Here is a 57,671-nt window from a genome sequence, read left to right as displayed (position 1 = left end):
GGTCACCTCGGCCACCTGGTGCTTCGTGCGGTCACGGCCCAGGCACTCCAGCAGGCGGCGCAGCACCAGGTCGCGGTTGGACTCCAGGACCATGTCGATGAAGTCGATCACGATGATGCCGCCGAGGTCGCGCAGCCGGAGCTGGCGCACGATCTCCTCGGCCGCCTCCAGGTTGTTCCTGGTGACCGTCTCCTCCAGGTTGCCGCCCTGGCCGGTGAACTTGCCGGTGTTGACGTCGATGACGACCATCGCCTCGGTCCGGTCGATCACCAGCGAACCGCCGCTGGGCAGCCAGACCTTGCGGTCCAGGGCCTTGGCGAGCTGCTCGTCGATCCGGTAGGTGGCGAAGACGTCGACCTCGGAGGTCCACTTCTGCAGCCGGCCCGCGAGGTCCGGGGCCACGTGCGAGACGTATCCGTGGATGGTCTCCCAGGCCTCGTCACCGCTGACGATGACCTTGGAGAAGTCCTCGTTGAAGATGTCGCGCACGACCCGGACGGTCATGTCCGGCTCGCCGTACAGCAGCGTCGGGGCGTTGCCGTTCTTCGACTTCTTCTGGATCTCCTCCCACTGCGCCTGCAGCCGCTCGACGTCCCGGCGCAGCTCGTCCTCGCTCGCGCCCTCGGCGGCGGTGCGCACGATGACGCCCGCGTCCTCGGGGACGATCTTCTTGAGGATGGCCTTCAGCCGGGCCCGCTCGGTGTCGGGCAGCTTGCGGCTGATGCCGGTCATCGAGCCCTCGGGGACGTACACGAGGTAACGGCCCGGGAGGGAGACCTGGCTGGTCAGACGGGCGCCCTTGTGCCCGATCGGGTCCTTGGTGACCTGCACCAGCACCGACTGCCCGGACTTCAGGGCGGACTCGATACGGCGCGGGCCGCCCGACATGCCGAGCGCGTCGAAGTTGACCTCACCCGCGTACAGGACGGCGTTGCGGCCCTTGCCGATGTCGATGAAGGCCGCCTCCATCGACGGCAGCACGTTCTGGACCTTGCCCAGGTAGACGTTGCCGACGTACGAGACCGCCTGCTCCTTGTTGACGTAGTGCTCGACGAGCACGCCGTCCTCCAGGACGCCGATCTGCGTGCGCTCGCCGTGCTGGCGCACGACCATCACGCGCTCGACGGCCTCGCGGCGGGCCAGGAACTCGGCCTCGGTGATGATCGGCACGCGGCGGCGCCCCTGCTCACGGCCTTCCCGGCGGCGCTGCTTCTTGGCCTCCAGGCGGGTCGAGCCCTTGATGGACTGCACCTCGTCCGACGGCTCGGCGGGCTTGCGCGGCTCGCGCACCTTGACGACGGTGCGCTCGGGGTCGCCCTCACCGGGCTCGCTGTCGACGGAGGTGTCACCGGCGCGACGGCGACGGCGCCGGCGACGGCGGCTTCCGGCGGTCGAGGGGGCGGCCTCCTCGCGGGCCTCCTCGACGTCCTCTTCCTCCTGCTCGGCGGTGTCCTCGGCGTCCTGCGCGGCCTGTTCGGCGGCCAGTTCCTCGGCCTCCGGCTCCGTACCGTCGCCCTCGCCCTCGGCGGCGTCCCCGCGACGGCGACGGCGGCCGCCGCGACGACGACGACGGCGCGAACCGGACTCCTCGAAGCCCTCGGCGCCCTCCGTCTCCTCGCCCTCCTCGGCCTCTTCGGCCTCCTCGGTCTCGGCGGGCTCCTCCGGCTCCGCAGCCTCGGCGGCGGTCTCGGGGGTCCGGGTCTCCTCGGCGGCGCCCCGGCGGCGACGGCGGCGGCGCGTGCCGGTCTCGGCGCGCTCCTCGGCCGCGTACTCCTCGGGCTCCTCCGCCTCGGCGGCCTCGGCGGCGGCCTGAGCGGCGGCGCGCTCCGGGGTCTGGAACCTGGGCTCGGTGAACACCGGCGGCTGGAAGACGGCGACGGCCGGGCGGGCGGGCCGGCGCGGGGCCTCCGGCTCGGCGGCCTCGCTCTCGGCGGCCGGCGCGGGCTGCGGCGGCTGCGCCGGCTCGGCGAAGCCGAACGCCGGGCGCACGGCGCGACGGCGGGCGCGGCGCGGGGCGGCCTCCTCCTCGGGGGCCTGCGCCGCGGGAGCCTGCGGCGCCTGGGCGGCGGGGGCGGGCTCGGTGGTGTGCGTGGTGACGGGGGCCTCCGGGGTCTGGGCGCCGGCGCCGGTCTCCTCGGACTCGGCGGGCTCGGCGGTGTCGGCGGCCGGAGCACCGGCGGGCGCGGTCGCCCTGCGGGTGGCCCGGCGGCGGGTGCGGCGCGGGGCCGCCTCTTCGGCAGCCGGCGCCTGGGCGGCTTCCGCGGTGTCCTCCGCTTCCCGGACGGCCCCGGCGGCGGGGGCCTCCCCGGCGGCCTCGGCGGCCTCGGCGCCCTTCGGGGCGCCGGCGGGCGCGGAGGCCCGGCGGGTGGCCCGGCGCCGCGGACGACCGGCAGCGGCCTCCTCGGCGGCGCCGCTCACCTCGGCGGAAGCGGGGGCTTCGGCGGCGGGCTCGGCGACGGCCGGGGCTTCCGCGGCGGCCGGGGCTGCCTGGACGGCGGGCGCTTCCTGGGCGGCGGCGGGCTCGGCGGTCTTCGGGGCGCCGGCGGGAGCCGACGCACGGCGGGTCGCACGGCGGCGGGTACGGGCGGCCGGTGCCGCCTCCTCCGCGGCGGCGGGCTGCTCCGGCGCTTCGGCGGCAGCGGCTGCGGACGACTCGGTGGTGGCCGGGACCACGGTCTCGGCGGCCTCCGCGGAAGCCGGCGCACCGGCGGGGGCGGACGCGCGGCGCGCGACCCGACGGCGCGGGCGACCGGCGGAAGCGGCCTCCGCGGCGGCGGGCGCCTCCTCCCCGGCCTGCCCGGCCTCCGCGGCGGCGGACTCGGCGCCGGCGGCGCCGGCCGTCTCACCGGTCTCCGCGGAAACCGGCGCACCGGTGGGCGCGGACGCGCGGCGCGCGACCCGGCGGCGGGTACGGGCGGCCGGTGCCGCCTCTTCGGCCGGGGCCTGCGCCTCGGCAGCGGCGGTGGCCTCGGCAGGCTCTTCGGCCACGGGAGTCTCGGTGGGCTGCGCGGTCACCGCGACCTCGGCGGCACCGGACACCGCACCGGTCGGCGCGGAGACGCTGCGCGTGGCACGGCGGCGGGCGCGGCGCGGCGCGGCCTCCTCGCCGACGACGACCTCGCCGCCCTCGGGCACGGCGGCGGGCTTCTCCGTCTCGGCGGCGGGCGCGGCCGGTACGACGGTCTCGGCGACCACGGCGGAGGACGGCGAACCGGCGGGCGCGGACGCGCGGCGGGTGGCCCGGCGCCGCGGACGGCCGGCGACGGCCTCCTCGGCGGCGGGCGCCTGGACGGCTGCCGCCGCCTCGCTGCTCTCCTGCGCCGCGGCGGCCTCCGTGACCTCTTCGGTCTCTTCGGTCTCGTCGGTGTTCTCGGTCCCGACGGCTCCGACGGCCGCGGGGACCTCGTCCGGGTCCGCCGCCGGTATGGCCCGCACGGTCACCTCGGCGGGTGCCTCCGCGGTGCTCGGCGGGCCCGCCGGGCGGGAGGCGGCACGGCGACGCCTGCGCGGGGGCAGGGTGTCGCTGGGTGTGTTCAGTTCGGAACCCTTGGTGGGTTCGGTCGGCTCGAGCATGCGGGCGTTTCTCCCGTCAGGCTCCCGGGCGCCGCACCTGGTCCGGCGTCGGTCTCGGTGGACCGTACGCCGGTGACGTCCGCGGCCCGCGTGATCCGCGGTGGCCGCCGTCCGGGGCGCGGGCGCCGCTCGGGAGCACTCTGTGTCCTGTCTCGCCGGTTCCGTACGCCTTGTCGGTACGGCCTGGCGAAAGTCTTCTGGTCGGTGCGCTGCCCGACCCAGGTGGCTCCCGAGTACGAGGGCGGCGCTACGACGTCCGTCCCTACGCGGGACCTTCCGGCGTCGGCGCCGTCGCGGCGGCGGCCGGTGCGGCCTTCCGGGCCTCGGCTGCCTCGCGGTCGGGCGCGAGCGGGTCGGTCACCGTGCCGGTCTCTTCATCGAACAGCCCCTGCGCCAGCCTGGTCACCGCTGCGGGGACCGGCGGCGCCAGGTCGGCCACGGCGCGGAGACCGGACAGGACGTCGTCGGGTCGTACGGCAGGCGTCACGTGCCGAACAACCAGCCGCAGTATCGCACAGGGCTGGTCGCCAGGCCTATCAGCCGGAGAACCGTGCGTTTCCAGGCTCACCACCGCCGGGCGGGCGTCGAAGGTGCGGACGCCGTTCTTGGTCATCCGCTGGACCTCGACGGTCCCGGCCCGGTTGAAGGCGTCGACCGCGCGCTCGGCGTCGGCCGGGTCGACGCCGTCCAGCCGCAGCTCCCAGACGGAGGCCGTCAGCCGGTCGGCGAGGCCGGAGGTCCGTGCCTCGACCGCCTCGACGATGTCGAGCCCGGCGGGCATCGACTCGTCCAGGAGGACGCGCAGGGTCTCCGGGTCGCGCGGTGCGGTGAGCGCGATCTCCAGGTACTCCGCCTCACTGCCCGTGCCGGTGGGTGCGGCATTGGCGTACGACACCTTCGGGTGCGGCGTGAACCCGGCCGAGTACGCCATGGGCACCTCGGCGCGGCGCAGCGCACGCTCGAAGGCGCGCTGGAAGTCTCGGTGGCTGGTGAACCTCAGGCGGCCGCGCTTGGTGTAGCGCAGTCGGATGCGCTGCACCGCGGGTGCGGGCGGCGGGCCTTCGGGCTGTCGCTTGCCCAGTGTCCTAGTCCTTCGTGAGTGCGGTCGTACTGCTACCAAGAGTACGTGTCGCGGGCCCGTGAGGTTCCCGCCGGTCCGCCGCGGCCGGCTGCCCGGGCTCGCCGGACAGCATCCGCCGGACGTCCGCGCGGGCCTGCCGTACCGTCCGGCGGCCGCCGCGAGCGCGTCGCGCACGGCCCGGCCCCGCCACGCGTGCGCCCTCGGCGGCTGGCCGCAGGACGGCCTCCCGCACGAGGTGGCCGACCGGGGTGAGGACGGCCCGGTACGCGCGGCGCAGCGGCTCCACGAAGATCCACCGGAAGAGGGTCCCGAGAGCGCGCCCCACGACCCGCGAGATCCGCCCGGCGATGCGCCAGGCGTGCCCGGGGGCGTCGCCTGTCTCTCGCGCGACGGCGGCGAGCACGCGGCGGCGGGGGCGTGGACCCGGCGCCACAGCGCGACGGCGGGCAGGACGAGGAGCACGCGCACGATCCGGTACGGGGCGACCCCCACGCCGGTGCCGATCACGGCGAGCAGGCGGCCCAGTCCGCGGGCGCACCGGGCGACGGCCATGGTCGGGAACCCGGTGGACGTCCGGTGCCGGCCGGTGTCACGGCATGTCCTGCTCGGTCCAGATCGTCTTGCCCGTGGGCGTGTACCGGGTGCCCCAGCGGTGGGTCATCTGGGCGATGATGAACAGGCCCCGCCCTCCCTCGTCCTCGCTCGCCGCGTGCCGCAGATTGGGCGAGGTGTGGCCGGTGTCGGACACCTCGCAGATCAGGGCCCGGTCGCGGATCAGGCGTACCCGGATCGGACCGCCGACGTACCGGATGGCGTTGGTGACCAGTTCGCTGACGATGAGCTCGCTGGTGAACGCCAGGTCGTGCAGGTCCCAGTCGCTGAGCTGCTTGCCGACGGCGGTACGGACGGTGGCCACCGCCGCCGGGTCGGGGAGCACCGACCACTCGGCGAACTGGGTGCGGTCGAGCATGCGGGCACGGACCAGGAGCAGCGTGGCGTCCACGTCGACCGGTCCGGGCAGCAGGTCGGCCACCGCCCTGTCGCACAGCGCGTCCAGGGATCCCCGGGCGCCGGTGAGGACGCGCGCCAGCTGGGCGAGCCCGGCCTCCCGGTCGGGGGCCGTCTGCAGGAAGCCGTCCGTGAAGAAGGCGAGCAGACTGCCCGGCGCGAGTTCCAGTTCCGTGCTCTGGTACGGCAGGCCGCCGACGCCCAGCGCCGGTCCGGGCGGCACCCGCGGACGGTGCACCAGGCCCGTGCGCGGGTCGACCACCATCGGCGCCAGGTCACCGGCCCGCGCCAGGCTGCACTGCCCCGAGACGGGGTCGTAGACCGCGTACAGGCAGCTCACGCCGAGCGCCTCGTCGGTGTGCGGCCGCGGCCGGCCCGGGCCGCGGCGGTGCCCGCCCTCGCACGCGCTCTCCTCGACCAGGTCGGCGAGCCGGGACAGGAGCTCGTCCGGGCTCAGGTCGAGCCGGGCCAGGACGCGCACCCCCGTACGCAGGCGTCCCATGGTGGCCGCGGCCCGCAGTCCGTGACCGAGTACGTCGCCGACGACCAGGCCCACCCGGGTGCCCGACAGCGGGATGACGTCGTACCAGTCGCCGCCCACCCCGGAGCCGTTGTCGGCGGGCAGGTAGCGGCTGGACGCGTCCACGGCGGCGTGCTGCGGCAGACGGCGCGGCAGCAGGTTCCGCTGGAGTTTGAGGGCGACGCCGTGGCCGCGGGTGACCACCGGCGTCAGCAGGAGACCGATCAGCAGGGCGCCCAGACCCAGCACGGTGACCCCGCCGGTCCGGCCGATCAACGGCACGTCGATGATGGTCTCGCCGTACTGGGGGTTGGCGTAGACCACGAAGGTGGCGTAGACGAAGAGCAGGGCCATGACCAGCCCGCCGAGGCCCGGCAGGACGCCCTTGAAGACCAGGTTTCCGGCGTTCTCGGCGAGGGCCTTGCGGTGGTACCAGACGCAGGCGAACCCGGTCACCCCGTACTGGAAGGCGATCGCGAGACCGACCGACTCGATCGTGTCGGCCATCACGTTCCGGCTGAGCAGGGCCATCAGGACGTACAGGGCGAGCGAGGCCACCCCCATGCCCAGGGTCCCCCAGGTCGGGGTGAGGAACCTGCGGTGGACCCGGGCGAACCGGGCCGGGACGGCCTTGTGGACCGCCATGGAGAAGACGGTCCTGGCCAGCGGCAGGATGGTGGTCACGGCGGAGGCCAGCGCCGAGGTCAGCACCATCAGGATCAGCAGCCGCGACAGCAGCAGGCCGACGCCCTGGCTGCCGAACACGGCCTGGCCCAGTACGGAGAGCACATCGTCGGAGTTTCGCCCGTTGCGGAGCCCGATGCCGGAGGTGCCGATTCCCGCGAACGCCTGCGCCGAGGTGGACACCAGCCCGTAGATGACCAGCAGCAGCACCGTGGCCAGGATCGCGGCGCGCCCGGGGATGCGGGTGCTGTCGACGGTCTCCTCGTTCACCGAGAACGCGGTGTCCCAGCCCCAGTAGATGAAGACGCCCGCGAGCAGGCCCGAGGTCAGGGCCTTCGCCGAGGACACGTCGAACGGGTTGAACCAGGAGGCCGACACATGGATCGCCGTGGGCGGCGGGTCGGTGTAGACCCTGACCAGCGCGGCCAGCGCGAACAGGACCAGCACCGCGACCTCGAGGCACAGCAGCCAGCGCTGGACGGCCGCCGAGAACTCGATGCCGACGTAGCAGACCGCGGTCAGCACGACGATCCAGCCGACGCCCACCACGGTGGTCCACAGCCGGTCGTCCGCCAGGCCGTCCAGGCCCACCAGCCGGAAGCCGTAGGCGGCGGCGACCTCGGCGAGGTTCGCCATGACGAGGACGTTGGCGACGATGAGGCCCCAGCCGCCCATCCATCCGACGCGCGGCCCGAAGGCCCGGGTGGCCCAGGTGAAGGTGGTGCCGCAGTCGGCGTTGCTGGCGTTGAGCTCCCGGAAGGCGTACGCGACCAGCAGCATCGGGACGAACGCCAGCATGGTGACGATCGGGGCCTGCAGTCCGACCCCGGCCACGATGATGCCCAGCGTGGCGGCCAGGCTGTACGCCGGCGCGGTGGAGGCGAGGCCCATGGCCACCGAGGAGAACAGGCCGAGCGCATCGCTCTTGAGCCCCTTGCGGCCCGCCCCTGTGCCGGGGGCGGGGCGGCCGACGGACACGTCGCTGCCGAAGACCCTCACACTTGATTCCAACCCCACCCGCCACCCTCCGCAACAGCGGTGCGCCGAACCTCCGCGGCGGGGGGACGACGACCGCTCCGCTCACACCGAGCGGCCACGCGCACTGAGGCGAGCGGGGCACTCGACCGAGGGGGACCGAGGCGCCGGCGGATGACCTGAACGCACCGGGAGCAAGGGTCAGTACGCCGCGAGCAACTGCTCGAGCAGAGCCGCGGTGGCTTCGCCGGTCGAGGTCCGTGTCACGACGTTGAACTCCCAGGTGATGTCCTCGTTCAGAGGGACGACCGCGATGTCCTCGCTTGGCGGGACCAGCAGTTCGGGAAGCAGCGCGATGCCGAGGCCGTTGGCGACGAAGACCGGGATCGAGCTGGTCTCGGTCGCCTCCACCGCGACGTCGCGCACCACCCCGCGTGCGCCGAGCGCGGCGTCGAGGACGTCCCGGTTGCCGAAACCGACAGGCGCGTCCACGAAGCGCTCATTCGCGAGGTCCGTCAGCGTCAGTCCCGCGCGTGACGCGAGTTCATGGCCGGCCGGGAGGACGACCGCGTAGGGCGTCGTGGCGAGCCGGTGCACTGTGAGGCCTGGGCCCGCGGTGGCCGCCGGGAGCCCGTACAAGCTGAGATCGAGCCGCCCCCGCCGCACGGCGTCGGCGAGCTCCGCCGAGCCGGACGAAGACGCGCGCAGCCGGAGGTCGACGAGCGGGTGTTCGCGGTGAAAGGCGCCGATGACGCGTGGGATCGCGAGGTAGCTCACGCTGGAGAACACCCCGATGCGCAGCTCGCCCCGCAGTTCGCCTCGCGGGTCGGCTGCGGTGCGGGCGCGCGCCTCGGCGTCGGCGAGCGCGCGAAGCGCGGGCAGCACCGCCTCTCCGGCGGCGGTGATCCGCACCCCTCGCTGGTCTCGTTCGAAGAGCACGGTGCCGAGTTCCCGTTCCAGCGCCCGAACGCCGGCGGAGACGGTCGACTGTGCTGCGTAGACGCGTTGCGCGGCACGGGTGAAGCTCAGCTCGTCGGCGACCGCGATCGCGTACTCGACCAGTCGGGTCTCCATCTCTCCGCCTCCCGGCACCATCGGTCGCGTCGATAACTGTGACCAAGTGTATGCGTTGGACGCGATGACATGAGGTGTCGAGCATGGAGGAATGACGACAACTGCTGCTCCGGCCCGGACTCCGGCCACCGAACGACTTCCGCACGGGGCGGGGTTCTGGATCATCGCGCTCGCCTTCGGCACCGAGCTCGCGTTCTGCGCCGTCCCGACGCCCCTCTACGCGATCTACCAGCAGCGCGACGGCTTCCCGACGATCGTCCTCACCGTCATCTTCGGCGCATACGCGGTCGGGGTCATGCTGAGCCTGTATCTCGCGGGCCATGTCTCCGACTGGCTGGGACGCCGACGCGTGATCCTCGGCTCGCTGCTCGTCAACCTGGTGGCCGCGATCCTCTTCCTCGTCCGGAACGACGTCGCCGGCCTCATCGCCGCCCGCTTCGTCAGCGGACTCGGCATCGGCATCCTCACCGCCACGGCGACCGCGCACCTCTCCGAGCTCGGTGCAGCGGCCCACCACGCCAAAGGTCGCGTCGCCCTCGTGTCGGCCTTCGCGAACCTCGGCGGCATCGGCCTCGGCCCGCTGATCGGCGGGCTCGTCGCGACCTGGTCCACGCGACCCCTCATCACCCCCTACGTGGCCTTCGCCATCGTCCTGGTCGTCGAAGGGATCCTGGTCGCCCTCGTTCCCGAGACGATCGAGCGCCGTGAGGAGCGCCCCGCCTACCGGCCGCAGCGCGTCGCGGTGCCGGCGGCGGGCAGGGGCGCGTTCTGGGCGGCCGGAGCGGCGGCGTTCGGGGCGTTCGCAGTGTTCGGCACCTTCATGGGACTGTCCTCGACCTTCCTCGTCGGTCTCCTCGGGCTGCGTTCGCACCTGCTCGCCGGTCTGGCGCCCTTCGTCGTCTTCATGGCCGCAGCCCTCGCGCAGATCCTCACCGTGCGGCTGGCGACGCGCCCTCAGATCGGGCTCGCCATCGCACTCGCCACGCTCGGGCTCGTGACCATCGGCGTCGCCGCCCTCGTCGCCTCACTTCCGCTCTTCCTCATCGGCGGCGGGGTCGCGGGCGCAGGGATCGGCATCCTGTTCCGAGCCGCCCTCGGCACCGTCGCCGCGGTCGCGGACGCCGAGCGTCGAGGCGAGGCGCTCGCCGGCATCTTCCTCATCGCCTACGCCGGCATGACCATCCCGCCGCTCCTCACCGCCGGCGCGCTCAGGGTCTGGCCCACGGTCACCGTGCTCGTCGGCCTGGTCACCCTCGCCGCGATGCTTGTCGCAGTCTCCGGCTCCCGGATGCTTCTGCTTCGACGCTGAAACCCTGGGGCAGGGAGGCATCCGCAGCCGACCCACAGCCCGGTGAAAAGACAACCCAGACTGGACAGCCCGGCTCCCAGCAGTACGGAGCCCCCTTCCCGGCAGGGAAGGGGGCTCGACCGCACTCGTCTCAGTGCGCGTGCCCGCTCGCAGCCGGCGCCGGACCCGCGTTCTTGACCGTCAGCGGCAGGAGCTTCTTGCCGGTGGGGCCGATCTGGATGTGGGTGTCCATCTGCGGCTGAACCACACCGAAGACTGGGCCGATTCAGCGCCGTGGACAGTTCTGCGCGGTTTACCGCAGAAGCCACCGATCGGCGCAGGACCTCTGGTCTCAGACTCATGTAATGGTCATCCCGCAGCGTGACGTCCAAGGGGCATCACGCAACGAGCCAGGGTCACCTACCCGTAGTGAGGAGGCGCTCCCTGGCCGTTTCTCCGCCAGATCGCGGAATTCGTATCCGTGAACTTCCGGCCCCCTGGGCGAGGATTCGCGCCCCGACCAGTGCTTACCGAGGACTTGCTTCCTGGCGGGCCGCTGCGGCCTCCGGGCCGACCGTCTCAAGGCTCGGTGTGACGGCCTTGCGCTCCTGGATGTGCGCGTAGGCCATCAGGCCGAGCAGGACGGCGAGCAGCACGGCCGAGGAGCCCGCGGTGCCGAGGTTCAGTCCGCCCTTGGCGACCGGCTTGGTGAGGAAGTCGCCGGCGGTGGCGCCGAGGGGGCGGGTGAGGACGAAGGCGATCCAGAACAGGAGGACGTTCGGGACGGCGGGCGCCTTCATCAGGACGACCAGCACGACCAGCACGCTGGACACCAGCGCCGCACCACCCAGGTAGCCGAGTCCGGAGCTGTCGGACAGGAAGTCACCCATCGAGGTACCGAGGGTGTTGGAGACGAGGATCGCCGCCCAGAACAGGGCCTCGCCCTTGAAGGTGACGATGTCGCGGATCTGGAACGTCATCCCGCTGATCCTCCAGGCGACGAAGATCGCCAGGAGGATGGAGACGAGGATCGCGGCTCCCTCCGGGTAGCCGAGGCCGAGGCCCTGCGGGCCCCAGCCCAGTGAAGTGGCGCCGCCCGAGAGGTACTTGTCGCTGGCGTCGCGGTTCATGAAGTCGGACATCGTGGTGCCGGCCATGCTGGTCGACAGGATCACGGTCCAGTAGAAGAACGGGTTGTAGCGCGCGGATCGCAGCTGCACCACCAGCGTCACCACGAAGATCAGGAACAGGGCGATCGTGGTGAGGAAATAGCCGATTTTGAGCGTCTGGGAGAACAGGTCGCCCGCCGTCTCACCCAGGGTCGTCGCGGCGATCTTCATGATCCAGAACGCCAGCGTGACCTCGGGCAGCTTCTTCATCACAGACTTCGTCGACGTCAAAAGGGTGCTCCTGTACTTGTGGGGGGATCTCCGTTCGACCCTGACAAGGTCGATCTGAACGGGGGTGCGCACCACGGATCTTGCGTCAGTGCGCCCGGCGTGCTTTACCTGTCAACCTCACCCGCGCCGGAGGCGGAGGAGGCCAAGGATCGTCATGGCACCGGAACGCCTCCGGTTCTACGATTTACGGCGGCCGGGCACGCCGTGTTCACGGCGAGCGGGCTACGCGGAAGGCACCAGAGAGATCTCGGACAGGCTCGGCGCCGCCCTCATGTGCCAGCCTCAGCCCCACTCAGCTCGGCGATCGGCCCGACCACTCCCCTTCGGCCTGTGGCGGCTAGGTTTGCCCGCGTAGTCAGCCGACAAGGTTGCCGTTGATGGGTCGACGGGCTGGAGATCGTGGCTGTCGGTAGGGGAGAGGGTATCCACCGTGCGGGTCTGTCGGCGGTCGGTGAGCATCTGCCGGCCCACCAGAATGGCCAAGACAGCGAGCAGCGCGGATGAGGTGACCGTGGTTCCTGCTCCAAGTCCGCCCTGTGTGACGGGCTTTTCCACCGCGTTCTCCACCACCGCTCCGAGCGGGCGCGTCAACACGTAGGCCGCCCAAAACAGCACCGTGCCCGAGATCGGCGTCAGATAATGCGTGGCAAGGATCACGAGCATGGCCCCGCACAGCAGCAGAGAGCTGTCTCGGAAGCCGAGGCCCAGACCGCCGGAAAGGAAGTCACCGCTGGAGGTGCCCAGCGTGTTGGACACCAATTGCCGCGGTCCAGTACAAGACCTCGCCCTCCGTGGTGGCGATCCGCTCGACATCCATGGTTTGTCCGGTCATCCGCCACCCGATCAGCACGATTGCCAGCAGGCTGGTCAGCAGAATCGAGCCACCGGCGTAGCCGAGCCCGGCCGTGCGGTTGATGTAGTCGGACGTCGAGGTGCCCACGATGCTGGTGGTCAGAATGACCGACCAGAACACCACCGGGCGGAAGCGGTCGGCCTTGAGCTGCATCGCCAGGGTGACCACCAAGGCCAGTAGGAAGATCATCGCGCCGACGGCGTAGCCGAGGTTCAATGGCGCCATCGTGACGAAGTCCGATGCCGACTCGCCCAGTGTGGTTGCGACGATCTTGGTCGCCCAGAACATCGTGCCGACCATCGGCAACCTGCTCACGGCAACCTTGCTCATTGAAGGTCCCATCCTCACCCCTCACGAAGCACCGGCCCGCCGAATCCCTCGTGGCGGACCGCAGACCTGGCCCGCGAGTCCATGGGTCCCCAACGCGGGCGCTCGATCCCGCTTCATCCTGCTGATCCACCCGACAGGGCGATGGTCGAGGGGCGTCCGGCAGATAAAGCACCTGCTGGCTTGGCACGGGTGCTGCGAAAACCACCGAGCCCTCTCCTGATCAGGGAGAGGGCTCAGAACGGCATGCACCTGCGCAAGGAGCCGTAGGGAGCTCAGACCCACTCCACCTCTGAGCGAATGCGCGAGCAGCCTGCCGACTCCGGCAGGGGCGTACAGAGGGTCCGCTTCTGGGCCGCCGGCCGACGTCCAGAAACACCGACAGCAGCCAGCACAGCCGCTACCTCCTCCTCACTCACCCCGGCCAGCGCCTCCATCACCCGATCGAGTGCCTCGCCCACCTCAGTGCGAGTGACCACTCGAAGCCGGCGCCTGACCTGCGTTCTTGACCGTCAGCGGCAGGAGCTTCTTGCCGGTGGGGCCGATCTGGATGTGGGTGTCCATCTGGGGGCAGACCCCGCAGTCGAAGCAGGGGGTCCAGCGGCAGTCCTCGACCTCCGTTTCGTCGAGGGCGTCCTGCCAGTCCTCCCAGAGCCAGTCCTTGTCCAGGCCGGAGTCGAGGTGGTCCCAGGGGAGGACCTCCTCGTAGGTGCGCTCGCGGGTGGTGTACCAGTCGACGTCCACGCCGTAGGGGGCCAGCGCCTTGTCGGCGCAGGACATCCAGCGGTCGTAGGAGAAGTGCTCGCGCCAGCCGTCGAAGCGGCCGCCGTCGTCGTAGACCGCGCGGATGACGGCGCCGACGCGGCGGTCGCCGCGGGAGAGGAGGCCCTCGACGATGCCCGGCTTGCCGTCGTGGTAGCGGAAGCCGATCGAGCGGCCGTACTTCTTGTCGCCGCGGATCTTGTCGCGGAGCTTGGCCAGGCGGGCGTCCGTCTCCTCCGCCGAGAGCTGCGGGGCCCACTGGAAGGGGGTGTGGGGCTTGGGGACGAAACCGCCGATGGAGACCGTGCAGCGGATGTCGTTCGAGCCGGAGACCTCGCGGCCCTTCTGGATGACGTGCGTCGCCATGTCGGCGATCTGCAGGACGTCCTCGTCGGTCTCGGTCGGCAGGCCGCACATGAAGTACAGCTTCACCTGGCGCCAGCCGTTGCCGTACGCCGTGGCGACCGTGCGGATCAGGTCCTCCTCCGAGACCATCTTGTTGATGACCTTGCGGATGCGCTCCGAGCCGCCCTCGGGGGCGAAGGTCAGGCCCGAACGGCGGCCGTTGCGGGTCAGCTCGTTCGCCAGGTCGATGTTGAAGGCGTCGACCCGGGTGGAGGGCAGGGACAGGCCGACCTTGTCGTCCTCGTAGCGGTCCGCCAGGCCCTTGGCGATGTCGCCGATCTCCGAGTGGTCCGCGGAGGAGAGGGAGAGCAGGCCCACCTCCTCGAAGCCCGTCGCCTTGAGCCCGCGGTCCACCATCTCGCCGATCCCGGTGATGGAGCGCTCGCGGACCGGGCGGGTGATCATGCCGGCCTGGCAGAAGCGGCAGCCGCGGGTGCAGCCGCGGAAGATCTCCACCGACATGCGCTCGTGGACCGTCTCGGCCAGGGGGACCAGCGGCTGCTTGGGGTACGGCCACTCGTCCAGGTCCATGACCGTGTGCTTGGACACGCGCCACGGGACGCCGGAGCGGTTGGGAACGACGCGGGCGATTCGGCCGTCGGGGAGGTACTCGACGTCGTAGAACGCCGGGACGTACACCCCGCCGGTCTTCGCCAGGCGGAACAGCAGCTCCTCGCGGCCGCCGGGGCGGCCCTCGGCCTTCCACGCGCGGATGATCGCGGTCATGTCGAGGACGGCCTGCTCGCCGTCGCCGAGGACCGCCGCGTCGATGAAGTCGGCGATCGGCTCCGGGTTGAACGCGGCGTGGCCGCCGGCCAGCACGATCGGGTCGTCTTCCGTGCGGTCCTTGGACTCCAGGGGGATCCCGGCGAGGTCCAGGGCGGCGAGCATGTTCGTGTAGCCCAGCTCCGTGGAGAAGCTGAGGCCGAGGACGTCGAAGGCCTTCACCGGGCGGTGGCTGTCGACCGTGAACTGCGGGACGCCGTGCTCGCGCATCAGCGCCTCCAGGTCCGGCCACACGCTGTAGGTGCGCTCGGCGAGGACCCCCTCCTGCTCGTTGAGGACCTCGTAGAGGATCTGGACGCCCTGGTTGGGCAGGCCGACCTCGTACGCGTCCGGGTACATGAGCGCCCAGCGGACGTCGCACTCGTCCCAGTCCTTGACGGTGGAGTTGAGCTCTCCGCCGACGTACTGGATCGGCTTCTGCACGTGGGGGAGCAGAGCTTCGAGCTGCGGGAAAACCGACTCGACAGGCATCTCGCGAACCTTCATGAGCTGACAGGGGTGACCATCAAGCGTAACCCGCCCGGAGGACTCCCCCGAACGCTCAGAGGCCCGTCCCGGAACCGGCCTCCTTCCACACCGCGGGCAGGTCCGCCTCGGCCTGCGCCGCGCGTGCCTCCTCGCGGCCGTACAGCAGGCCGTAGGTGAACGTGCTCTCCCCCGCCGCGTGGGCCACCGCGGACAGCTCGCGCAGGGTCAGGCGGGTCATGACGCTGTCCTGGTGGTCGCCGAGCAGGGTGGTGAGGGACTTCATGGACCTGGCGAGGGAGCGGGCCGGTTTGCCGAGGGCCGGTGTGGCGGCCTCGGCCGCGTACCGGGTGCGCTTGGCCTTCTTGCGGGCCTCGTGCACGGCGACGTCCCGCTCCTGGCCGGGCGGAGCGGCGAGCGCGCGCTCGACCAGGGCGGAGAGCGTGGCCAGGTCCTTGTGTACGGCCTTGGCGAGCGCCTTCTCCGGTCGTTTCCCGGCGGCCTTCCGCAGGGGCGGGGCGGCGAGGAGGGCGTCCAGGGTGTCGAGGAGGGTGAGGTAGCGGCGGGAGTCCAGGACGCCGGTGAGGTGGGCGTGTGCGCCGCCGTGCCGGGCCTCGGCCCAGGCCGCGAGGCGTTCGCGGACGGGGCCAGCGACCAGCTCGGGCGGGAAAGAGTCGACGGCGGCCGTCAGGCGTTCGGCCTGCACCTCGTGGTCGCGGTCCACGCCCAGCTCGGCCGCGAGCCACTTCAGCTCGGCGGCGACGGGGTCGGTGACCGTGCGGTCGAGGAGGGAACGGAAGGTGCGCAGGGTGCTGCGGGCGCGGCGGGTGGCGACCCGCATCCGGTGCACGGAGTCGGGCACGTCCCGGCGGACGGCGGGGTCCAGCTCGACCAGGGCGTCCCGCTGGGCGCGCAGATAGGCGAGGACGTGGTCGCCGGTCGTCACCGGCGGTGCGGGGGCGTCGTTCCCGCGGCGGTGTCCTCCGGTCTGTTCCAGGGCGCGGGCGAGTTTCGACGGCGAGGCCGAGGGACGTACGCCGGCTCTGCGCAGCCGTTTCTCCACCTGGTCGAGGAAGGCGGGGTCGCCGTCGTCGGCGAGTTCCACCTCGATCTCGGTCCACTGGGCGGCGCCGCCCCTGCCGTCCAGCCGCTCGGCGGTCACGGTGTCGACGCTCGCCTCGGCGAGCAGGGTGCCCTCGGCGTCGACCAGGTGGCGGACATCGCGGGCGGAGCGCAGCCGGACCAGCGGGACCAGCTCGGCGTCGCGGACCCGGGAGCGGACGAGGGCGGCGATCTCCTCGGGGACGGTGTCGGAGAGCGGGGCCCGGATCTCGTCCCGTACGCCCGGCTCGACCGGGACCTTCAGATGCCAGCCGGCGTCCGTGCCGCCGGTGCGGCGGCGCAGGGTGAGGGCGGCGCTGGTCAGGCGCTGGTCAGAGGTGTCGTAGTAGGTGGCGTCGAGTTCGACCAGGCCCTTGTCGAGGACGGCCGCCACCCCGGCGACGCCGGTCAGGTCGGGCAGGCCGCTGTCGTCGGACTCGTACTTGCGCTCGATCTCGCGTTTCTCATCCGCCTTATCCGCCATGGACCGAATCTAGTGGCCCGCAGGGCGGCACGGCAGGGGCCCTTCCGGGTGGATGGCCGGGAAATTTCCGTCGTCCGCCCGGTGAACGCCCCTGGCCCGAGCCGCCGGGGGCCTAGACGAGTAAGTCCGAAGGGTTGGTCAGTGGTCGTAGGCGATCAGTGAGCGTGTGATGGCTCGGCCTGTGTTGCGGTTGTGCCAGATCGCGGTCGTCATGGCGAGGATCCGTTGTCCGACACGGGCGAGAACGCCGGCGGGGGTTCTCGCGCCGTGACGCTCGAGGTCGAGCTGGCCCTTGAGGGTGTCGTTCACCGACTCGATGAGCTGACGGATGGGCTTGAGAAGGTGTTCGCCGGGCCGGGGGGTGATGTTGCGGTAGGTCGGCCGCAGCAGGGTCAGGCCGTGCTCGGCCATGAAGGCGTCGAGGTGCCTGGATACGTAGCCCTTGTCGCCGACGATGGTCTGTCCGGGGTGGGTGGCCAGTAGGTCCTGGTCGCCGGTGAGCATGTCGGCCAGCACCTCGCGTTCGTCAACTTTGGGGTTGGCCAGGGCCCAGGCGATCGGGAGGCCGCCGGGGGTGCACACAAGGTGAAGACGCAGGCCCCAGAAGAACCGGGAGTGCGAGGGGCAGTAGCCGTAGCCGGCCCAGCCGGCCAGGTCGGAGCGCTTCGCGGTGGGCCGTGAGCGGGCGCACTCCACGGGGGTGGAGTCCACGATCCACACGTCGTCGTGCCAAAGGTCGCTGTCCCGGGCCAGGGTGCGGATGAACCTGCTGATCAGCGTGTTCGCGGCCCGCAGGCGTTTGTTGTACCCGGACTGCCCGGGCAGGTAGGGGAACTCGGCCGCCAGATGGACGCGGGCGAACCGCAGCCAGCGGGCTTCGGAGACGAACCCGAGCAGGGCCTGCATCACCGCCAGCGTCAACAACTCGGCATCGCTCAGGCTCGGCGGGCGGCCCCATCGACGCGATCCTGCCAGAGAGTCATCGATCTTCACGTACAGTGCAGTCGCGAGGGTTTCGAGGTCTGTCGTCACAAACGGACCAACGAGACCCTCGCTTCATGCACTCGGCCCCTTCGGACTTACTCGTCTAGGCCGACATGGGTCTTTGCACCTTGATCGACTGCAGGAGTCCCACGGCCACCCACGCGGCGAACATCGACGAGCCTCCGTAGGACACGAAGGGCAGCGGCAGGCCGGTGACCGGCATGATGCCGAGGGTCATGCCGATGTTCTCGAAGGCCTGGAAGGCGAACCAGGCGACGATGCCGGCGGCCACGATCGTCCCGTACAGCTCGGTGGAGTCGCGGGCGATGCGGCAGGCCCGCCACAGCACCACGCCGAGCAGGAAGATGATGAAGCCGGCGCCGACGAAGCCCAGCTCCTCCCCCGCGACCGTGAAGACGAAGTCGGTCTGCTGCTCGGGCACGAACTGGCCGGTTGTCTGCGAGCCGTGGAAGAGCCCGGCCCCGGTCAGACCGCCGGAGCCGATGGCGATGCGGGCCTGGTTGGTGTTGTAGCCGACGCCGGCCGGGTCGAGGTCCGGGTTGGCGAAGGCGGCGAAGCGGTTGATCTGGTACTGGTCCAGGATGTGCAGCTGCCAGATGGCGACGCAGCCGATCACTCCGGCGATGAGCAGGCCGAAGACCCAGCGGTTGGAGGCGCCGGAGGCGAGCAGCACGCCCAGGATGATGGCCACCATGGCGAGCACCGAGCCGAGGTCCGGCATGAGCAGCAGGATCAGGCACGGTACGGCCGCGAGGCCGAGGGACTGGGCCACGGTCCGGTGGTCCGGGTAGGGCTTGTCGCCCGCGTCCACCCGGGCCGCGAGCATCATCGCCATGCCCAGGATGATGGTCACCTTGAGGAACTCGGCGGGCTGCAGCGAGAAGCCGCCGATGACGAGCCAGTTGCGCTGGCCGTTGATGGTGGCGCCGAGCGGGGTGAGGACCGTCAGGGCCAGCAGGACGGACAGGCCGTAGAGGACCGGCACGGCGTTGCGCAGGCCGCGGTGGCCCAGCCAGAGCGTGCCGATCATGAGCGCGAACCCGATGCCGATGTTCATCAGGTTCCGTTCCAGGAAGAAGTACGGGTCGCCCTGGTTGATCTCGGTGCGGTTGCGGGTCGCCGAGAACACCAGCAGGGACCCGATCAGGGACAGGGCGATCGCGGCCAGCAGGATCGGCCAGTCGAGCCGGCGGGCCAGCGAGTCGCGGGCGAAGATCCTGGTCCAGCCGGCCCGCTCCGGGCCGTACCCGGAGACGGAGAAGCTGTTCGTGCCGGTCATGAGGGCATCCTCCGGCTTCCCCTCCTGCGGCGGGCGCCCGCCCTGCGGGTGTTGCGGTTTCCGGCGGTGGGCGAGGGGGTGGTGGCGGGCTGCTGCTGGTCGGTGCCGTTGCTGGGGTTGTCCTGCTGGGAGGCCTCGGCGTCCTTCGCCGGGTCGCCGGTGATCTTCGGGGAGGCGATCGTGCCGTCCGGGCGGACCTTGGGCAGGCCCTTCTGCGGCTCGGGCAGGAGCGCCTTCTTCTTGTCGATGGAGCCGTCGCCCTGGACGCCGTAGAGCGCGCTGTAGATGTTGCGCACGGCCTCACCGGAGGCGCCGGAACCCGTACCGGCCTGGGCGATCGTCATGATCACCGTGTAGTCCTTGGAGTAGGTGGCCAGCCAGGACGTGGTCTGCTTGCCGTAGACCTCCGCCGTACCCGTCTTGCCGTGCAGCGGGATCTTGTCCTGCGGCCAGCCGTTGAACTTCCACGCCGCCGTACCGCGGGTGATGACGCCCGCGAAGGCGTCGTTCATGCCCTTGAGGGTGGCCTGGCTGACGGGCAGTTTGCGCGCCACCTTCGGCTTGATCTGCTGGACGGTCTTGCCGTCGGGGCTGATGATCGCCTTGCCGATGGTCGGGGCGTACTCGGTGCCGCCGTTGGCGACGGCGCTGTAGATCATCGCCTCCTGTATCGGCGTGACGAGGGTGTCGCCCTGGCCGATGGAGTAGTTGATCTCGTCACCCTCGCGCATCTTGTTGCCTTCGAGGCAGTTCTCGTAGGCGATCTTCTGGACGTAGGAGCCGTCCTTCTTGCCGGTCTTGCACCAGGCGTCCTTGTTGGCCTTCCAGTAGTCGAGCTTCCACTGGCGGTCGGGGACCCGGCCGGTGACCTCGTTGGGCAGGTCGATGCCGGTCTCCTTGCCGAGGCCGAACTGGTGGGCGGTCCTGAAGAACCAGTCCTTGGGCTGGCCCTTCTTCGGGTTGATGCCGCCGTCCTTCTTCCACTCCTTGTCGGCGAGGCCGTAGAAGACGGTGTCGCAGGAGACCTCCAGGGCGCGGCCCAGGGAGATGTCGCCGAAGTTCTCGCCCTCGAAGTTCTTGAAGACCTGGCCGCCGACCGAGTAGGAGCTGGTGCAGGGGTAGCCGCCGTCCCAGGGGTAGCCGGCGTTGACCGCGGCGGCGGTGGAGACCACCTTGAACGTCGAACCGGGGGCCGCCTGGCCCTGGATGGCCCGGTTGAGCAGCGGGTAGTCGGAGTCCTTGCCGGTGAGGGCCTTGTAGTCCTTGGCGGAGATGCCGCCCACCCACACGTTCGGGTCGTAGGTGGGGGCGGAGGCCATGGCGACGACGCGGCCGGTCTTGGCCTCCATGACCACGACGGCGCCGGAGTCGGCCTTGTAGTTCTCGCCGGTGATCTTGTCGAACTGCTGGCGGGCGGCCTTCATCGCCTTGTCCAGTTCGTACTCGGCGACGCGCTGGACCCGGGAGTCGATGCTGGTGACCAGGTTCGCGCCGGGCTCGGCGGCGTCGGACCTGGCCTTGCCGATGACCCGGCCGAGGTTGTCCACCTCGTAGCGGGTGACGCCGGCCTTGCCGCGCAGCTCCTTGTCGTACTCCCGCTCCAGGCCGGAGCGGCCGACCATGTCGGAGCGCAGGTAGGGCGAGTCGGTGTTCTTGGCCTTCTCGATCTCGGCGTCGGTGACGGGCGAGAGATAGCCGAGCACCTGGGCGGTGTTGGAGCCGCCGGGGCCCGGGTAGCGGCGCACGGCCTCGGGCTCGGCGGTGATGCCGGGGAAGTCCTCGGCGCGCTCACGGATCTGCAGGGCCTGCTTGGGCGTCGCCTCGTCGGTGATCGGGATCGGCTGGTACGGCGAGCCGTTCCAGCACGGCTTGGGGGTCTTGGCGTCGCACAGCCGGACCTTCTGGATGACGTCCGCGGGCTTCATGCCGAGGACGCCGGCCAGCTTGGTGAGGACGGCCTTGCCGTCGTCCTTCTGCTTGAGCAGGTCGGTGCGGGAGGCGGAGACGACCAGGCGGGTCTCGTTGTCCGCGAGGGGTACGCCGCGGGCGTCGAGGATGTCGCCGCGCACGGCCGGGTCGACGACCTGCTGGACGTGGTTGCCGGACGCCTCCTTCTGGTACTGGGCGCCCTCGCGGATCTGCAGGTACCACAGCCGGCCGCCGAGCGTGCCGAGGAGGGAGAGGACGAGGATCTGGATCACGACGAGCCGGATCTGGACCCGTGGGGTCCGGCCGGTCTCGGGGATGTTGGTCACGGCGGTTGTCTCCCCCTCTCAGTGTGTGCGCGTCCGCGCGCGCGGCGCCGGTGTGCGACGGGCGTGTGCGCGTACGCATGATGAACGACCAGCCTGTGAACGCCCGTTCCGGGAAAGCCGACCCGTTCGGGTGAACTCGCCGGAACGCGGGACTGCCTGACCGTGTTTCACAGCCGCTTGACCCCCTTGATGCGGCCGACCCGCGCGGAGCGGGTGCGGGCCTTGGCCCTGAGCGAGCCGAGGCCGCCGCGCTGGCCGCCGATGCGCAGGCCGGTGCCGGAGGAGAGCCAGCCGGTGGAGATGTCGCCGGCCTTGGCGGCGGGCCCGGTCTCGGTCAGCGGGTCGTTGTCCGCGCGGCGGGCCAGCCACATGATGCCGGGGACCACGAACGGGGCGAGCAGCAGGTCGTACAGGGCCGCCGAGAACAGCAGCCCGGGCAGGCCGACATGGCGGGCGGCGGTGTCCCCGACCAGCGCGCCGACGCCCGCGTACAGCAGCGTGGAGCCGATCGCGGCGGCGACCACGACGGCCATCGGGCCGCTCGCCGACTTCAGGCGGCCGTTGTCCGGTTTGATGAGCCCGGCGAAGTAGCCGATGACGCACAGCACGAGGGCGTAGCGGCCGGCCGCGTGGTCGGCGGGCGGCGCGAGGTCGGCGAGCAGGCCGGCGCCGAAGCCGACGAGGGCGCCGCCGACATGGCCGTACACCATCGCGAGGCCGAGGACGGTGAGCAGCAGCAGGTCGGGGACGGCGCCCGGCAGATGCAGGCGAGCGAGGACGCTCACCTGGATCACCAGGGCCACGACGACCAGCGCGCTGGAGAGCAGGATCCGGTTGAGGCGCATGGATGAGTCAGCTCCTACTGCTGCTGGCCGGTCGTGTCGTTCGCGTTCGCCGAGGGGGTCACCGTGACGGTCACCGTCGGTGTCGGGACCGGTTTGGGCTTGGCCGGCAGGACTTCGTCGCGCGGGTCCTTCTTGGGGGCCTGGACGACCACGCCGACGATGTCGAGCTTGCTGAAGCCGACGTACGGGGTGACGTACACCGTGCGGGTCAGGCCGCCGTTGGAGGGCTCGACGCGGGAGACCACGCCGACCGGCACTCCCGGCACGAACGGCTTGTCGGCCTCGGAGCCGAAGGTGACGAGGCGGTCGCCCTTCTTCACCTCCGCCTTGGCGTTGAGCAGTTCCACGCGCAGCGGGCGGTCGCCCTGCCCGGAGGCGAAGCCGAGTTCGTCGCTGCCCTCCATGCGGGTGCCGACCGTGAAGTCGGGGTCGTTGGCGAGCAGCACCGTGGAGGTGTCGGGGCCGACGGTGGTGACGCGGCCGACCAGTCCGTCGCCGTTGAGGACGGTCATGTCGCGCTTGATGCCGTCGTTGGCGCCCGCGTCGATGGTGATGGTCCAGGAGAAGCCCTGCGCCGCTCCTATGGCGATGACCTGGGCGCCCTTGATGCCGTACTGGCCCTCGCCGGCGAGCTTCAGCATCTTGTCGAGCTGGTTCAGCCGGCTGCGGTTGCGGTCGTCGCTGCCGAGCTTCGCCTTGAGAGCCGCGTTCTCCTTCTCCAGCCTGGCGAGCCGGTCGTGCCGGTTGCCGGAGTCCCTTATCGCGGAGACGGCGTTGCCGACCGGATCGACCGCCGAGGACAGCCCGTTCTCGACCGGGCCGAACACCGCGGCCGCGGCCTGCCGGGCGCCGTCGACCGGGGAGTTCCGGCCCCCGCGGATATCCACCGTGATCAGCGCGAACGCGATGGCGACCAGCAGGACCAGGAGCAACCGGCTCTCTTTCGTGTCCCTCACGTGCGGCGGCCGTGCCCTTCCTCAATAGGAATTCGAGGGGCCCCGGCGACGCGCCTGCGGAATACGCAGTCACAAGGGGCCCGATTGCGGGAGCTTATGCCTCTATATCAACGATCCGCCGCACGAGAGGAGAACGTCTCGTACGGCGGAAACGAAGAGTCGCGTCATCGGCGCGGCTGGGCGTCCAGGACCTGCTGGAGCGCCTCGAACTCCTCGACGCACTTGCCGGAGCCGAGCGCGACGCTGTCCAGGGGGTCCTCGGCGATGTGGATCGGCATGCCGGTCTCCCGGCGCAGCCGCTCGTCGAGCCCGCGCAGCAGGGCTCCGCCGCCGGTCAGAACGATTCCTCGGTCCATGATGTCGCCGGACAGCTCCGGCGGGCACTTGTCGAGGGTCGTCTTGACGGCGTCCACGATCGCGTTGACCGGTTCCTCGATCGCCTTGCGGACCTCGGCGGCCGAGATGACCACGGTCTTCGGCAGGCCGGACACCAGGTCCCGGCCGCGGACTTCGGTGTGCTCGTCGGTGTCGAGGTCGTACGCCGAACCGATCGTGATCTTGATCTGTTCGGCCGTGCGCTCACCCAGCAGAAGGCTGTACTCCTTCTTGATGTACTGGATGATCGCGTTGTCCAGTTCGTCGCCCGCGACGCGGATGGACTGGGCGGTGACGATGCCGCCGAGCGAGATGACCGCGACCTCCGTGGTGCCGCCGCCGATGTCCACCACCATGTTGCCCGTGGCCTCGTGGACCGGCAGCCCGGAGCCGATGGCCGCGGCCATGGGCTCCTCGATGATGTGCACCTGGCGCGCACCCGCCTGGGAGGACGCCTCGATCACGGCGCGGCGCTCGACGCCCGTGATGCCCGAGGGCACACAGACGACGACCCGCGGACGAGCCAGATACCGCCGCTTGTGGATCTTCAGGATGAAGTAGCGGAGCATGCGCTCGGTGATCTCGAAGTCGGCGATCACGCCGTCCTTCAGCGGGCGGACCGCCACGATGTTGCCGGGCGTCCGGCCGATCATCTTCTTCGCTTCGGCACCGACTGCGAGGATCCCACCCGTGTTGGTGTTGATCGCGACGACGGACGGCTCGTTGAGTACGATTCCGCGACCCCTGACGTACACCAGCGTGTTGGCGGTCCCGAGGTCGACAGCCATGTCACGGCCGATGAACGACATAGAGTTCCCCATCCGGATTCATCTGGCCTTCCCATAGCTTTTGAGGGCATATCAGGTCGGCGAGGCGGGTGCTGTGACGTGAAGGCTTCCATCGTAAACGCGCCTGCACGAACACTGCGCGAGGGTCTCCGCCATTGTCACCAGATGGCGGCCCGCCCCGCTTGTGGAGACGGTCCAACGGGGGCACGCGTTCCCCCGATCGGTGCGGCATATGCCAAGGGACGGCCGGAAATGTTCGGCCGTCCCTGGTCAGGCGCGGGCTCGGCGAGCTGACGCCGCCTCAGAAAAAATTCCGCGAAAACTCTTCCCGCGGTGCGCGCCGCTCAGCCCCGGCCCGGGAAGAAGATCTTCACCTCGCGCTCGGCGGACTCCTCGGAGTCGGAGGCGTGGATCAGGTTCTCCCGGACGATGACGCCGTAGTCGCCGCGGATGGAGCCAGGCGCGGCGGCGATCGGGTCGGTCGGGCCGGCGAGCGCCCGGACGCCCTCGATGACCCGCTCGCCCTCGACGATCAGCGCGACGACGGGACCGGAGGACATGAACTCCACCAGCGGCTCGTAGAACGGCTTGCCCACGTGCTCGGCGTAGTGCTGCTCCAGCGTGGCACGGTCCAGGGTGCGCAGCTCCAGCGCCGTGATCCGCCAGCCGGCCTTGCGCTCGATACGGCTGATGATCTCGCCGGTCAGGCCTCGACGGACGGCGTCGGGCTTGAGGAGGACGAGGGTGCGCTGGCTCACGGAAGGCTCCTTACGCGACGGACGTGTGCGGTGGGACGAGGTTACAGGGCGTGTCGGCCCGTCCGTCACACAGCGTCAGGTGTGGAGGAGCCGGACTCCGCCTGGGCGGCGAATCTGGCCTTCGCCTCGTCCACCTTCCGACCGAAGTGCACCGATGCCCACCACAGCCCGGCGAACACCGCGCCCATGAAGTACATGGTCGGGACGAAGACGCCGGAGGCGATCAGGGCGATCTGCAGGGCCCAGCCGAGGGCCACCCCGCCGGGCCGGGTCACCATGCCGCACAGCAGCACGCACAGCAGCATGGCGATGCCGCTGACCAGCCACACCGTCGAGACCGACAGGCCCGGGTCCTTCATCGCGACGAGCCCCGCGAAGCCGATGACGAAGAACTCGCCGATCAGGGTGGAGGAGCACAGCGTACGCATGCGCGGATCAGCCCTTCCCCAGGAGCAGGCGGGCCTCGCCCACCGTGATGACGGAACCGGTGACCAGCACGCCGCCGCCCGCGAACTCGCCCTCCTCCTCGGCCAGCGTGATCGCGGCCTCCAGGGCGTCCGGCAGCCGCGGCTCGACCTGCACCCGCTCCTCGCCGAACACCTCCACGGCGATCGCGGCCAGCTCGTCCGCGTCCATGGCCCGGTGGCTGGAGTTCTGCGTGACGACGACCTCGGCGAAGATCGGCTCGAAGGCCTCCAGCAGGCCCCGCACGTTCTTGTCGCCGCTCGCGCCGACCACGCCGATCAGCCGGCTGAAGTCGAACGCCTCCTGCACCGCCTCCGCCGTCACCCGCGCCCCCGCCGGGTTGTGCGCGGCGTCCAGCACGACGGTCGGAGAGCGCCGTACGACCTCCAGGCGGCCCGGCGAGGAGACGGCCGCGAAGGCCTTGCGGACGGTGTCGATGTCCAGCGGCTCGGCGCGCTGGGCGCCGACCCCGAAGAACGCCTCGACGGCGGCGAGGGCGACGGCCGCGTTGTGCGCCTGGTGGGCGCCGTGCAGCGGGAGGTACACCTCGGGGTACTCGCCGCCGAGTCCGCGCAGCGTGAGCAGCTGCCCGCCGACGGCGACCTGCCGGGCGACGACGCCGAACTCCAGGCCCTCGCGGGCCACGGTGGCGTCCACCTCCACGGCCTTCTTCAGCAGCACCTGCGCCGCCTCCACCGGCTGCTGCGCCAGGATGACGGTCGCGTCCTGCTTGATGATGCCGCTCTTCTCGCCGGCGATCTCCGCGGTCGTCTCGCCGAGGCGGTCGGTGTGGTCGAGGTCGATCGGGGTGATCACCGCGACATCTCCGTCGATCACGTTGGTGGCGTCCCAGGAGCCGCCCATGCCGACCTCGACGACGGCCACGTCGACCGGCGCGTCCGCGAAGGCCGCGTACGCCATGCCGGTGAGGACCTCGAAGAACGACAGCCGGTACTCCTGCTGTCCGTCCACCATCTCCACGTACGGCTTGATGTCGTCGTACGTCTCGATGAAGCGCTCGGCGGAGATCGGGCCGCCGTCCAGGCTGATCCGCTCGGTGATCGACTGCACGTGGGGGCTGGTGTAGCGGCCGGTGCGCAGCTCGAAGGCGCCGAGCAGGGCCTCGATCATGCGGGCGGTGGAGGTCTTGCCGTTGGTGCCCGTGATGTGGATCGAGGGGTAGGAGCGCTGGGGCTCGCCCAGGACGTCCATCAGCGCGGAGATGCGGCTGACCGACGGCTCCAGCTTGGTCTCGCCCCAGCGGGTGGCCAGCTCGGCCTCGACCTCGCGCAGGGCCTTGTCGACCTCGGGGTCCTCGGGCCGGGCGGGTACGTCGGCCTGCGGCGGGCCCCCCTGGGTGCGCAGGGTGCGGCTGCCGGCCTCGATCACCGCGAGGTCGGGGTCACGGGTGGTCTCCTCGGCGATGATCTCGTCGAAGCTGTCGAGGGGGTCGGGCTGGTCGGTGCCGTTCGGGTCGCTCACGGGGCCCAGTCTACGGAGCGGCACCGACAAAGGGTGCGGTGGCTTGGCGGCGCCGGTATGGGGTGGCTTGTCCTGTCGACCGGCTGCAGGTCCTTCGTGGTTGCTCGCGCAGTTCCCCGCGCCCCTCACGGGGCGCCGAAGGCCCCCGGTACCTCGAAGGTACGGGGGCCTTCGGCGTCGTACGAGCCCTTACGCCTGCGGCAGCTTCTCCAGCTGGGCCTGGATGCGGGTGATGTCCTCCTCGGCCTTGGCGAGCCGCGTGCGGATCTTGTCCACCACGTTCTCCGGGGCCTTGGCCAGGAACGCCTCGTTGCCGAGCTTGGCCGTGGCCTGGGCCTTCTCCTTCTCCGCGGCCGCAAGGTCCTTCGCGAGGCGCTTGCGCTCGGCGGCCACGTCGATCGTGCCGGAGAGGTCGAGCGCGACCTCGGCGCCGGCGACCGGCAGGGTGGCCGTGGCCGTGAAGTTCTCGCCCTCCGGCTGCAGGCGCAGCAGCTGGCGGATGGCGGCCTCGTGCGGGGCGAGGGCCGTACCGTCGAGCGTCAGGCGGGCCGGGACGCGCTGGCCGGGCTGGAGGCCCTGGTCGGCGCGGAAGCGGCGGACCTCGGTGATGACCGACTGGAGGGTCTCGATCTCCTGCTCGGCGGCCCGGTCGCGGAAGCCGCTGTCGCTCGGCCACTCGGCGATGACGAGGGACTCGCCGCCCGTCAGCGTCGTCCACAGGGTCTCCGTGACGAACGGGACCACCGGGTGCAGCAGCTTCAGGGTGACGTCCAGGACCTCGCCCAGGACCCGCTTGGAGACCTCGGCCGGCTCGCCGCCCGCCTGGAAGACCGTCTTGGACAGCTCGACGTACCAGTCGAAGACCTCGTCCCACGCGAAGTGGAACAGGGCGTCCGACAGCTTGGCGAACTGGAAGTCGTCGTAGTAGGCGTCGACTTCGGCGACGACGGAGTTCAGGCGGGAGAGGATCCAGCGGTCCGTCGCCGACATCTTCGACGCGTCCGGCAGCTCGCCCTCGACCGTGGCGCCGTTCATCAGCGCGAAGCGGGTGGCGTTCCAGATCTTGTTGGCGAAGTTGCGGGAGCCCTGGACCCAGTCCTCGCCGATCGGGACGTCGACGCCCGGGTTGGCGCCGCGCGCGAGGGTGAAGCGGAGCGCGTCGGAGCCGTACTTGTCCATCCAGTCCAGCGGGTTGACCGCGTTGCCGAAGGACTTCGACATCTTCTTGCCGAACTGGTCGCGGACCATGCCGTGCAGCGCGATGGTGTGGAACGGCGGGGTGCCGTCCATCGCGTACAGGCCGAACATCATCATCCGGGCGACCCAGAAGAAGAGGATGTCGTAGCCGGTGACCAGGACGGAGTTCGGGTAGAACTTCGCGAGCGACTCGGTCTGTTCGGGCCAGCCGAGGGTGGAGAACGGCCACAGGCCCGAGGAGAACCAGGTGTCGAGGACGTCGGTGTCCTGGTGCCAGCCCTCGCCGGTCGGGGCCTCGTCGTCGGGTCCGACGCAGACGACCTCGCCGTTCGGGCCGTACCAGACCGGGATGCGGTGGCCCCACCACAACTGCCGCGAGATGCACCAGTCGTGGAGGTTGTCGACCCAGTCGAAGTACCGCTTCTCCATCTCCTGCGGATGGATCCTGACGCGGCCGTCGCGGACGGCGTCGCCGGCGGCCTTGGCCAGCGGGCCGACCTTGACCCACCACTGCATCGACAGGCGCGGCTCGATGGTGGTCTTGCAGCGCGAGCAGTGGCCGACGGAGTGGACGTACGGCCGCTTCTCGGCGACGATCCGGCCCTCGGCGCGCAGCGCGGCGACGATCGCCGAGCGGGCCTCCAGGCGGTCCATGCCCTGGAAGGGGCCGTGGACGGTGATGACGGCGTGCTCGTCCATCACGGTGATGGACGGCAGGTCGTGCCGCTGGCCGATCTCGAAGTCGTTCGGGTCGTGGGCCGGGGTGACCTTGACGGCGCCGGTGCCGAACTCGGGGTCGACGTGGGTGTCGGCGACGACCGGGATGGAGCGGTCGGTCAGCGGGAGCCTGATGAGCTTGCCGACCAGGTGCTTGTAGCGCTCGTCGTCGGGGTGGACGGCGACGGCGGTGTCACCGAGCATCGTCTCGGCGCGGGTGGTGGCGACGACGATGGTGTCGTCCCCGTCGCCGTACTTCATGGAGACGAGCTCGCCGTCGTCGTCCTGGTACTCGACCTCGATGTCCGAGATGGCCGTCAGGCAGCGCGGGCACCAGTTGATGATGCGCTCGGCGCGGTAGATCAGCTCGTCGTCGTAGAGGCGCTTGAAGATGGTCTGGACGGCCTGGGAGAGGCCCTCGTCCATGGTGAAGCGCTCACGGGACCAGGCGACGCCGTCGCCGAGGCGGCGCATCTGCCCGGAGATCTGCCCGCCGGACTCGGCCTTCCACTGCCAGACGCGCTCGACGAACGCCTCACGGCCGAGGTCGTGCCGGGACTTTCCTTCCTTGCCCAGCTCGCGCTCGACGACGTTCTGCGTGGCGATGCCGGCGTGGTCCATGCCGGGCTGCCACAGCGTCTCGTAGCCCTGCATGCGCTTGCGGCGCGTCAGGGCGTCGATGAGGGTGTGCTCGAAGGCGTGCCCGAGGTGCAGGCTGCCCGTGACGTTCGGCGGCGGGATGACGATCGTGTACGGCGGCTTGTCGCTCTTCTCGTCCGCCTCGAAGTAGCCCCGCTCTACCCAGCGCTCGTACAGCGGCCCCTCTACATCGGCCGGCGCGTACTGGGTCGGCAGTTCGGTGGCGGGCGCGGGTGGCTGCTGCTGAGCGTTCTCGGTCACGGGGGTCAGTTTAGAGGGGTCACGGGGTGGTCCCGAAACGCGTTTGTTCTGTAACGGTGCGGCCCCCGGTGCCGTGCGTTGCCCGGGGCTGGGCCAGGATGTCAGGAACACATAAGCATCCAAGGGGGAACCCAGAAATGAGCAACAACCAGCCGGGCCCGTACGGCGGGCAGCCCCAGCAGCCGGGTCCCTACGGCCAGCAGGGGCAGCCCGGTCCGTACGGCCAGCCGGGGCCCTACGGCCAGCCGGGCCCGTACGGCCAGCAGCCGCAGGCCCCGCAGCCCGGCTACGGCTACCCGCAGCAGGCGCCTCCGGCTGCGCCGCCGCAGCCGGGGTACGGCTACCCGCAGCAGGGCGGCTACCCGCAGCAGGGCGTGCCGCAGCAGCCGAACCCGTACGGCCAGCAGCAGCCCTACGGCATGCCGCAGGCGCCGCAGGCGGGCGGCGGCAAGAAGAAGACGGGCCTGATCATCGGCGCGGTGGCCGTGGTGGCGGCCGTGGCGGTGGGCGTGGCCTTCGCGATCGGCGGGGGCAGCGGCGGCAGCGGAAGCGTGGCGGACGACGGCCCGCACAAGCTGGTCGCTCAGGCGACGGTGATCAACGGGACGTACAAGAAGTCGGAAGGCGACTCCTCCGACGGCATGAGCCAGGACGACCTGAAGAAAACGGAGGCGCTCGGCGTCGAGAACCCGAAGGACGTGAGCGCCGGCTACACCTCCGGCTCGGGCTTCACCGCGAAGAGCCTCAGCTTCTCCGGGGTGTACGGCACGGTCAACGACCCGGAGAAGGTCGTCGACGGGATGTTCGCGATGATGAAGGAGGAGTCGCAGAAGGACACTTCTGCCTCCAAGGGCAAGCTCGTCGGCAGCCCGCAGAAGATGTCGCCTTCCGGCTTCTCGAACGGCGTCATGAAGTGCCAGTCCATCGAGAGCAGCGAGTCGGGCAAGACGATCACCATGCCGGTCTGTGCATGGGCCGACCACAGCACTGTCGCGTACGTCATCTCGTTCGACATGGCGGGAATGGCTGCGGGGAAGAGCACCTCGATGGAGGACGCCGCCCAGCTGGCCGCGAAGCTGCGCAACGACGTGCGGGTGAAGGCCTGACCCCGTAGGTCCTGACGCGAAGGGGCCCCGGTCGGTCGACCGGGGCCCCTTCGGCGTGTCTGCGGCGGTTACGCCGACTTCTGCTCCCCCGAGCCGCGGCCCCGCGCGTCGCGGGGGATCAGGGTCGGGTTGACGTTGGAGAGGACCACGTCGGCTGTGATGACGACGCGGGCCACGTCCTTGCGGGACGGGACCTCGTACATGACGCCCTGGAGGACTTCCTCCATGATGGCGCGCAAGCCCCGGGCGCCGGTCTGGCGGAGGATGGCCTGGTCGGCGATGGCCTCCAGGGCCTCGCGCTCGAAGTCCAGCTCCACGCCGTCGAGTTCGAAGAGGCGCTGGTACTGCTTGACCAGGGCGTTGCGGGGCTCCACCAGGATCTTCAGCAGGGCCTCGCGGTCGAGGTTGTGGACCGAGGTGATCACGGGCAGACGGCCGATGAACTCGGGGATCATGCCGAACTTGACCAGGTCCTCCGGCATGACGTCCTCGAAGACGTCCTTGGACTCCAGCTCGCGCTTGGACAGGATGGTCGCGCCGAAGCCGATGCCCTTCGCGCCGGCCCGCGCCTCGATGATCTTCTCCAGGCCCGCGAAGGCGCCGCCCACGATGAACAGGACGTTCGTCGTGTCGATCTGGATGAACTCCTGGTGGGGGTGTTTGCGGCCGCCCTGGGGCGGGACCGAGGCCGTGGTGCCCTCGAGGATCTTCAGCAGGGCCTGCTGGACGCCTTCGCCGGAGACGTCACGGGTGATCGACGGGTTCTCGCTCTTGCGGGCCACCTTGTCGATCTCGTCGATGTAGATGATCCCCGTCTCGGCCTTCTTGACGTCGTAGTCCGCCGCCTGGATCAGCTTCAGCAGGATGTTCTCGACGTCCTCGCCGACATAGCCCGCCTCCGTCAGCGCCGTCGCGTCGGCGATCGCGAAGGGGACGTTCAGCATGCGGGCCAGGGTCTGCGCGAGGAGGGTCTTGCCGGAGCCCGTGGGGCCCAGCAGGAGGATGTTGGACTTCGCCAGCTCGATGGCGTCGTCACGGCCGCTCGCGCCGCCGTTCTCGCCCGCCTGGACCCGCTTGTAGTGGTTGTACACCGCGACCGAGAGGGCTTTCTTCGCCGCTTCCTGGCCGACCACGTAGCCCTCGAGGAACTCGTAGATCTCGCGGGGCTTCGGGAGTTCCTCCCAGCGCACCTCGCTCGTCTCGGCGAGTTCCTCCTCGATGATCTCGTTGCAGAGATCGATGCACTCGTCGCAGATGTACACACCGGGCCCTGCGATGAGCTTCTTGACCTGCTTCTGGCTCTTGCCGCAGAACGAGCACTTGAGCAGATCGCCGCCGTCACCGATGCGTGCCACGGTGTGCTTCCCCTTCGCCTGGGAGACGCCCGGACGCTTTCGAGTCCAGCGGCTCCTGGTGCTGCCTTATGTCGACGGTACCTTGCCGGGCCCCGTGTTCGGGCCCCCCTTGGCAGGGTTCACTTTGAGGTGGGCCCTGCCAAGGGGGGCCCGTGGTATGCCGTGCCGGGTCAGCGGACCGCGGCGTTGTTCAGCTTGCGGGTGGAGATGATCTGGTCGACGAGGCCGTACTCCAGCGCCTCCTCGGCCGTGAGGATCTTGTCCCGCTCGATGTCCTCGCGGACCTGCTCGATCGGCCGGTTGGAGTGCTTGGCCAGCATCTCCTCCAGCTGCGTACGCATCCGGGTGAACTCGTTCGCGATGATCTCCAGGTCGGAGAGCTGACCGCGGCCGGTGGAGCCCGCCGGCTGGTGGATCAGCACGCGGGAGTTCGGCAGCGCCATGCGCTTGCCCGGCGTGCCGGCGGCGAGCAGGATGGCCGCGGCGGAGGCCGCCTGGCCCATGCAGACCGTCTGGATGTCGGGCTTCACGAACTGCATCGTGTCGTAGATCGCCGTGAGGGCGGTCATGTCGCCGCCGGGGCTGTTGATGTAGATCGAGATGTCCCGGTCGGGGTCCATCGACTCCAGGCACAGCAGCTGCGCCATGACGTCGTTGGCGGAGGCGTCGTCGATCTGGACGCCCAGGAAGATCACGCGCTCCTCGAAGAGCTTCGCGTACGGGTCGTACTCGCGGATGCCCTGGGAGGTGCGCTCGACGAAGCGCGGGATGACATAGCGGCTGTCGGGGCGGGGCCCTTCGTACATGCCGCTGGCGGCGCCGGGGAAGTTGCTCATGGGGTTCACCGTCCTGGTGGCGTTCGGGGGGCTGGTGTCGTCGCGGTGCGTGGCGTGGCCGGGCCGGTCAGGCACCGGTGCCGCCGCCTCCCGGAACACCCGAGGCGTGCGTGATGATCTCGTCAATGAGACCGTACTCCTTGGCCTCCTCCGGGGTGAACCAGCGGTCGCGGTCGCCGTCGCGGATGATCGTCTCGACCGTCTGGCCGGAGTGGAACGCGGTCAGCTCCGACATGCGCTTCTTGGTGCGCATCAGGTACTCGGCCTGGATCTTGATGTCCGAGACCGTGCCGCCGAGGCCGGCGGAGCCCTGGTGCATCATGATGTCCGCGTGCGGGAGGGCGAAGCGCTTGCCCGCGGTGCCACCGGTGAGCAGGAACTGGCCCATCGAGGCCGCCATGCCCATGGCGATCGTCACCACGTCGTTCGGGATGTACTGCATGGTGTCGTAGATCGCCATGCCGGCCGTCACCGAACCGCCGGGGCTGTTGATGTACAGGTAGATGTCCTTGTTCGGGTCGGCGGCCAGGAGCAGCATCTGGGCCGTGATCTTGTTGGCGATGTCGTCGTCAACCTGCTGGCCGAGGAAGATGATCCGCTCGTTGAGCAGCCGGTTGTAGACCTGGTCGCCGAGGCCACCACCGATGGAAGGCTCGCCGGCGGCGGAGGGCATCAGATTCGTCACGTATCCACCTGCTCGTCTTGCGACGGCGCCGGGCCGTCTCATTGTTCTGCCTTTCATGGACCCTAACGCGATGGTCCCTTCGGGGAATCCCGGGAATGCGGGTGTTCGCCGGGGGCGTAGCGGCTCCGCCGGGCGCCGGGGGCGGTTTGCGGGGGGGTGGTGCGGATGATCGTCCAGGTGCGGGTGGAGGGGGGTGTCCGCGCCCACGCGGCGGAGCCGCATGTCGGTACAGCCCCGCGCCCCTGGGGCCGGCCGCCGCCCCGCATACGACGAACGGGCCCCGGGGAAAGTCCCCAGGGCCCGCTGTACGTGCCTCACAGGCGCCGTAGGGCCGGTCAGCCCTCGGCGTTCTCCTCGGACGTCTCCGACGCCTCGGCGGCCTCGGCCGGCGTCTCCTCGTCCTCCTCGTCGTCCAGGTCGACGATCTCGCCGTTGGTGTCCTTCACCGTGGCGGCCTCGACCACGACGGCCAGGGCCTTGCCGCGGGCGACCTCGCCGACCAGGAGCGGCACCTGGCCGCCCTCGACGACGGCCTGGGCGAACTGGTCGGGGGACATGCCGGAGGAGGCGGCGCGCCGCATGAGGTGCTCGGTGAGCTCCTCCTGGTTGACGTTGAGCTGCTCCTTCTTGACCAGCTCGTCCAGGACGAACTGGGTCTTGATGCCCTTGATCGCCGCCTCGCGGGTCTCGGCGTCGAACTCCTCGGCGGTCTTGCCCTGGATCTCCAGGTACTTGTCGAGGGTGAGACCCATCTGCGCCAGCTGGTGGTGCTCCAGGTTGTGCTTGCGGGTGTTGATCTCGTCCTCGAGCAGCTTCTCGGGGACCGGGACCTCGACCAGCTCGAGCAGCTTCTCCAGGACGCGCTCCTGGGCCTGGGTGGCCTGGTCGAACTGCTTCATGTTCGCGAGGCGCTTGCGGCTGTCGGCCTTCAGCTCCTCCAGCGTGTCGAACTCGGAGGCGAGCTGCGCGAAGTCGTCGTCCAGCTCGGGCAGTTCACGCTTGGCGACCTGGGTGACCTTGACGGTGACCTCGGCCTCCTTGCCCGCGGCGGAGCCGCCCTTCAGCTCGGAGGTGAAGGTGGCCTCCTCGCCCGCGGACAGGCCCTTGACGGCGTCGTCGATGCCGTCGAGCAGCTCACCGGAGCCGATGGTGTAGGAGACGCCGTTGGCGATGCCGTCCTCGAGGACCTCGCCGTCGACCTTGGCCTGCAGGTCGATGGTGACGACGTCGCCGTCCTCGGCGGCGCGCTCGACGGGGGTGGTCGACGCGAAGCGCTCACGCAGCTGCTCCACGGACTTCTCGACGTCCTCGTCGGTCACCTCCACGGCGTCGACCTCGACCTCGATGCCGGAGTAGTCCGGGATCTCCAGGGCCGGGCGGACGTCGACCTCGGCGGTGAAGTTCAGCGTCTCGCCGTCCTTCAGCTCGGTGATGTCGACCTCGGGCTGGCCGAGCGGGCTCAGCTCCGCCTCGTTGACCGCCTCGGTGTAGAACTTCGGAAGCGCGTCGTTGACGGCCTCCTCGAGCACGGCGCCCCGACCGAACCGCTGGTCGATGACCCGGGCGGGGATCTTGCCCTTGCGGAAGCCCTTCACCGTGACCTGCTGGTTGATCTTCTTGTACGCCGCGTCGAGGCTGTCCTTGAGCTCCTCGAAGGGCACCTCGACAGTGAGCCGAACCCGGGTCGGGTTCAGGGTCTCCACGGCGCTCTTCACGGTTCGGTCTCCTTGTGGCTGACTGCTTGGGTTCTGCCGGAGCCAGACAGGTCCGGCGGATTTCGCCGCCCGGAGGAGTTCATGGGCCCTGAGGGCCGGGACACACGGGCGCGCAGCTTGCATAGTAACCGCAGCCGGTCAGCGCCCCAAAAGGCGATCATCAGGTGCCGTCGAGCCGGTGGTCGGGGTGGCGGGATTTGAACCCACGGCCTTCCGCTCCCAAAGCGGACGCGCTACCAAGCTGCGCCACACCCCGTCTGGTGCGACACGTAGGGTACATGCACCGGGCGACGGCGTCGGCCGCATTCCGCGAGGCCGCGCCCGGGGAGGCGGGACCGCGGCGGCTCTCCGGATCAACTCGTTGGCCTCCGCGGCGGCCGACCCGCTACGATGCCTTCCAGTGCCGCGGTCACCGACCTGCGGCGCACTGTCGCGGGCGTAGCTCAATGGTAGAGCCCTAGTCTTCCAAACTAGCTACGCGGGTTCGATTCCCGTCGCCCGCTCTCGATGCCGAAGGCCCAGGTAAGAGGTTGGTTTCCTCTCCCTGGGCCTTCGGCCGTTCCGGGGGCCGCTCAGCCCTCCGTGTCCCCGGCGTACCCCTTCGGCCGGCGGCGCGGGCGGCGCGCGGGACCAGGGCCGGCCGACCGGGCGGCGGGAAGCGGTGTGCGGTCATCGGCGGCAGGGCAGGGCGGCGATTCTCCGGAAGCGTCGGGCCCGCCGTGCCCGGCGCGTGCCCGATGGAGTTCCCCGCGGCTCCCCACCCGGCCACGAGGCCCTGTCCCGCTTCGGCGGGGCCGTGCCTCGGGCGGGGACCGGACCGGGCCTCAGGCGAGACCGGGACCTGGGCCCTCGGGCGGGACCGGGGCCGCGGCCGGGCCTCGGGCTGATCCGGGGCCGGGCCCCAGGCGGGACCGGGGCCGACCCTCGTGCGGGTCCCAGGCGGGTCCCGGGCCGGGCCTCAGCAGGACCGGGGCCGGGCCTCACCCTGCCGGTCCTGCTCAAGGGCGGCGCCTGCGTCCTGGCCGAGGCCTTCGACCCCGGGACGACCCTCGAGATGATCGAACGGCACCGGATCACCTTCATGTTCGGGGTGCGAGACCGGGGCCGGGGCCCGGCCTCAGGCAGGCCGGGGCCAAGCCTCGTGCGGGTCCCGGGCCGGGCCTCAGCAGGACCGGGGCCGGGCCTCAGGCGGGAGCAGGGCCGCGCCTCAGGCAGGTCCGGGGCCGGGCCCGGCGGTGCCGTGTCGGCTCCGTATGCGTCGGTGGCCCGGACGCCGTGCAGCCGCCCCGGTCGGCTCGGAGGCCGTACGCCCCGTCGGCGAATCCCCGGGGCCCGTCCCGTCAGAACTTGATCGAGCTGATCGAGTCCGCTATCGAGTTCAGGAAGCGGTCGATGGACGGGGCCATGCCGGTCGACGCGAGGAAGAAGCCGAAGAGGACCGCGACGATCGCGGGGCCCGCCTTGATGTTGCCCCCTCTCAGGAGCACTACAAGGATGATCGCCAACAGCAGCACCACAGACAGTGAAATGGCCACAACTGATCACACCCTCGGTCGGTCCGCTCTCCCGGCCCGGAGGTACGGCCCGCGCACCCCCGCCAGAACCATCGTGCCACCAACCCGGCCCGCCCATGCGGACCGTGACACAACGTCGGACACCGGACCGGTGCGGGCGATGCGCCGCACGGTAATTCGACCGGGTCGCCGGTGCGTGACCGCCGCGGGAATTACGCGACTTCGTTGCCGCCTCCACACATCCTGTGTGCAGGTAATTCGAATTGATGACACAGAGACGCCGTATGCCCCATTTAGTGGGGATGAATCGGGACATCGAGGGTGATCCGACGGCTCCCGTGTGCCTGTCATCACGTAGACAGGGCAGGCAAGTTCTGTAAATCAGCGGGTACCCGAAGGCGATAACCAGGAATGACGGCTGGGGTTTTACGAAATCCCATGGACAACGCTAGGGTGCCTGAGATGTTTGACGCCGCCCCGTCCCCCGGCCAGAACCGCAGGCCGCTCCCCCCGGCGCAGTCGCCGGCGGCCGGAGTGCCCGGTCCGCGTACCCCGATGAGTGCGCAGGAGGGCCCGGCGAAGGCGGACAGACCCGGTGAAAAACCCGGCACCCGGCAGCCGGCCGGCAAACAGCGCGACGCGTTCTTCGACAACGCCAAGTACCTGGCGATCGTGCTCGTCGCGATGGGTCACTCCTGGGAGCCGCTCAAGGGCGACAGCCGGATCCTGGAGGCGGTCTACACCGTCGTGTACTGCTTCCACATGCCGGCGTTCATCATCATCTCTGGCTACTTCTCGCGCAGTTTCGACATGCGCCCGGACCGGCTGAAGCGGCTGATCACCGGTGTCGTGGTGCCGTACGTCCTGTTCGAGACGGCGTACCCGACGTTCAAGAACCTCATCACGGGCTCGCACGAGGAGATCAGCCTCCTCGACCCCTGGTATCTGACCTGGTTCCTGGTCGCCCTGTTCGTCTGGCGGCTGACGACGCCGATCTGGAAGCTGGTGCGCTCGCCGTTCGCGGTCGCCCTCGGCATCGCCATGCTGGCGTCCGTCACCCCGAACATCGGCGACGACCTGGATCTGCAGCGCGTCCTGCAGTTCCTGCCGTACTTCGTGCTCGGCCTGTGCATGAAGCCCGAGCACTTCCAGCGGGTGCGCCGCCGCTCGGTGCGGATCGCCGCGGTGCCGGTGTTCGCCGCCGCGCTGGTGGTCGGCTGGTGGGCGGTGCCGCGTATGAACACCGCGTGGTTCTACCACCGTGACGCGGCGCAGGAGCTGGGTGCGCCCTGGTGGTGCGGCCCGGTGATGACGCTGGCGCTGATGGGCTGCTCGCTGCTGCTGACGGCCTGCTTCTACTCCTGGGTGCCGCGCCGCAGGACGTGGTTCACGGCCCTGGGCGCGGGCACCCTGTACGGCTATCTGCTGCACGGCTTCCTGGTGAAGTTCGCCGACTACCGCGGCCTGTTCGACCACGCCTGGCTGCACCGGCCGCTGGGCGAGATCCTGGTGACCCTCCTCGCGGGGGCCGCCGTGACCGTGCTGTGCACCAAGCCCGTCCAGCGTGTCTTCCGGTTCGCGATGGAGCCGCGGATGGAGTGGGCGTTCAAGCAGGACGCGGCCGAAGTCGCCCGCCGGCGCGGGCAGCAGGAGCGCGAGCGGGAGAAGGTCAGCGCCTAGGAGCCGGCTCCGGCAGACCGAGAAGGGCGCGCATCCGGGCGTACTTCTCGGTCAGTCGCGTCCGGGTCGGCTCGTCCAGGGCGGCGAGCCGCCGCGGGTCGGCGTTGTGCGCGAGGTCGGCCTCCTTCACCAGCCGCGCGCCGTCCGTGGCGAGGATCCGCCGGGCGTACGCCTCCGGCTCCTCCCCCGGCCGTCTGGTGAGGGCGTCCACGATGGCCTTCGTCCGCGCGGTCAGCGCCGCCTGTTCGAGCCACTGGCGGCTGAGCGCGTCGTCCTCGACGGAGTCGTGCAGCCAGGCCGCCGCGATCTGCTCCGCATCGCCGCCCCGGGCGCGCACCCCGGCGGCGACGGCGGCGAGATGCTCGGCGTACGGCCGTCCCGCCTTGTCGGTCCGGCCCTCGTGGGCGGCGCGGGCGACGGCCTCGACCTGTGCGAGCGTGAGTGGTGTCATCGCCCCAGTGTGGCCCGGGGCGCCGCTCAGCGGGGCGCCGCCGTCGCCTGGCGGCAGATCAGCAGCAGGGCCCGGTCGTCGTTGACGTCCTTCGCGACGGCCTCGATGAGGTGCCAGGCGGCGCCGTGGAAGCCGCCCGCGACATAGCGGTCGGCCTCGCCGGTGAGGCGGTCGATGCCCTCGACGATGTCCCGGTCGGAGGTCTCCACCAGGCCGTCCGTGAAGAGCATCAGCACGTCCCCGGGGCGCAGGGAGCCCTTCACGGGGTCGAACTGGGCGCCGTCGTACACGCCGAGCAGCGGTCCCTCGGCGGCCTTCTCCTCCCAGCGTCCGCTGCCCGCGCTCAGCTGCAGCCCCGGCGGATGGCCCGCGGAGTACAGCTCGTAGTCCCCGGAGTCGAGGTCCAGCACGAGATGGATGGAGGTGGCGAAGCCCTCCTCCCAGTCCTGGCGGAGGAGATAGCCGTTGGCGGCCGGGAGGAAGGCGTGCGGGGGCAGGGAGCCCAGCAGGCCGCCGAAGGCGCCCGACAGCAGCAGGGCGCGCGATCCGGCGTCCATGCCCTTGCCGGACACGTCCGTGAGGACGACTTCCAGGGTGCGGCCGCCGTTCGTCCGCGCGGCGACGACGAAGTCACCGGAGAAGGACTGGCCGCCGGCCGGCCGCAGCGCCATCTCGTGGTGCCAGCCCTGCGGCAGCTTCGGCAGTTTGCTCTGCACCCGGATCCGCTCGCGCAGGTCGAACAGCATGGTGCCGCCGCGCCGCCAGGGCACCCCGACCCGGCTGCGGAACTGGGCCGTGAGCAGCCCGAAGAAACCGCAGGCGGCCACCACCAGCACCACGCCGGGGGTGACCCGTGACGGCCCCTCGGTGTAGGGGCCGAGCCGCACCGACTCCACGATCAGCGCGGTCGCGGCGGCCGCGTACAGGCCGAGCAGGCTCGCCGGGCGCAGCAGCAGCCCGCCCGCGACGATGGGCAGCACCAGGGTGGCCGGCGAGCACCACACCGAGTCGACCAGGGTCACGGCCATGAGGAGGGGGATGGTGAGCAGCAGCCCGGCGAACGCGATCCAGTCGGAGCCGTCGCCGCGGAAGTAGTCGACGGCGCTTCTGCGCAGGCCGGTCCGGGCCCGGTGCCACTGCATCCGCCACCGGGCCGTCAGCGTCTCGGCCTTCGATCGCCGCTCTCGTCCTGCTGCCATTAGTTCGCGACCCTATCCATCGGACCGGCTGCTTGGCACGGGTGGTCCCACTTGTCCCCCGTGCGGGGTTGGGCTTCGCGGTGCGTCTCACAGTGAACGGCACCGGGCGCCGTCGCGCCGCCGCCCGCGGGAAATTCGCTGGCCCGGCCCGCGGCCCGCTGATAGGCATGGCCCATGGGGTCTGACCGGGTAACCGAGTTGAGGGTGCTGCGCGAGTCCGACTGGGACCGGTGGTACGCCGTGCTGTACCGCGCCTTCGGAGCCCCGCCGCCACCGGCCGAGGAGCGCGAGCTGGACAGGTCGCTCACCGAGTTCGACCGCTCCCTGGCCGCCTGGGACGGGGACGAGATCGTCGGCACGGCGGGCGCGTTCAGCTTCCGGATGACCGTGCCGGGCGGGGCGGCGGTCCCGGCGGCCGGGGTGACCATGGTCGGCGTGGCGGGCACGCACCGGCGGCGCGGGGTGCTGACCGCGATGATGCGCCGGCAGCTGGACGACGTACGGGCGCTGGGCCGCGAGCCGCTGGCGGTGCTGACCGCGTCCGAGCCGGCGATCTACGGCCGCTTCGGGTACGGCGCGGCGACCTTCCGTACGACCGCCGAGATCGACACGGGCCGGGTCACGCTGACCCTGCCGCCCGGCGTGGACGACGTACGCCTGCGGTACGCGTCGCCCGCCGAGGTCCTCCCGGCCTGCGAGGCGGTGTACGCGGCGCTGGTGCCGCGGCGGCCCGGGATGCTGGCCCGGCAGCCCGGCTGGGAGCGGGCCGGTCTCCTCGACCCCGCGAGCGAGCGGGAGGGGGCGTCGGCGCTGCAGTGCGCGGTCGCCGAGCGGGACGGCGAGATCACCGGGTACGTCCGCTACAGCACCAAGCTGGGCTGGGGCGAGAGCGGGCACGACGGCACGGTGAAGCTGAGGGACCTGGCCGCGCTGGATCCGGTCACGGAGGCGGCGCTGTGGCGGTTCCTGTTCGGCATCGACCTGATGACGACGCTGTCGGTGGGGTCGCGGCCGGTCGACGACGCCTGGCGGTACCTGGTCTCGGACCCCCGCCGCTGCCGCCCCCGCCTGCGGGACGACGCGTACGTCCGTCTGGTCGACGTCGGTGCGGCGCTGTCGGCCCGCACGTATCAGGCGCCCGTGGACGTGGTGCTGGAGGTGGAGGACGCCTTCTGCCCGTGGAACGCGGGGCGCTGGCGGCTGACGGGCGACACCAAGGGCGCGTCGTGCGAGCGCACCACCGACGCTCCCGACCTGTCGCTGTCCGTACGGGAGTTGGGTGCCGCGTACCTCGGCGGGGTGACGCTGCTGTCGCTGGCGGCGGCCGGCCGGGTGCGGGAGCTGCGGCCGGGGTGTTTGACGGAGGCGTCCGTGGCGTTCGGCTCTCCGGTGGCGCCCTGGCTGCCGCACGGGTTCTAGACGGCCGCTCCTTGTTCCCGACGGCCGACAGCACGGTGAAGGGATGCTTCACCGTGCTGTGGCCGTGAGGGGAGGGAAGGTGAGGGCCGGTCAGCCGACGGAGACCTTGTCGGCCGGGGCCTCGACGGCCGAGGCCGTGCGGCGCTTGGCCGCGATGCTCTCCTTCACCAGGGCGATCAGCACCACGACCACCGCGACGCCCACCGACAGCAGCACGGTCGTGCGGCCGCTGCTCTCGCCCTTGGTGTCGGTCAGCATGTAGCCGAGGACGCCGACGATGAAGGCGGCCGTCACCCAGGTCAGATACGGGTAGAGCCACATCTTCACGACGAGCTTCTCCGGCGCCTCGCGCTGGATGATCCGGCGCATCCGCAGCTGGGAGAAGCAGATCGCCAGCCAGACGAACAGGGCCACGGCGCCGCTGGAGTTGAGCAGGAAGAGGAAGATCGTGTCGGGGAACTCGTAGTTGAAGAAGACGGCCACGAAGCCGAACACGACCGAGGCCAGGATCGCCGCCATCGGCACGCCGCGCGCGGTGGTGCGGGCGAACGACTTCGGGGCGTCACCGCGCTGGCCGAGCGAGAAGGCCATGCGGGAGGCGGTGTAGAGGCCGGAGTTGAGGCAGGACAGCACCGCCGTCAGGATGACGACGTTCATGATCTGGCCGGCGTCGGGGATGCCGAGCGAGTTGAGCGCGGCGACGTAGGAGCCCTGCTTCTCGAGGGACGGGTCGTTCCACGGCAGCAGCGAGACGACGACGAGGATCGAGCCCAGGTAGAAGACGCCGATCCGCCAGATGATGCTGTTGGTGGCCTTGGTGACCGCGCGCTGCGGGTCCTCGGACTCGCCGGCCGCCAGGGTCGCGATCTCGCTGCCCATGAAGGAGAAGACGACCAGCAGCACGCCGGTGAGGATGGCGCCGGGGCCGTGCGGCAGGAAGCCGCCGTGGTGCGTCAGGTTGCCGAAGGACGCCTTGTCCGCGTGCACCCCCGGAAGCACGCCGAAGACGGCCAGCAGACCGATGGCGATGAACGCGGCGATCGCCACGACCTTGATGCCGGCGAACCAGAACTCGAACTCGCCGTAGGAGCCGACGGAGACCAGGTTGGTCGCGGTCAGCACGGTCATCACGATGAGCGCCCAGCCCCACTGCGGCACGGCCGGGACCCAGCCCGAGAGGATCTTGGCGCCGGCGGTGGCCTCGACGGCCAGCACGACGACCCAGAAGAACCAGTAGAGCCAGCCGATGGAGAACCCGGCCCAGCGGCCGAGGGCACGGTCGGCGTGCTCGGAGAAGGAGCCGGAGGTGGGGTTCGCGGCGGACATCTCGCCGAGCATCCGCATCACGAGGACGACGAGGGTGCCGACGAGGGCGTAGGACAACAGAATGCCCGGTCCCGCGGTGGCGATACCGGTGCTGGAGCCGACGAAGAGGCCGGCCCCGATGACGCCACCGATCGCGATCATCGTCAGGTGGCGGTTCTTGAGTCCTGCTTGAAGGCCCGAACCAGGGGTCATGGACGGAATTCCTTTGCGCCAGGGGTGAGCGTCCCGCACGAGCGGTGTACGAGTCGGTCCAGTGAATCCGAGGTGAATGGATTCGGGAACCTCTGAATCCGTATTGTTATTTGAGGTTCCCTTGAGGTTCTATGGCGTCGCTCACATTTTTCCTGGCCAGGGACGCGTCGGCGGAGTGCCGGCGGGCCGCGTCGGCGGGTGCGGCCACCCGAGGCTGCTGCCCGGTGGTGCGCGTGTCACACTCATGGCATGCGCGTGTATCTCGGCTCCGACCATGCTGGCTACGAACTGAAGAACCACCTCGTCGAGTGGCTCAAGGCGGCGGGGCACGAGCCCGTCGACTGCGGTCCGCACATCTACGACGCCCAGGACGACTACCCGCCCTTCTGCCTGCGCGCCGCGGAGCGCACGGCCGCGGACGCCGACGCCCTCGGCATCGTGATCGGCGGCTCCGGCAACGGGGAGCAGATCGCCGCGAACAAGGTGAAGGGCGTGCGGGCGGCGCTGGCCTGGAGCGAGGAGACCGCGGCGCTGGGGCGGCAGCACAACAACGCCAACGTGGTCGCGGTGGGGGCGCGCATGCACAGCACGGAGGAGGCGACGAAGTTCGTCGAGGTCTTCCTCAACACGCCGTTCTCCGGTGACGAGCGTCACGTGCGGCGGATCGACATGCTGTCGGCATACGAGACGACGGGCGACCTGCCCCCGATCCCGGCGCACCACCCCCAGAGCTAGGCCCCCGGATCCCCGCCTGCCCCGCTCCGCCGGACGAGCCGTCCGGCGGTCGTGGTCGTCGCGCCCGCGGACCGCCGGGCGGAACCGCAGGAAAGGACACCCCGCCGTGCCGGAAGGGCACACCATTCACCGGCTGGCCCGGGACTACGCCGAGCGGTTCCTCGGCACCGCCCCGCGCGTCACCAGCCCGCAGGGCAAGTTCTCCGACGCCGCCGCACTTCTGGACTCGGCCCCGCTGACGGCCACCGAGGCCCACGGCAAGCACCTCTTCCTCCGCTTCCGGGACGCCGACTGGGTCCACATCCACCTCGGCCTCTTCGGCAAGGTCGCCTTCGGTGACGCCCCCGCGCCGCCGCCGGCCGACACCGTCCGCCTCCGCCTCGCGAACGACACCGCGTACGTGGACCTGCGCGGCCCCACGACCTGCGCGCTGGTCACCGGCGCCGAGAAGCAGGCCGTCCACGACCGCCTCGGCCCCGACCCGCTCCGCGACGACGCCGACCCGGCCGAGGCGTACCGCAGGATCTCCCGCAGCCGGACCACGATCGCCGCGCTGCTCATGGACCAGAAGACCGTCGCCGGTGTCGGCAACGTCTACCGCGCCGAGGTGCTGTTCCGGCATGGCATCGACCCGTACCGCGCGGGCAGGGACATCACTCCGGCCGAGTGGGACGCCCTGTGGGCGGACCTCGTCGAGCTGATGCACGAGGGCGTCCGGAACAACCGGATCGACACCGTCCGGCCCGAGCACACCCCGGAGGCCATGGGCCGCCCGCCCCGCGTGGACGACCACGGCGGCGAGGTGTACGTGTACCGCCGCGCCGGCCTGCCGTGCCACGTCTGCGGCGACGAGATCCGCACCGCCGGCCTCGCCGCCCGCAACCTCTTCTGGTGCCCCACCTGCCAGAAGACCGGAGTCTGAGGGAACCACCACCGGCCCGTGGGGCGCCGGGACGCGCAAGAGGCCCGCCGGGGTCGGGGAGCCCTGAAAAATCCGGCGGGCCTGTTGCGCGGAAACCGCGGCGCGTCTAGCGCTTGTTCGCGAACTTCCAGGCGGTGGGCAGCGCGCCCATCGCCAGCGCGGCCTTCAGGGCGTCGCCGAGCAGGAACGGGGTGAGGCCCAGGGCGACCGCCTCGGTGAGGGAGACGTGGGCGGCGAGGGCCAGGTAGGGCACGCCGACGGCGTAGATGATCGCCTCGCCGAGGAGCATCGCGCCGGCCATGCGCAGCGGCGAGCGGTCCGCCCCGCGCCGGGCCAGGGCGCCGACGGCGGCGGAGGCGAGCACCATGCCGAGGACATAGCCGAAGGAGACCATGCCGGCGCCGGAGGCGCCGCCCGCGAACCACGGAACGCCCGCGACGCCGGCGAGCGCGTACAGGGCGAGGGAGAGGAAGCCGCGGCGGGCGCCGAGCGCGGTACCGACGAGCAGCGCGGCGAAGGTCTGGCCGGTCACCGGCACCGGGGAGCCGGGCACGGGGACGGCCACCTGGGCCGCCAGGCCGGTGAGCACGGCGCCGCCGACGACGAGGGCCGCGTCGCGGACGCGGGACGCGGGGAGCAGGTCGGCGAGGACTGCGCCGGGGCGAGCTGTGGCGGTGGCGGTGCTCATGGGGACTCCGCGGGTGTGTGGGCAGATGGGAACACCGTGACGCTATACCGCGCCCCGCGCGCCGATCACCGTCACCGGCCGACAAAGGCGTGCACCGGGGCTTGGTGGGCTCCGGACAAAGGGTGGCGGCTACACCGGGTTTGGCGTGATGCCGGTCACTGAGGTGGCGTGGGCCGCGCTACCTCACCGGCTGACGGACCGTCTGTAGGGTCCGGCCAAAGCGCAGTCGGGCCCGTCTCGCCCGTCGGGCGCCGTCTGGGCAGCCTCGGGGTGTTTTGCTAGCTTCTTCCGCATGGTTGCCCAGGCCCGGTATCTCACCTCGCGTCGCTATGTCGACCTGCGACGCCAGGGCACGGCCACCTGTCGCCGCCCGGGGTAGGGGCGGACCACCCGGCGCGCCTCTGCTCGTACAGCTCCGAGTCGTGTCGGCCCCCGTTCCCGAGGACGGTCCCCCATGCCCCGTACCGCGGTGTCCCCTTCGGCCCCGCCCCTTCCGCGTGCCGCCGACGGCGACCGGCGGCGTACCAGCGCCCGTGTCGTGCTGCGGACCGTGCTGGAGCACGGGCCGGTGGCGCGCAGCACCATCGCCCGGCTGACCGGGCTGTCGCCCGCGTCGGTGACCGAGCACTGCGCCCGGCTCGCCGGTCTGGGCCTGATCCGGGAGTCCGCCGTGCCCCGCCGCTCGGGCAGGGTGGGCCGGCCGCACGTACCCGTCGACCTGGACGACCGACGGTTCCTGGTCGCCGGGGTGCATGTGGCCGTGCCGTACACGACGGTGGCGCTGCTGGATCTGCGGGGCCGGGTGGTGGCCCGGCGGGAGCTGGGGCACGAGCGGACCGATCCCGGCTGGGTGCTGGCCCGGGCCGCCGAGGGCCTCGCCGGGCTGCTCGCCGGCGTGCCGGGCCGGCGGCCGCTGGGCGTCGGGGTGGCGGCCGGCGGCTGGGTGGACCGGGAGACGGGCACCGTGGTCGAGCACGAGCTGCTGGGCTGGCGTGAGGTGCCGGTGCGGGAGCTGCTCGGCGCCCGCACCGGCCTGCCGGTCCATGTGGACGGCCACGCGCGGGCGTTGGTGAACGGGGAGCGGCTGTTCGGTCGGGCCAGGGGCAGCGGCAGCGTGCTGCACCTGTTCGTGGGCAACGTGGTCGACGCGGCCTTCGCCACCCATGACGAGGTGCACCACGGGCCGCGCTCGGCGGCCGGGGCGATCGCGCATCTGCCGGTGCCGGGCGGCAGCGAGCCGTGCCCGTGCGGCCGTACCGGCTGCCTGCAAGTGGAGCTGAGCGAACGGACGTTGTGCCGGCGGGCAGGTGCGGCCGGGGTGGCCGGCGCGGCCGGTCCGATGCGGGTGGTGGCCGCGGCGGCGGCCGGGGACGCGGTGGCCCGGCGGCTGCTGGTGGAGCGGTCCCGTGCCACCGGGCGGGCGGCGGGACTGCTGCTGGACGTGCTCAATCCGGAGACCGTGGTGGTGACCGAGGTGGGGGTGGTCCATTTCGAGGACTGCCTGAGCGCGCTGCGGGAGGCGGTGGGGACACGGCGTGCGGCCGCCGTCGTGCCGACGAGCTTCCCGGATTCCGTGCTGGCGGTGGCCGGTGGATCGGTCATGCTCGACGTGGTGTTCCGGGATCCGCTGGGCGTGTCACCTGAGGGTATTTAATTCAGAAACTCGGAATGTTGACAGGGATCGGTTCAAGGCAGGAACATCCTGGTCATGAGCCCCCTGACAAGCTGTCGCACCCTTTGTTGCTGACGCGTTGCCGCGCGTGAAGCGCGCGTTTCCGGCTCTCTTCCTGTTTTTGTCTCCGGTTTCTCGATCCGGAATTCTTCCTGCCTTTCCCCTCCTTTGTCTCGGGGAGTTCTCCCATGCACCGTCGTGTGTTTCTTGCCTCTTTGCTGGGCGCGTCCGCCGCCGTGGGCCTCGGCGGCTGCGCCAAGGGCGACGCCTCGGCCGACGCCAAGGGCGCCGCCACCAGGCCGCTCGCCGGCAAGGTCCCGGCCGGCACCAGCCTGAGGATCGCCTCCTACCAGAACGTCCAGCAACTGCAGTTCCGGCTGGCGAAGCTGCCGGCGCTGCCGTTCAAGGTGTCGAGCTGGGTGAACATCGGGGCCGGTCCCGATGTCATCAACGCCTTCCGCGCGGGGTCCCTGGATGTGGCCAACAACGCCGGCATCCCGCCGATCCAGGCGCACTACCAGGGCTTCGACGCCAAGATCGTGGCGATCGACCTCACCCGCAGGCCGAACTACCTCTTCGCCACCAAGCCCGGCAGCGACATCCGCACGGTCGGCGACTTCAAGGGCAGGCGGCTCGCCTTCTCGCAGGGCCAGGCCCAGGGGGTCGTACTGCTGCGGGCGCTGAAGCAGGCGGGCCTGACGTACGACGAGGTGACGCTGGTGCCGCTGACCAGCAACCAGTTCCTCACCGCGCTGCAGTCCGGGCAGGTCGACGTGGCTCCGCTCGCCAACAGCCAGGCGCCCGCCTACCTGAAGCAGTACGAGGCGAAGGGCGCCCGCACCATTCCCACCGACGTCGTCGACCTGCTCAACCTGCTGTGGGCCCCGCAGTCGGTGCTGAACGACCCCGCGAAGGCCGCCGCGATCGCCGCCTACATCCCGTCGTGGGCGCGGGGCCAGGTGTGGCAGTACGAGCATGCGGACGTCTGGAACGAGGAGTTCTACGTCAGGACGCAGAACCTGACGCCGCAGCAGGCGCGGGGCATCTCGAAGCTCGCCAACAAGCCTCTTTTCCCGCCCAGCTGGGACGAGGCGATCAGGTGGGAGCAGGAGACGGCCGACCTGCTCGCCGCGGGCGGGTTCGTGAAGAAGTTCGACGTCTCCTCGCTCTTCGACCACCGCTTCGAGCCGATCGCCGCCAGGGCCGTACCGGAGGAGTACCGGAAATGACCGCCGTGACCACGACGACCGCCGCACCGGCGCGGGCCGCCGCCGAGCCCGGCCGGGTCCGCAGGCGCCGCCGCCTCTCCCCCGGCCGCCGGCTGCCCGCCGCCCGGCTGACCGGCCCGCTCCTCCTGCTCGTCCTGTGGGCCGCCGCCTCGGCCGCCGGAGCGCTCGACACGGGTGCCGTACCCGCGCCCTGGACGGTACTCGGGACCGCGGGCCGGCTGTGGGCCGGCGGCACCCTGCCCACCGACATCCTGACCTCCCTGGAGCGGGCCGGATACGGCTTCGCGATCGGACTGGCCGCGGGCGTGCTGCTCGCGCTGGCCTCCGGGCTCAGCCGCACCGGGGAGGCGCTGATCGACGGGACCGTGCAGCTCAACCGGGCGATCCCGACCCTCGGACTCATCCCTCTGTTCATCCTCTGGCTGGGCATCGGGGAGACCTTCAAGATCGCCATCATCGCGATCGTCGTCTACGTCCCGGTCTATCTGAACACGCATGCCGCGCTGTCCGGCATCGACGGCCGGTACGTCGAACTCGCCGAGGTGCAGGGCCTGTCCCGGCTCGCCTTCGTCCGCCAGGTGGTGATCCCCGGCGCGCTGCCCGGATTCTTCGTGGGGCTCCGGCTCGGGGTGACCGGCTCCTGGCTGGGCCTGGTGGTACTGGAGCAGATCAACGCCACCAACGGCCTCGGCTACCTGATGTTCCAGGCGCAGAACTACGGCCAGACCGACGTCATCCTGGTCGGCCTGCTGATCTACGGCGTCTTCGGCCTGGTCTCCGACAGCGTGGTCCGTCTGATCGAACGGAGGGTGCTGTCGTGGCGCCGCACACTGGGCAACTGACCCCGCCGGCCGTACGCATCCAGGGCCTGTCCCGGTCGTTCGACGGCCGTACGGTCCTCGACGGCATCGACCTCGACCTGCCCGCGGGCCAGTTCACGGCCCTGCTCGGACACAGCGGCTCGGGCAAGAGCACCCTGCTGCGGGCCATCGCCGGGCTCGACCACGGCGTCGCGGGCGGCGGGGGGATCAGCGCGCCGGAGCGGGTGTCGGTCGTCTTCCAGGACTCCCGGCTGCTGCCCTGGCGGCGGGTGCTGGACAACGTCCTGCTGGGCGCGGACGGCAGGGATGCCGGGGAGCGGGGCCGGGCCGCCCTCGCGGAGGTCGGCCTGGAGGGCCGCGAGCGGGCCTGGCCCGGTGAGCTGTCCGGCGGCGAGGCCCAGCGGGCCGCGCTGGCCCGCTCCCTGGTCCGCGAGCCCGAACTCCTGCTGGCGGACGAGCCGTTCGGCGCGCTGGACGCGCTGACCCGGATCAGGATGCACCACCTGCTGCGCGCCCTGTGGCAGCGCCACCGGCCGTCCGTGCTGCTGGTCACCCACGACGTGGACGAGGCCATCGTGCTCGCCGACCGCGTCCTCGTCCTGGACCGGGGCCGGATCGCCCTCGACCTGGCCATCGACCACCCCCATCCGCGCTCCTACCGCGAGCCGGTGCTGGGCGAGTACCGCGAGCGGCTGCTGGCGGCACTGGGCGTCACGGAGGACCACCGGTGACACAGAGCCCCCAGCTGTGGGGCAACCCCGCCCAGCGGCCGGCCGGCGCACTGGAGCCGTTCACCTTGCTACGGCCGCGCCCGGCCTCCGGGAGCGCCACGGCCCGCCCCGTCCCGACCCCCAGTACCTGAGCCCCGCCTTCACCTGGAGAGGACCCGTACATGTCCATCGAGATCACCAAGGTCACCGCACGCATCGGCGCCCGCGTCTCCGGCGTCGACATCACCCGGCCGCTCGCCCCGGAGCAGGTCGCGGCGATCCGTGAGGCCCTGAACGTCCACAAGGCGCTGGTGTTCGACGCCGCCGGGCTGGACGACGCCGGGCAGCAGGCCTTCGCCCGGCACTTCGGCGACCTGACCACCGCCCACCCGACGGTCGGCGCGGTCGACGGCGCACCCAACGTGCTGCCCGTCGACAGCGAGCGGGGCCGCGCCAACCACTGGCACACCGACGTCACCTTCGTCCTGAACCCGCCGCAGGCCAGCACCCTGCGCTCGATCACCGTCCCGCCGTACGGCGGCGAGACCCTGATCGCGAACGCGGCCGCCGCCTACCGCGACCTGCCCGAGCCGCTGCGCCGCCTCGCCGACACCCTGTGGGCCGAGCACACCAACGACTACGACTACGCCGTCCCGGACGAGGAGATCGACGAGGAGAAGGCCGCCCAGCGGGCCCAGTTCACGTCGATCACCTACCGCACGGTCCACCCGGTGGTCCGGGTGCATCCGCTGACCGGCGAACGCGGATTGTTCATCGGCGGGTTCGCACAGCGGATCACCGGCCTGTCGGCAGGCGAGTCCCGGAAGGTGCTCGACCTGCTCCAGGCGTACGTCACCCGGCCGGAGAACATCCTGCGTCACCGCTGGGCGGAGAACGAGCTCGTCCTCTTCGACAACCGGATCACGCAGCACTACGCCATCGACAACTACGACGGACGGCCGCGCCGGCTGCACCGGGTGACCGTCGCCGGTGACGTCCCGGTCGGCATCGAGGGCAAGGAGAGCTACGCGATCGAGGGCGACGCCTCGCACTACACGCCGGTACCCACGGCGGCGTAATCGGTCGTTCACCCTGCGTACGCCGGGTGTCCGGATACTGGGCGGCTCCTTCGCGTGAGCGGACGGGCCGCCCAGACTGGCGGCGTTTTGCCCGCCCTTGCCCTGCCCGGAGAGCCCCGCCCATGCCCACCAGCACGACCACCGAGACGCCGCCGCAGCAGCAGGACGGCGTCTCCCTCTCCCACGGCCTCAAGCAGCGCCATCTGTCGATGATCGCGCTCGGCGGGGTCATCGGCGCGGGTCTGTTCGTCGGCTCGGGGGCGGGTATCGCCGCCGCCGGGCCGTCCATCGTGATCGCCTACACGCTCTCCGGCCTGCTGGTGATGCTGGTGATGCGGATGCTGGGCGAGATGTCCGCCGCCTACCCGTCCTCCGGCTCCTTCTCCGCGCACGCCGAGCGGGCGATCGGCCCCTGGGCGGGCTTCGCCGCCGGCTGGTCCTTCTGGGTGCTGCTGTGCACGGCCGTCGGCCTGGAGGGCATCGGCGCCGCGCACATCGTCCAGGGCTGGCTGCCGGGCACCCCGCAGTGGATGTGGGTGGCCCTGTTCATGGTGGTGTTCTGCGGGACGAACCTGGCCGCCGTGAAGAACTTCGGCGAGTTCGAGTTCTGGTTCGCCGCGCTGAAGGTGGGCGCGATCAGCCTGTTCCTGGTCCTCGGGGTGCTGGCCATCGCCGGGGTGCTGCCCGGCACCCACTCCCCCGGCGCCGCCAACCTGACCGACTTCATGCCGCACGGCAACCAGGGCCTGCTGGTCGGCCTGCTCGCCTCCGTCTTCGCCTACGGCGGCCTGGAGACGGTCACCATCGCGGCGGCCGAGTCCGAGAACCCGGTGCGCGGCGTGGCCTCCGCCGTCCGCACCGCCATGTGGCGCATCGCCCTGTTCTACATCGGCTCGATGGCCGTCGTGGTCACCCTCGTCCCCTGGAACTCGGCGGAGGTCGTGGCGAAGGGCCCGTACGTCGCCACGCTCGACCACCTCGGCATCCCCGGCGCGGGCCGGCTGATGAACGTGGTCGTCCTGGTCGCCCTGCTGTCCGCGATGAACGCCAACATCTACGGCTCCTCGCGCATCGCCTACTCGCTGGTCGAGCGCGGCCAGGGCCCGAAGGCGCTGGCCAGGCTGTCCGGCGGGGTGCCCCGGATCGCGGTGCTCACGTCCTGCTTCTTCGGTTTCGTCTGCGTGCTGCTGAGCTACTGGCGCCCGAACGACGTCTTCCCCTGGCTGCTGAACATGATCGGCGCGGTCATCCTGGTCGTCTGGATCTTCATCGCGGTCTCCCAGCTGCTGCTGCGCCGCCGCATCGAGCGCGAGGCCCCCGAGAAGCTGGTCGTACGCATGTGGGCGTTCCCCTGGCTGACCTGGGTCGCGCTGGCCGGCATGGCCACGATCTTCGTCCTGATGGCCCGTGAGCCGGACACCCGGGTGCAGCTGCTGTCCACCGGCGGCATGACGGTGGTCCTGGCGGTCGTCGGCTACCTCTGGCAGCGGGCCCGCGCCCAGCGCTGAGTCCCCACCACGGCACCGGCGCCCACCTGCGACGCGGTGACCTGGCGGACGCCGTCGCCGAGTCCTTCGGCTCCTTCGCCGGTTTCAAGGCGCAGCTGGTCGAGGCCGCCGCCACCACGCAGGGCTCCGGCTGGGGTGCGTGTCCTCCCGGCCAGGGAGGTTCCGGCATGCGGGGCCGGGACGGGTGGGGCACGATGGGCTGTATGTCCGACAAAGACACCGCAGCCCGCGGCAGGCGGCGGCTGGTCCTGGTGGCGGCCGCCTCGGTCGCGCTGGCCCTGGCCGCGCTGCTGCCGGCCGCCGGTTCCGCACTGGCCGCTCCCAAGAACGACGCCGTCGCCCTGAAGACGCTCGACGCCATCGTGAAGGGCCACTACCGGGCCGCCACCGCCCACTTCGACGCCGACGTGCGGGGGCACCTGTCGCCGGACGCGCTGGGGCAGCTGTGGGAGGCCTACCAGGACCAGTTCGGGCACTACGAGTCGCACGAGAAGCCCAAGGACACGAAGACCGGCCGGTACACGGTGGTCAGCGTGCCCTTGCGCATGCAGCACAGCGCTGGTGAGTTCCGCGTGAGCTTCGACGGGAGCGGCAGGATCACCGGCCTGTTCTTCCTCAAGCCGGGCGTACCGCTCCCGACGTCGTCGCCCAGGTGACGGTGTGCGGACTAAAGGTTGCTGAAGTCCGGCCCCTTGGTCCTGGTGCGCTTCAGTTCGTAGAAGCCCGGGACCGAGGCGACGGCGACGGCGCCGTCCCACAGGCGGGCCGCCTCCTCGCCCTTGGGGGCGGGGGTGACGACCGGGCCGAAGAAGGCGATCTGCTCGCCGTCGGGGCCGGGCAGCGCGATCACCGGGGTGCCGACGTCCTGGCCGACCTTCTCGATGCCCTCCTTGTGGGAGGCGCGCAGCTCGGCGTCGAACTCGAAGTCCTCCTGCTCGGCGTAGTCGATCAGCTCGGCGGGCAGGCCGACGTCCGCGAGGGCGCCGGCGACGGCCTCCAGGGTCGGGCCCTCGCCGTTGTTGTGGATGCGGGTGCCGAGGGCGGTGTAGAGCGGGCCGAGGACGTCCGCACCGTGCTTCTGCCAGGCCGCGGTGACCACGCGCACCGGCTGCCAGGCCTTGGTCGCGAGCATCTCCCGGTACTCCTCGGGCAGCTCGTCCAGCTTGTCCTCGTTGAGGACGGCGAGGCTCATGATGTGCCAGCGCACCTCGATGTCCCGGACCTTCTCCACCTCCAGCACCCAGCGGGACGTCATCCAGGCCCACGGGCACAGCGGGTCGAACCAGAAGTCGACGGGGGTCTTGCCGGACTCGGACATGGCTCTCCTCAGCGAAAAGGCGCTTTTCCCAGCCTCAACGACGCCCTCGCGACCGGCATTCCCTGATGACCCCCGTCAGGTGCACATGGCAGGATCGGTCCTGTTCCGTCTCATCCACGCGATCACGAGGGAGTGCCGTCCGTGCCCGGTGAGAATCTGTCCCGCGACGAGGCCCGGGAACGGGCCGCCCTGCTGTCCGTAGACGGGTACGACGTGTCCCTGGACCTCAGGTCCGCCGTCGGCGACCGGGACGGCGAGCCGCGCACGTTCCGCTCGGTGACCACGATCCGCTTCCGCTGCAACGAGCCGGGCGCCTCCACCTTCGCCGATCTCATCGCGCCGAGCGTCACCGCGGTGTCGCTGAACGGCCGGGACCTGGACCCGGGCGAGGTCTTCGACGGCGCGCGGATCGCGCTGGAGGACCTGGCCGCGGAGAACGAGCTGGTGGTGGACGCGCAGTGCGCCTACTCCCGCACCGGCGAGGGCCTGCACCGCTTCGTCGACCCGGAGGACGGCGAGGTCTACCTCTACACCCAGTACGAGCCGGCCGACGCCCGCCGCGTCTTCGCCAACTTCGAGCAGCCGGACCTGAAGGCGCCGTACCGATTCGAGGTGCGGGCGCCCGAGGGCTGGACGGTGTGGAGCAACGGCGCGGGCGAACTCGCCGACGGCGTCTGGCGGTTCGCGGAGACCAAGCCGATCTCGACGTACATCACGTGCGTGGTGGCGGGGCCGTACCACTACGTCACCGACTCCTACACCCGCTCCTTCGAGGACGGCACCAAGCTGGAGATCCCTCTCGGCGCGATGTGCCGCAAGGGGCTGGCCCCGCACTTCGACGCCGAGGACGTCTTCCTGGTCACCAAGCAGGGCCTGGACTTCTTCCACGAGCACTTCGACTACCCGTACCCGTTCGGCAAGTACGACCAGGCGTTCGTGCCCGAGTACAACCTGGGCGCGATGGAGAACCCGGGCCTGGTGACCTTCCGCGAGGAGTACATCTTCCGCGGCAAGGTGACCCAGGCGTCGTACGAGGCCCGCGCCAACGTGATCCTGCACGAGATGGCGCACATGTGGTTCGGCGACCTGGTCACCATGGAGTGGTGGGACGACCTGTGGCTGAAGGAGTCCTTCGCGGACTTCATGGGCACCTTCGCGAACGTGGGCGCGACCCGCTTCAAGGACGCCTGGATCACCTTCGCCAACCGCCGCAAGGCCTGGGCGTACCGCGCGGACCAGCTGCCCTCCACGCACCCGATCACGGCGGACATCCGTGACCTGGAGGACGCCAAGCTGAACTTCGACGGCATCACCTACGCCAAGGGCGCCTCGGTGCTCAAGCAGCTGGTGGCGTACGTCGGGCAGGACGCGTTCCTGGAGGGCGCCCGCCGCTACTTCAAGCGGCACGCCTACGGCAACACCCGGCTCGGCGACCTGCTGTCGGCGCTGGGCGAGACCAGCGGCCGGGACATGTCGGCGTGGGCGCGGTCCTGGCTGCAGACGGCCGGGGTCAACTCGCTGACCCCGCAGGTGCTGCTGGACGCCGAGGGCCGCGTGGCGGAGCTGGCGGTGGTGCAGGAGGCGCCCGAGTCGCATCCCGAGCTGCGCCCGCACCGGATCGCGGTGGGCCTGTACCGGCGCACGGGCGAGGGCGCGCTCGAGCGGTACGCGCGCGTGGAGACGGACGTGCACGAGCCGCGCACGGTCGTCCGGGACGCCGCGGGCGCCGAGGCCCCGGAGCTCGTCCTGGTCAACGACGACGACCTGACGTACTGCAAGACCCGCTTCGACGACACCTCGCTGGCCACGCTGAAGGAGCACCTGGGCGCGCTGACCGACCCGCTGGCCCGGGCGCTGTGCTGGTCGGCGCTGTGGAACATGACCCGGGACGCGCTGCTGCCGGCGCGGGACTTCATCGGCCTGGTGCTGCGGTTCGCGGGCCGCGAGTCCGACATCGGCGTGCTGCAGATGCTGCACGCGTGGGCGAACTCGGCGCTGGTGCACTACGCGGCGCCCGAGTGGCGGGCGGCCGGCGGCGACCTGCTGGCCGAGGGAGCGCTGCGGGAGCTGCGGGCGGCCGCGCCGGGCAGCGAGCAGCAGCTGGCCTGGGCGCGGTTCTACGCGACCGTGGCCTCCGCCGAGCCGGACCTGAAGCTGCTGCAGGACCTGCTGGACGGCACCACGGAGATCGAGGGCCTGAAGGTGGACCAGGAGCTGCGCTGGGCGTTCCTGGAGCCGCTGGCCGCGCACGGGGCGGCGGACGAGTCGGCGCTGGCGGCCGAACTGGCCCGCGACGACACGGCGTCCGGCAAGCGCCACCAGGTCCGGTGTCTGGCGGCCCGCCCGTCGGCGGCGGTCAAGGCGCAGGCCTGGGCACAGGTGGTGGAGTCCGACACGCTGTCGAACGCGCTGGTGGAGGCGACGATCGCGGGCTTCGGCCAGCCCTCGCAGCGGGAGCTGATCGCGCCGTACGCACCGCTGTACTTCGCGGCGATCGAGCGGGTCTGGCGGGAGCGGTCGATCCAGATCGGCATGGACGTCGTGCGGGGTCTGTTCCCGGCGTTGCAGGACCGTGCCGAGACGCTGGAGGCGACGGACGCGTGGCTGCGGGAGCACGCGGACGCGGCGCCGGCGCTGCGCCGGCTGGTGCTGGAGGCGCGGGACGACCTGGCGCGGGCGCTGCGGGCACAGGCGTGCGACGCGTCGGCCGCCGGCCACTGACCCTTGGCCTGAGCCTGCCCGGCCGGCGACCGTTACGAAATTCGGTCAAACAGAACCGTAACCCCTGGTCCGCACCCGATCGGACCAGGGGTTACCCGTCCCCGGTCGGCATCCGAACACCTGACCTTTAGTCCCGCATCGTCCGCATTTCTCGACGGGCGTGTAACAGCGGTTACCGGTGTGACCCGGCGCGGGAATCTCGACGCCATGACGCACAACACCCCGCTCTCCCCCCGCCCTCTCCGGCATCTGTCCCCCGTCCACCGCCGTGTCCTGACGACGGCTCAGCTGCGCTCGCACGGTGTGACGACGGCCGAGCTGAACGAGCAGTGCCGCCCCGGCGGACCCTGGCAGATGCTGCTGCCGAACGTGGTCCTGCTGCGCCCGGGGCCGCCCACGAGCGAGGAGCGTCTGCACGGGGCCCTGCTGTACGCGGCCCGCGCGTCCGCGCCCGGCGTCCCGGCCCAGCCCACGGCGCAGGAACCGCACCGCCCGGTGTACGCGGAGGCGGTGATCACCGGTCTCGCGGCCCTCACCCTGCACGGCTTCTCCGCCACCCCGCCGCTGCTCTCCCTGGACCGCGTCGACGTGCTGGTGCCGCGGCTGCGCCGGCTGCGCTCCACCGGCTACGTCCGCGTGCTGCGCACCGCCGCCCTGCCCACCCCGGTCGCGGTGACGGGCCTGCCGGTGGCGCCGGTGCCGCGGGCGCTGGCGGACGCCGTGGCGGAGCCGTCGGACGCGGAGGCGGTACGGCGGCTGCTGACCGAGGCGGTGCGCGGCGGCCACTGCGAACCGGCCGCCGTGGTGCGGGAGTTGACGCAGGCGAAGCTGCTGAGCCGGCCGCACGTGGTGGACGCGGTGGACGCGCTGGTGGCGGAGGGCCGCTCGATCGCCGAGAACCGCCTGTACCGGATGGTCCGCGAGTACGGCCTGCCCGACCCGGTGTGGAACGTCGACCTGCGGCTGCCCGGCGGCCCGCACC

Annotated in this window: 44 protein-coding genes, 2 tRNA genes and 1 pseudogene (2 of these 47 cut by a window edge); 17 read left to right on the top strand and 30 right to left on the bottom strand. The window is 71.1% G+C overall.

Translation table 11 applies throughout. The annotated features are described in order from the left end of the window. The 4 genes from OG956_RS23665 to OG956_RS23650 form a co-directional block, all read right to left on the bottom strand. On the bottom strand, positions 1–3,573 hold the 5' portion of the coding sequence (locus tag OG956_RS23665; RefSeq protein WP_330339991.1) for an Rne/Rng family ribonuclease. Its footprint begins 1,206 nt before the window's first position; 3,573 of the gene's 4,779 nt are visible here — the first part of the coding sequence; it begins with the start codon at positions 3,571–3,573; its stop codon lies off the left edge, out of view. Positions 3,574–3,835: 262 nt separating this feature from the next. After that, complete coding sequence (locus OG956_RS23660; RefSeq protein WP_330339990.1) at positions 3,836–4,612, bottom strand: TIGR03936 family radical SAM-associated protein; 777 nt, start codon at positions 4,610–4,612, stop codon at positions 3,836–3,838. A 631-nt stretch (positions 4,613–5,243) separates the two neighbouring features. Further along, positions 5,244–7,865 (bottom strand): amino acid permease, encoded by a 2,622-nt coding sequence (locus OG956_RS23655; RefSeq protein ID WP_330339989.1) that lies wholly within the window; start codon positions 7,863–7,865, stop codon positions 5,244–5,246. A gap of 177 nt (positions 7,866–8,042) precedes the next feature. Further along, complete coding sequence (locus OG956_RS23650; protein ID WP_330339988.1) at positions 8,043–8,915, bottom strand: LysR family transcriptional regulator; 873 nt, start codon at positions 8,913–8,915, stop codon at positions 8,043–8,045. A 91-nt stretch (positions 8,916–9,006) separates the two neighbouring features. On the opposite strand from OG956_RS23650, the gene OG956_RS23645 reads away from it, so the two are divergent. Beyond that, the gene (locus OG956_RS23645) at positions 9,007–10,224 is read left to right on the top strand and encodes an MFS transporter (RefSeq protein WP_330339987.1); all 1,218 of its coding nucleotides are present in this window, start codon (positions 9,007–9,009) and stop codon (positions 10,222–10,224) included. 506 nt (positions 10,225–10,730) lie between these two features. Here OG956_RS23645 and OG956_RS23640 read toward each other — a convergent pair. From OG956_RS23640 to OG956_RS23570, 15 genes are all read right to left on the bottom strand, one after another. After that, positions 10,731–11,582, bottom strand: a complete 852-nt coding sequence (locus OG956_RS23640) for a COG4705 family protein (RefSeq protein WP_330339986.1) — start codon at positions 11,580–11,582, stop codon at positions 10,731–10,733. A gap of 303 nt (positions 11,583–11,885) precedes the next feature. Next, a complete protein-coding gene (locus OG956_RS23635; protein WP_330339985.1) occupies positions 11,886–12,359 on the bottom strand; it encodes a hypothetical protein in 474 nt (157 codons plus the stop codon). After that, positions 12,328–12,786: a hypothetical protein gene (locus OG956_RS23630; RefSeq protein WP_330339984.1), complete on the bottom strand. Its 459-nt coding sequence runs from the start codon at positions 12,784–12,786 to the stop codon at positions 12,328–12,330. The genes OG956_RS23635 and OG956_RS23630 overlap by 32 nt, the downstream gene beginning before the upstream one ends. Before the next feature lie 459 nt (positions 12,787–13,245). Beyond that, entirely contained in the window at positions 13,246–15,207 is a 1,962-nt protein-coding gene (locus tag OG956_RS23625) for a TIGR03960 family B12-binding radical SAM protein (protein WP_330339983.1), read from the bottom strand. Between the two features lie 70 nt (positions 15,208–15,277). Continuing rightward, a complete protein-coding gene (locus tag OG956_RS23620; RefSeq protein WP_330339982.1) occupies positions 15,278–16,786 on the bottom strand; it encodes a CYTH and CHAD domain-containing protein in 1,509 nt (502 codons plus the stop codon). Between the two features lie 138 nt (positions 16,787–16,924). Further along, positions 16,925–17,818: an IS982 family transposase gene (locus OG956_RS23615; protein ID WP_330335877.1), complete on the bottom strand. Its 894-nt coding sequence runs from the start codon at positions 17,816–17,818 to the stop codon at positions 16,925–16,927. A gap of 55 nt (positions 17,819–17,873) precedes the next feature. Next, positions 17,874–19,070 carry a rod shape-determining protein RodA gene (gene rodA / locus OG956_RS23610; protein WP_330339981.1) on the bottom strand — a complete coding sequence of 399 codons (1,197 nt, stop codon included), beginning with the start codon at positions 19,068–19,070 and terminating at the stop codon, positions 17,874–17,876. Continuing rightward, complete coding sequence (gene mrdA, locus OG956_RS23605; protein ID WP_330339980.1) at positions 19,067–21,325, bottom strand: penicillin-binding protein 2; 2,259 nt, start codon at positions 21,323–21,325, stop codon at positions 19,067–19,069. Before mrdA ends, rodA begins: the two co-directional genes overlap by 4 nt. Before the next feature lie 167 nt (positions 21,326–21,492). Continuing rightward, a complete protein-coding gene (mreD, locus tag OG956_RS23600) occupies positions 21,493–22,170 on the bottom strand; it encodes a rod shape-determining protein MreD (protein ID WP_330339979.1) in 678 nt (225 codons plus the stop codon). Positions 22,171–22,184: 14 nt separating this feature from the next. After that, a complete protein-coding gene (gene mreC / locus OG956_RS23595) occupies positions 22,185–23,126 on the bottom strand; it encodes a rod shape-determining protein MreC (RefSeq protein ID WP_330339978.1) in 942 nt (313 codons plus the stop codon). Positions 23,127–23,290: 164 nt separating this feature from the next. Continuing rightward, positions 23,291–24,310, bottom strand: coding sequence for a rod shape-determining protein (locus OG956_RS23590; protein WP_014672705.1), 1,020 nt, complete (start codon positions 24,308–24,310; stop codon positions 23,291–23,293). 323 nt (positions 24,311–24,633) lie between these two features. Then, positions 24,634–25,047 (bottom strand): nucleoside-diphosphate kinase, encoded by a 414-nt coding sequence (gene ndk / locus OG956_RS23585; RefSeq protein WP_330339977.1) that lies wholly within the window; start codon positions 25,045–25,047, stop codon positions 24,634–24,636. A 65-nt stretch (positions 25,048–25,112) separates the two neighbouring features. After that, on the bottom strand, positions 25,113–25,475 hold the full coding sequence (locus tag OG956_RS23580) for a DUF4233 domain-containing protein (protein WP_330339976.1): 363 nt from the start codon (positions 25,473–25,475) through the stop codon (positions 25,113–25,115). A 7-nt stretch (positions 25,476–25,482) separates the two neighbouring features. Next, positions 25,483–26,994 carry a bifunctional tetrahydrofolate synthase/dihydrofolate synthase gene (folC, locus tag OG956_RS23575; protein WP_330339975.1) on the bottom strand — a complete coding sequence of 504 codons (1,512 nt, stop codon included), beginning with the start codon at positions 26,992–26,994 and terminating at the stop codon, positions 25,483–25,485. A gap of 189 nt (positions 26,995–27,183) precedes the next feature. Beyond that, entirely contained in the window at positions 27,184–29,808 is a 2,625-nt protein-coding gene (locus tag OG956_RS23570; RefSeq protein ID WP_330339974.1) for a valine--tRNA ligase, read from the bottom strand. A 137-nt stretch (positions 29,809–29,945) separates the two neighbouring features. Between OG956_RS23570 and OG956_RS23565 the strand changes: the two genes are divergently transcribed. Next, entirely contained in the window at positions 29,946–30,914 is a 969-nt protein-coding gene (locus tag OG956_RS23565) for a hypothetical protein (protein ID WP_330339973.1), read from the top strand. 68 nt (positions 30,915–30,982) lie between these two features. Here the strand turns inward: OG956_RS23565 and clpX are convergent, their stop codons facing one another. The 5 genes from clpX to OG956_RS23540 all read right to left on the bottom strand — a co-directional run bounded on the left by clpX (position 30,983) and on the right by OG956_RS23540 (position 35,761). Further along, positions 30,983–32,269 (bottom strand): ATP-dependent Clp protease ATP-binding subunit ClpX, encoded by a 1,287-nt coding sequence (gene clpX, locus OG956_RS23560; RefSeq protein ID WP_225100891.1) that lies wholly within the window; start codon positions 32,267–32,269, stop codon positions 30,983–30,985. A gap of 170 nt (positions 32,270–32,439) precedes the next feature. After that, positions 32,440–33,105 (bottom strand): ATP-dependent Clp protease proteolytic subunit, encoded by a 666-nt coding sequence (locus tag OG956_RS23555; protein WP_330339972.1) that lies wholly within the window; start codon positions 33,103–33,105, stop codon positions 32,440–32,442. Between the two features lie 67 nt (positions 33,106–33,172). Further along, positions 33,173–33,778, bottom strand: coding sequence for an ATP-dependent Clp protease proteolytic subunit (locus OG956_RS23550; RefSeq protein WP_330342929.1), 606 nt, complete (start codon positions 33,776–33,778; stop codon positions 33,173–33,175). 347 nt (positions 33,779–34,125) lie between these two features. Beyond that, positions 34,126–35,505: a trigger factor gene (gene tig, locus OG956_RS23545; protein WP_330339971.1), complete on the bottom strand. Its 1,380-nt coding sequence runs from the start codon at positions 35,503–35,505 to the stop codon at positions 34,126–34,128. Between the two features lie 179 nt (positions 35,506–35,684). Then, a tRNA-Pro gene (locus OG956_RS23540) sits at positions 35,685–35,761 on the bottom strand. A 176-nt stretch (positions 35,762–35,937) separates the two neighbouring features. On the opposite strand from OG956_RS23540, the gene OG956_RS23535 reads away from it, so the two are divergent. Then, a tRNA-Gly gene (locus tag OG956_RS23535) sits at positions 35,938–36,008 on the top strand. An 837-nt stretch (positions 36,009–36,845) separates the two neighbouring features. On the opposite strand, the gene OG956_RS23530 is transcribed toward OG956_RS23535, so the two are convergent. Further along, entirely contained in the window at positions 36,846–37,040 is a 195-nt protein-coding gene (locus OG956_RS23530) for a hypothetical protein (protein ID WP_055703542.1), read from the bottom strand. A gap of 534 nt (positions 37,041–37,574) precedes the next feature. Between OG956_RS23530 and OG956_RS23525 the strand changes: the two genes are divergently transcribed. Continuing rightward, positions 37,575–38,699 carry an acyltransferase family protein gene (locus OG956_RS23525; RefSeq protein WP_443065596.1) on the top strand — a complete coding sequence of 375 codons (1,125 nt, stop codon included), beginning with the start codon at positions 37,575–37,577 and terminating at the stop codon, positions 38,697–38,699. Here OG956_RS23525 and OG956_RS23520 read toward each other — a convergent pair. Next, positions 38,689–39,150, bottom strand: a complete 462-nt coding sequence (locus tag OG956_RS23520; protein WP_330339969.1) for an HD domain-containing protein — start codon at positions 39,148–39,150, stop codon at positions 38,689–38,691. The two genes, OG956_RS23525 and OG956_RS23520, sit on opposite strands and share 11 nt — an antisense overlap. A gap of 26 nt (positions 39,151–39,176) precedes the next feature. Beyond that, the gene (locus OG956_RS23515) at positions 39,177–40,349 is read right to left on the bottom strand and encodes a PP2C family protein-serine/threonine phosphatase (protein ID WP_330339968.1); all 1,173 of its coding nucleotides are present in this window, start codon (positions 40,347–40,349) and stop codon (positions 39,177–39,179) included. A 174-nt stretch (positions 40,350–40,523) separates the two neighbouring features. Here OG956_RS23515 and OG956_RS23510 point away from each other — a divergent pair, with 174 nt between their 5' ends. Beyond that, positions 40,524–41,768 (top strand): GNAT family N-acetyltransferase, encoded by a 1,245-nt coding sequence (locus OG956_RS23510; RefSeq protein WP_330339967.1) that lies wholly within the window; start codon positions 40,524–40,526, stop codon positions 41,766–41,768. A gap of 90 nt (positions 41,769–41,858) precedes the next feature. Here OG956_RS23510 and OG956_RS23505 read toward each other — a convergent pair whose 3' ends face one another. Continuing rightward, positions 41,859–43,286, bottom strand: a complete 1,428-nt coding sequence (locus OG956_RS23505) for an amino acid permease (protein WP_330339966.1) — start codon at positions 43,284–43,286, stop codon at positions 41,859–41,861. Positions 43,287–43,535: 249 nt separating this feature from the next. Between OG956_RS23505 and OG956_RS23500 the strand changes: the two genes are divergently transcribed. After that, positions 43,536–44,021: a ribose-5-phosphate isomerase gene (locus OG956_RS23500; protein ID WP_330339965.1), complete on the top strand. Its 486-nt coding sequence runs from the start codon at positions 43,536–43,538 to the stop codon at positions 44,019–44,021. 106 nt (positions 44,022–44,127) lie between these two features. Further along, a complete protein-coding gene (locus tag OG956_RS23495) occupies positions 44,128–44,943 on the top strand; it encodes an Fpg/Nei family DNA glycosylase (protein WP_330339964.1) in 816 nt (271 codons plus the stop codon). 106 nt (positions 44,944–45,049) lie between these two features. Here OG956_RS23495 and OG956_RS23490 read toward each other — a convergent pair whose 3' ends face one another. After that, complete coding sequence (locus tag OG956_RS23490) at positions 45,050–45,631, bottom strand: biotin transporter BioY (protein WP_330339963.1); 582 nt, start codon at positions 45,629–45,631, stop codon at positions 45,050–45,052. Between the two features lie 454 nt (positions 45,632–46,085). Between OG956_RS23490 and OG956_RS23485 the strand changes: the two genes are divergently transcribed. The 8 genes and pseudogenes from OG956_RS23485 (at position 46,086) to OG956_RS23450 (ending at position 53,306) form a co-directional block, all read left to right on the top strand. Beyond that, complete coding sequence (locus tag OG956_RS23485) at positions 46,086–47,285, top strand: ROK family transcriptional regulator (protein ID WP_330339962.1); 1,200 nt, start codon at positions 46,086–46,088, stop codon at positions 47,283–47,285. Positions 47,286–47,491: 206 nt separating this feature from the next. After that, complete coding sequence (locus OG956_RS23480; RefSeq protein WP_330339961.1) at positions 47,492–48,532, top strand: ABC transporter substrate-binding protein; 1,041 nt, start codon at positions 47,492–47,494, stop codon at positions 48,530–48,532. Then, positions 48,529–49,374, top strand: a complete 846-nt coding sequence (locus tag OG956_RS23475; RefSeq protein ID WP_330339960.1) for an ABC transporter permease — start codon at positions 48,529–48,531, stop codon at positions 49,372–49,374. Before OG956_RS23480 ends, OG956_RS23475 begins: the two co-directional genes overlap by 4 nt. Next, the gene (locus OG956_RS23470; RefSeq protein WP_330339959.1) at positions 49,350–50,084 is read left to right on the top strand and encodes an ABC transporter ATP-binding protein; all 735 of its coding nucleotides are present in this window, start codon (positions 49,350–49,352) and stop codon (positions 50,082–50,084) included. The genes OG956_RS23475 and OG956_RS23470 overlap by 25 nt, the downstream gene beginning before the upstream one ends. 161 nt (positions 50,085–50,245) lie before the next feature. Further along, positions 50,246–51,142, top strand: a complete 897-nt coding sequence (locus OG956_RS23465) for a TauD/TfdA dioxygenase family protein (RefSeq protein ID WP_330339958.1) — start codon at positions 50,246–50,248, stop codon at positions 51,140–51,142. Between the two features lie 122 nt (positions 51,143–51,264). After that, positions 51,265–52,650, top strand: a complete 1,386-nt coding sequence (locus tag OG956_RS23460; protein ID WP_330339957.1) for an amino acid permease — start codon at positions 51,265–51,267, stop codon at positions 52,648–52,650. A gap of 35 nt (positions 52,651–52,685) precedes the next feature. Next, positions 52,686–52,787: pseudogene (locus OG956_RS23455) on the top strand (Fe-Mn family superoxide dismutase); the annotation flags it as partial. A gap of 66 nt (positions 52,788–52,853) precedes the next feature. Next, on the top strand, positions 52,854–53,306 hold the full coding sequence (locus tag OG956_RS23450; RefSeq protein ID WP_330339956.1) for a DUF3887 domain-containing protein: 453 nt from the start codon (positions 52,854–52,856) through the stop codon (positions 53,304–53,306). 11 nt (positions 53,307–53,317) lie between these two features. Here OG956_RS23450 and OG956_RS23445 read toward each other — a convergent pair whose 3' ends face one another. Next, positions 53,318–53,968 carry a mycothiol-dependent nitroreductase Rv2466c family protein gene (locus OG956_RS23445; RefSeq protein ID WP_330339955.1) on the bottom strand — a complete coding sequence of 217 codons (651 nt, stop codon included), beginning with the start codon at positions 53,966–53,968 and terminating at the stop codon, positions 53,318–53,320. A 141-nt stretch (positions 53,969–54,109) separates the two neighbouring features. Between OG956_RS23445 and pepN the strand changes: the two genes are divergently transcribed. After that, positions 54,110–56,689: an aminopeptidase N gene (gene pepN, locus OG956_RS23440; protein ID WP_330339954.1), complete on the top strand. Its 2,580-nt coding sequence runs from the start codon at positions 54,110–54,112 to the stop codon at positions 56,687–56,689. Between the two features lie 207 nt (positions 56,690–56,896). Beyond that, positions 56,897–57,671: the 5' portion of a hypothetical protein gene (locus OG956_RS23435; protein WP_330339953.1), read on the top strand. The gene runs 263 nt beyond the window's last position; 775 of the gene's 1,038 nt are visible here — the first part of the coding sequence; it begins with the start codon at positions 56,897–56,899; its stop codon lies beyond the right edge, outside the window.

Source organism: Streptomyces sp. NBC_00557 (genome assembly GCF_036345995.1).
GTDB lineage: Bacteria > Actinomycetota > Actinomycetes > Streptomycetales > Streptomycetaceae > Streptomyces.
Note: the sequence above shows the minus strand (reverse complement) of the source record. Positions and strands in the feature narration are given on the sequence as shown.

Excerpts from the sequence above, each read along its gene's own strand:
- OG956_RS23650 (WP_330339988.1), bottom strand. The coding sequence starts at position 8,915 with ATGGAGACCCGACTGGTCGAGTACGCGATCGCGGTCGCCGACGAGCTG.
- OG956_RS23645 (WP_330339987.1), top strand. The coding sequence starts at position 9,007 with ATGACGACAACTGCTGCTCCGGCCCGGACTCCGGCCACCGAACGACTT.
- OG956_RS23640 (WP_330339986.1), bottom strand. The coding sequence starts at position 11,582 with ATGAAGAAGCTGCCCGAGGTCACGCTGGCGTTCTGGATCATGAAGATC.
- OG956_RS23630 (WP_330339984.1), bottom strand. The coding sequence starts at position 12,786 with ATGAGCAAGGTTGCCGTGAGCAGGTTGCCGATGGTCGGCACGATGTTC.
- OG956_RS23625 (WP_330339983.1), bottom strand. The coding sequence starts at position 15,207 with ATGCCTGTCGAGTCGGTTTTCCCGCAGCTCGAAGCTCTGCTCCCCCAC.
- OG956_RS23620 (WP_330339982.1), bottom strand. The coding sequence starts at position 16,786 with ATGGCGGATAAGGCGGATGAGAAACGCGAGATCGAGCGCAAGTACGAG.
- rodA (WP_330339981.1), bottom strand. The coding sequence starts at position 19,070 with ATGACCGGCACGAACAGCTTCTCCGTCTCCGGGTACGGCCCGGAGCGG.
- mreD (WP_330339979.1), bottom strand. The coding sequence starts at position 22,170 with ATGCGCCTCAACCGGATCCTGCTCTCCAGCGCGCTGGTCGTCGTGGCC.
- OG956_RS23590 (WP_014672705.1), bottom strand. The coding sequence starts at position 24,310 with ATGTCGTTCATCGGCCGTGACATGGCTGTCGACCTCGGGACCGCCAAC.
- OG956_RS23580 (WP_330339976.1), bottom strand. The coding sequence starts at position 25,475 with ATGCGTACGCTGTGCTCCTCCACCCTGATCGGCGAGTTCTTCGTCATC.
- OG956_RS23565 (WP_330339973.1), top strand. The coding sequence starts at position 29,946 with ATGAGCAACAACCAGCCGGGCCCGTACGGCGGGCAGCCCCAGCAGCCG.
- OG956_RS23555 (WP_330339972.1), bottom strand. The coding sequence starts at position 33,105 with ATGAGCAACTTCCCCGGCGCCGCCAGCGGCATGTACGAAGGGCCCCGC.
- OG956_RS23550 (WP_330342929.1), bottom strand. The coding sequence starts at position 33,778 with ATGCCCTCCGCCGCCGGCGAGCCTTCCATCGGTGGTGGCCTCGGCGAC.
- OG956_RS23525 (WP_443065596.1), top strand. The coding sequence starts at position 37,575 with ATGAGTGCGCAGGAGGGCCCGGCGAAGGCGGACAGACCCGGTGAAAAA.
- OG956_RS23520 (WP_330339969.1), bottom strand. The coding sequence starts at position 39,150 with ATGACACCACTCACGCTCGCACAGGTCGAGGCCGTCGCCCGCGCCGCC.
- OG956_RS23515 (WP_330339968.1), bottom strand. The coding sequence starts at position 40,349 with ATGGCAGCAGGACGAGAGCGGCGATCGAAGGCCGAGACGCTGACGGCC.
- OG956_RS23510 (WP_330339967.1), top strand. The coding sequence starts at position 40,524 with ATGGGGTCTGACCGGGTAACCGAGTTGAGGGTGCTGCGCGAGTCCGAC.
- OG956_RS23505 (WP_330339966.1), bottom strand. The coding sequence starts at position 43,286 with ATGACCCCTGGTTCGGGCCTTCAAGCAGGACTCAAGAACCGCCACCTG.
- OG956_RS23500 (WP_330339965.1), top strand. The coding sequence starts at position 43,536 with ATGCGCGTGTATCTCGGCTCCGACCATGCTGGCTACGAACTGAAGAAC.
- OG956_RS23490 (WP_330339963.1), bottom strand. The coding sequence starts at position 45,631 with ATGAGCACCGCCACCGCCACAGCTCGCCCCGGCGCAGTCCTCGCCGAC.
- OG956_RS23485 (WP_330339962.1), top strand. The coding sequence starts at position 46,086 with ATGCCCCGTACCGCGGTGTCCCCTTCGGCCCCGCCCCTTCCGCGTGCC.
- OG956_RS23480 (WP_330339961.1), top strand. The coding sequence starts at position 47,492 with ATGCACCGTCGTGTGTTTCTTGCCTCTTTGCTGGGCGCGTCCGCCGCC.
- OG956_RS23475 (WP_330339960.1), top strand. The coding sequence starts at position 48,529 with ATGACCGCCGTGACCACGACGACCGCCGCACCGGCGCGGGCCGCCGCC.
- OG956_RS23465 (WP_330339958.1), top strand. The coding sequence starts at position 50,246 with ATGTCCATCGAGATCACCAAGGTCACCGCACGCATCGGCGCCCGCGTC.
- OG956_RS23460 (WP_330339957.1), top strand. The coding sequence starts at position 51,265 with ATGCCCACCAGCACGACCACCGAGACGCCGCCGCAGCAGCAGGACGGC.
- OG956_RS23450 (WP_330339956.1), top strand. The coding sequence starts at position 52,854 with ATGTCCGACAAAGACACCGCAGCCCGCGGCAGGCGGCGGCTGGTCCTG.
- OG956_RS23445 (WP_330339955.1), bottom strand. The coding sequence starts at position 53,968 with ATGTCCGAGTCCGGCAAGACCCCCGTCGACTTCTGGTTCGACCCGCTG.